The following is a 57,671-nucleotide window of genomic DNA, read 5'->3' as shown; positions in this document are numbered from 1 at the left end:
AAGATTTTGGCATGTCCAATAACTTAAGAACGATGTGTTCAATTGCCGGAGCAGGCAAAACGAGTTCATTTTTCAGATTTAACTGGAAAGCACAAATTTGGAATTTATTAGTTGTATTAGGCACTATAATAGGCGGCTTTATAGCACGCTTCTATCTCAGTGATGGCGCTCCACCTGCTATAAACCAAGATAGCATAGCAGACCTACAAGCATTAGGTATTATTGACAAACTTCAGGGCTATATGCCCGACAGTCTATTTCTATTTGATGGTACTCTTTTCCAATTCTTATTGCTGAGTATTGGCGGATTATTGATCGGATTTGGAACACGATATGCTGGAGGATGCTCTTCGGGACATGCCATATCTGGACTTAGTAATTTCCAATTACCCTCATTAATTGCTGTGATCGGATTCTTTATCGGCGGGATCATCATGATTCATTTTATTTTCCCTCTCATCTTTTAAACATAGCTATGAAACAGTTAAAATTTATATTAATCGGAATATTATTTGGCATCATCCTATACAAGTCGGAGGCAGCATCATGGTACCGCATATATGAAATGTTCCAGTTTAGATCCTTTCACATGTATGGAATTATAGGAACTGCATTAACAACTGCCATCCTCATTGTTCAAGTCATAAAAAGGAAGAACATAAAAGATAATAATGACCTTCCAATTCAATTTGTCGATAAAAAGAAAAGCATTACACGCTACCTACTTGGAGGTACCATCTTTGGGTTAGGCTGGGCTTTGACAGGAGCTTGTCCCGGGCCTATGTTTTCGCTCCTAGGTGCTGGATATTGGACATTAGGGATTGTGCTTATCTTTGCTCTAATCGGAACATGGCTTTACGGCCTAGTCCGTCATAAGTTACCACATTAATATCAGCATATGACAACAGTTCAGCAAGCATTTTTAGGAAGTTTTGAAAAAGAATTGATTGCAGAGATTGAACAAGTCTCTGTCATTAAACAGTTCAAAGCAGGAGAAATCATTATTGACATTGGTCAATACATTAAATTTATGCCCCTCCTCTTAGATGGAGTCATTAAAATCATTCGAGAAGATAAAAAGGAGGGCGAACTGTTGTTATATTTTTTAGAGAAAGGCGATACCTGTGCCCTATCTATAGCCTGCTGTGTAGGCTCAAAAAAAAGCGAAATCCGCGCCATTGCCGATGTCGATACCACCGTCGCGATGATTCCCAATCAGTACCTCGATAGCTGGATGGGAACCTATAAAACTTGGCGCAATTTTATCCTAGAAAGCTATTCCGATCGACTCAATGAGCTGTTAACTACAGTCGATAATATTGCCTTCTCACAGATGGACGTTCGCATCATGAACTATTTGAAAGAAAAGGCATCCATTAGCAAATCACAAAAGATAGAGATCACCCATCAGGTCATTGCCAATGACCTCAATACATCTCGTGTGGTCGTATCCCGAATTTTAAAATCACTAGAAAACCAAGGAAAAATCCTTTTAAATAGAAATAACATCAATCTAATTTAATTGTCATTTCAATGCTTAAAATATCGAAGGTAACCTATGTTACCTTTCATCCTTTTTTAAGACGTTACCTTTGATAAACAAACAATTAATCATGGAGTTATCACTTATTTTTGGATATATTTTAGCAATTGCAGTAGGCCTCTCAATGGGTATTATGGGAAGTGGTGGCAGTATATTAACACTACCTATATTTGTCTATCTATTTCATCTGGCACCAGCACAAGCATTAGACTATTCTTTATTTACGATTAGTACAATATCGATCATTGGATCAATTTCTCACTTACAAAAAAAAGAGATCGATCTCAAAATGAGTTTATTTTTTATTCTACCATCATTCATATCTGTTTATATGGCCAAGCAATACATCCTTCCTCGTATTCCTGATCATTTTCAAATTTATGAGATGATGATTCATAAAGATCAGATCATCATGACCCTGTTCGCGATCATCATGATTGCATCAGCATTAGCGATGATCAAAAAACGCGATGATCAACATCAAATTAAAACCTCCAGAAATAACACCGCGTTGATGATATCCTTTGGTTTTTTGATTGGTATATTAACAGGATTAGTAGGTGCAGGTGGAGGTTTTATCATTGTTCCAGCTCTTATACTTTTGTTAGGCAATACCATTAAACAAGCCACCGCAGCCTCTCTATTTATTATTGCCATCAATACAGCCTTTGGTCTGTTGAGCAATTTCAAACAGCTGAATCAAATCAATTGGACAATATTAATTATCTTTACAGGAATCACACTAATAGGATTGATGATTGGAATCCAATTAAAAACAAAATTAAAATCCGAAAAATTAAAAGTAGGATTTGGATATTTTCTTGGAGCAATAGGTTTAATCATAGCCAGTATAGAAATCAATCAATTTATAAATTTATAAAGGAATAAATTATGTTTTTTCAACACATTTTCGAATCTTCATTAGCACATGCAAGTTATCTCATCGGCTGTCAAGCAAAAGGAGTAGCAATTGTGATCGATCCTAAAAGAGATGTAGACACGTACTTAGCTATAGCCGAAAAAAACAACTTAAAGATAACGCATATTGCAGAGACCCATATTCATGCCGATTATCTATCCGGCTCATTAGAATTAGCCGCTTTAACAGGCGCACAGCTCTATCTTTCTGACGAAGGGGGAGCAGACTGGCAGTATGATTTTGATCACGTGGGCTTAAAACATCAGGATGAAATAAAAATTGGAAATCTGATATTTAAAGTTTTACATACACCAGGTCATACCCCTGAAAGTATCAGTTTCCTATTAACAGACACACCTGCGACAGACGCGCCCGTCATGTTGTTTACAGGAGATTTTGTATTTGTAGGTGATATTGGACGTCCAGATTTATTAGAAAATGCTGCCGGACTGATCGGAACAAAAGAAATCGGAGCACATCAAATGTTTGAATCATTAAAAATCTTTAACCAGCTTCCAGACTATGTACAAGTGTGGCCGGCACATGGTGCAGGATCTGCCTGTGGAAAAGCCCTAGGGGCAGTTCCAAGTTCAACTGTTGGATATGAAAAGATAAGAAACTGGGCTTTAAAATATGGAAATGATGAAAAAGCATTTACGGAGGAGCTTCTAAGTGGACAACCAGAGCCTCCAAAATATTTTGCGATGATGAAAAAGCTTAACAAAATCAAGCGACCATTGCTAACATCAGTACCTACTTACAAAGAACTAGACGCAACAGAATTGATATTGCATCATAAAAATGATGTAACCATCATTGATACCCGCAACAAACAAGAATTTGCACAAGGATTCATACCCAATAGCATCAATATCCAGAATAATAAAGCTTTCAGCAATTGGGCAGGCTGGATTTTAGATTATCATAAACCATTTATTCTTATTGTAGCAAAAGATCAATTAGAAGATGTCACCCGCAAATTGATGCGTATAGGTCTTGATCAAGCCATTGGCTATATTACACCTCAATCGATACAAACAGTTGGTATCAAACTTGATCAACAGGAAATCATTGATTTCAATGAGATGAATGCAGCATTAAACAATCCCAATGCACAAATTTTAGATGTTCGAAATGAAAGTGAATATCAGGCAGGGCACCTTCCCCATGCAACCCATGTCTTTGTTGGAACACTGCTGGAAAATTTAGATCAGATAGATCAAAGTAAACAACTGTATCTACATTGTCAGTCCGGTGACCGTGCGACCATAGCCATGTCACTACTTGGCAGAGCCGGGATCAAAAATATCAAAAATTATAGTCCAGGGATGAAAGAATGGGTCGAGAAAAATGGTACCCTAATAAAATAGAAAAGCGGATTAATCCGCTTTTCTATTTTAAAGACTACGCTCCGGAATTTTAAAATACCGCAGTACATCCGTTTTCTTATCGACAATATCTCCCTTTTTATTGGTTTCCAGTCGATGATTAACAACCGAAATATATTGATAATTATCAGCATCAGATTCATAAATCGTGACTGTTGCAAACTCAGCACCCAATTCATCAGCCTCCAGATAGGTCTGTAGATCTGTAAAATCCTTTTTCCCTAAATTATGCTCCAGTGCCTGCTTATCTGCTATATATGCGATCTGTTTCTCAAGTTCCCTTTTTTGCATCCATTCATTCCCCCTTTCAGAAAAAGGTTCAGTTGTTTTACCCGACCAAGCTAAGACAAGAGGGTAGACAATAATAGTCACAGCCTCAATACCCCACAAGATCCATAAAGGCCAACCACTCACCACACTTTTCTTAAGAGAAAAAGTACCAACAGCATTTAATTCTTGAATTCCACTAAATGTATCCATTGGGTGAAATAGGAAATATAAAAAACCATCCAGATTAAAAGAAGACTTCAACCACATGTCCCCTCCCATTGTACCTTCAGCATTAAACATTAAGGAGACAAATAAGCACCATTGGGCATAATACGCAACCAAAGTGCAGATGAAAGTAAATAGTAGTGCAATACCCCTATTTCTAACTTTTCCGATTTTTAACAAAACGTCCAAGACGTAAAATAAGCCATAAGCTAAACCAAATGTGATCAAAAAGTTAAAATATACAATTGGTATAAACCACTGCAAAGCAATATATACGATGGCTAAAATAACAGATGCACACACTCCCGCAATAATAGCAAACAGTACACCTCCGATTGGAGCCTTCCCCGAAGATTTATAATAAGTTTCTTCCATACAAGTTTAATTAGATCTAGACCTAAAATAACAATTGGAATAAATAAAAACAACCTTATATCAAACAAATATTACAAAACAGGCTGCACCTCCCTTCCCCATATTCCTAATGAATTTTGTATGTTTGAACCATGAATTTGAAATACCTTTATACATTAATCTTAGGACTATTCCTGATCCAAACAACAACAGCGCAACGAAAAGGCTATTGGCAACAGGCCGTAGATTATAAAATGAATATTGATGTCAACGAAAAAACATATCAATATGACGGAGACATGCAACTGAAATACAGCAATAATTCAGGACAATCACTCAAAAAAGTGTATTTCCATTTGTATTTCAATGCCTTTCAGCCGGGTTCGATGATGGACAATAGACTTTCCAACATCGCAGATCCAGATAAAAGAATGGCCACCAATATCGGCACAAAGGAAAAACCAAAATACCAGAGTCGAATTGCAACCCTGACCCCAAAACAAATTGGTTATCAAAAGATAAAGTCATTAACAATAAACGGTAACAATACCAGTTACAAAGTCGACGGTACTATTTTAGAAGTTACCTTACCTAATGAAATCGAAGATGGCGAAACGGCCACCTTTGATATGACTTGGGAGGCACAGGTACCAGAGCAAATTAGAAGATCTGGTCGCAATTCGAAAGAAGGAGTCGCACTTTCGATGGCACAATGGTATCCAAAAATGGCGCATTTTGATGAATTCGGATGGCACCTTGATGAATATATCGGTCGCGAATTTATAGCTCCATTTGGCAACTTTGACGTCACCGTTAATATCAATAAAAATTATATCCTAGGTGCATCCGGCGTATTGCAAAATCCAACAGAAGTAAAAGGATATGTAGCAAAACCAAAAATCAGAGCAAAAGATAATAAAGTCCAATGGCATTATATTGCTAAAAATATCCATGATTTTGTTTGGGCTGCAGACCCCAAATTTGTCGTTGACTCAGCCAGCAGCAAACAGGGCATTCATGTATACACGGTATATATTCCAGAAAGTGACTCCGTTAAAACAAACTGGAAAACAGCTTTAGGACTAGCAACAGAATTTTTCGATTTCAATGCCAAAACATTTGGAGCCTATCCATGGCCCACTTATACCATTATCCAAGGAGGTGATGGCGGAATGGAATACGGTACGGCAACATTGGTCACTGGAGGTCGCAATTTAAAAAGCCTAGTAGGTGTTATTTTCCACGAAGCCGCGCACTCTTGGTATCAACACTTATTCGGCATCAATGAGACCGTAGACGAGTGGTTTGATGAAGGGTTCACTTCTTATGTAGAAGAACTTGCGATGCAAAACTTATTTGAAAAACGAGGAGCCATTGAAGCTAACCCTTCCATAGATGCTTATCGTGCGTACTACAAACTAGCCCTGTCGGGAAAAGAAGAACCTGCCAGCCTGCTTGCCGATTACTACAATACCAACTATGCCTACAGTAATGAAGCTTACAATAAAGGACAGGTACTAGCCGTACAATTGGGCTATATCATTGGAAAAGACAATCTGGACAAGACATTCTTAGAATTTTATAAACAATGGAAATTTAAACATCCAACGCCAAATGATTTTAAAAGAATTGCTGAAAATATATCAGGAATCAATCTAAAATGGTACTTCAACCTCTTTATCAACACTACTCGTAAGATTGACTATGCCATCAAAACGGTTAGCGATAAAGAAATTACATTACAGAACAAATCCGACTTTGCCATGCCTATTGACTTATTAGTAACCTATGAAGATGGCACAAAAGAACTTTTCTATATCCCACTACGTGAAATGAGAGGCGAAAAACCAGCAGAAAACTTCAAAATTTACGAAGGTATTAAAAGAACAACATTGGAAGACTGGAACTGGACACAACCATCCTATCAGGTCAATCTAACAAAAAAACCTGCAAAAGTGATTATAGATCCATCATTGCGCTTAGCAGATGTCGAATCCAGCGATAATACCTGGGAAAAGAAATAACATAACAACAAGAGGCTGGTCAATAAACCAGCCTCTTTGCTTTAACATCAATCCTCGCGGCTTCCATCATCAGCCATACGCACAATTTTGGGTGAGAAACTAGCGATAATATCCACCAGATCTTCTTGCGCAGCCATCACCTCGTGAATATTTTTATAAGCCATTGGGGCCTCATCCAGTCCAGCACCGATCAATGTGATACGATGATCTGACAACATGGATTTCAAATCTTTACGTGCTATCGTTTTTATAGCTTTCGTGCGGCTCATCAATCGACCCGCGCCATGTGAAGCCGATTGAATAGCCTCTTCCTTACCTTTTCCTCGGACTAAGAAACCAGGAGTTGCCATCGATCCAGGAATGATACCCAGCACCCCTTTACCTGCAGGAGTTGCACCTTTACGATGTACGATGACCTCCTCCCCTTTCCACAACTCTTTCCATGCAAAATTATGATGATTTTCAACCATCGCCAATCGTTCAGCACCTAAAGCCTTACTGATTTTCTCGTGAATGACTTCATGACACGCCGAAGCATAGTCCCCCGCAAGGTTCATCGCTAACCAATATTCTTGACCTTCCGCTGTATCAAGTCCCATATAAGCCAAATTTTGAGCCTCGTAAGGCAAAGGACAAAGCTTTTTAGCCAGTTTAGTATAATGATCGGCAATAGTGGCGCCCAATCCCCTAGATCCCGAATGAGTCAATAAAGCAACATATCGTCCTTTCTCCATACCAAGCTCCGCATCTGCCTCCTTAAACTCCATCACCCCAAATTCAACAAAGTGATTTCCTCCACCAGAAGAACCTAATTGTGTCCAGGCCTTATCCTTTAATTGGCGAATAAAATCATTCGTTTCAAAAGCCTTACTCGCTAGCACAGCATGATCGGCACGTTCATGTTTCAAGTAACCATGTCCAGCACCAAATTTGGTATGATCCATAATCACCTTCTTATAAAAATCATGATGCGCATACAGATGCTCTTCGGGGACATCAAAAATAGACAGTGCCATTCGACAACCGATATCAACACCCACACCATAAGGAATGACCGCATGATGAGTCGCCAATACCCCACCGATTGGCAAACCATATCCTTGGTGCGCATCCGGCATTAATGCCCCCGCCACTGCAACAGGAAGTTTCATCGCCAGATCCATTTGGCGCAATGCGCCCTCTTCAATCTGAGACTCACCATAGATGCTGTAGTCTTGCTTCCCCTCTTTTAAAGAAATCGTAGCTTTAGCCACTTCATCAACATTTAAAAGAGCTTGCGCCAGCGGTTTAAATACTTCATCCTCCATATACATTTCTGGAGCAGCCAGTACTTCCGCAAACTTCAACAACATCTCCTCTCGGGTAAACCCCAATCTCTTCTTATTAATTTTCAACGCTTCCCCTAAAGCAAAATTCTCTTCATATCCCAAAGCAATTAAATCATTGCCATTTATTCTTTTATTTTCCATGATACTATTCATCAATGATGTTCCGTTTAAACCGCATCTTACAGATTTGATCTATCTTTACATCGGTTATTATTTTTCCTTAAGCAAGGAACAGCACCTCTTTATCGCTATCCCTTGCGCCTCTTTATGTCTATCTACCGATTCAGTTTTAAGGTAAAGCGGTAGATGTATTATTTCACGAACAACTGCTTCAGCTGGTCCACGATCTGACCATTACCGGAAACCGATATATTGTTTATTTTTTCAGCTATCTTCTCCACATATTCCATCTCTTTCAATTTAAACAACATCGCATTATCCTCCATCAATTTAGCCGTATTCAACAAGCTTCTTGTAGAAGCCGTTTCTTCACGCCGCGTGATGATATTTGCCTGAGCTTTTTTCTCCGCGACCAGCACCTGATTCATAATCTCCCGGATATCTCCTGGCAAGATGATGTCTTTAACACCGGCATGAAACACCTTTACCCCCAGTAATTCAATCTGCGAGGCAGTATCCTCCAGCACATGTGCATTGATGGCCGACTTATTATCCATCAGCTCATCCAAAGTCATTCGACCTATGTAAGAACGCAACGCTAATTGCATCAACATATACAACTGCTTCTCAAAATCTTTATTTTCAAGCATTGCTTTCAGCACATCCACAACTTGGTACTGTATCGAAAAATTAATCCTAATCTGCGCCTTATCTTTAGTCAAAATTTCTTGACCAGCAATATCCATAGTCGTCAATCTTGTATCCACTTTTGAAATACTGATTGATGTCGCATTTTTCCACCAGTAGTAGGTACCCGCATTCAATATCTTTGAAAAAACTCCATCAAGAAATAGCAGCCCTCTCTCCGAAGGCTCTAACTTAAACTGTCGTATATAGTAAGCCAGCGTCTGCTTCTCCAACAATTGTTTGTGCACTCCCTCACCTATTTCTATATCCGTGATATCCTCCTTTTGGAAATGATAAGTTAATAACCCCTTCCAGAAAAAATGTCTGCCTGCTGCTAGTACCTGCTTATAGTTGTTATTGACAAAAACTAGACAGATCTCATGATCGGCAACTTCCACCAATGCTACATGGTCCGAAAAACCGGTAAGCTGCATCAATACATCAACATCCAAGCTTCCTGGAAAAGGCTTCGACAAATCATATAATTCTAGTTTTTCACCAAAACCTATCCAGTATTTTCCAGCAGGCAATACGCGGGTATACCGATTGTTTTTAACAACTAATCCCAATTGATTGATATCTATAGTTACTCTTTTCATCTTATTTTAATTTTTTATTCTACTCTTCCATACCCAGTACAAAACACTGCGCTTGATCAGAATATACTATTGTTCTAAATACATTTTTCCGCGATCAAAAAGATGATCCTATTATTTATAAACGCTTCGATTCCTGTCTATTGAATATGACCGGAATATAAAAGGGGCCTAAAAGAAAAATAAAATGATGACACCTCATCCTTAAAGAATATACACCCCATTCGTGTATTCATTTAAGGATTGCAATATCCTCAACCCTATGGTTGCTTTTAGCACCTACTTTATACTACAAAGGCCCGATTCAATTGTCTCATCTTTAATAAAAAGAAAAGACCAAACGAGAGACGAAGCGCTTACGAAGTGGAGACTTTTTTAAAGAAAGTCTAAACTTGAACATGGAACTTTCGTTCCTCCAACCGATGGACACACTTTTGAGATGTGCGTGGGACTCGAACCCACCATTTTGCTGTACTCTACCTCCTGAGTTACTCCGTCCAGGACGGAGGTAGGATTCGAACCTACGACCCCAACATTTGACAATAGTGATTTTCTTAAAGTCAGCATATTACTTTCAACTGAAGCAACACTACCCTGCTATACAGAAACAGGAGACCAGGACTCTTAAATCATGCACTACGCCATATACCCTTTCAGGTATATATCTTAAAAAGCTAATCGCTTATTTATTCAAAGAACTATTTGTCTTGATCGACATTACAAATATGCAAGCCCCACCACGCAATCTGTCTGCGCAGTAAAAAAGAATTTAAAAAAATCAATCAACAACAACACATCAAACTGATAATCAATTACATTAATTTAATAAAAATTAAATAAATCCGATCAAAAACACTTTGTGCGCAAATACATTGCGCAGCAAATTTGAATTCTGTATCTTTAACTTCATACCATAATATCAAAAACAGCATGTCCACCAATAAACTTGCATTAATTCGCTACAAAACCATTGACAACTGCTTATGTCAACGTCATCGCAAATGGACCTTAGAAGATCTTATAGAAAAAGTCTCCAATGCCCTTTATGAGCTTGAGGGTATCCATAATGGCATCAGCAAAAGAACGATTCAAGGAGATATACAAGTCATGCGGAGTAATAAGTTAGGATACAATGCCCCGATTATTGTGACAGATCGAAAATTTTACAGCTATAGTGATCCTACATACAGCATCAGCAATTCACCCATCACCTCCTTAGATATGAAGAAAATGAAAGAAGCCGTAGACTTACTCAAGCATCTCAATGGTTTCTCTTATTTTGACGAAATGAGTGATATGATCTTACGTTTAGAAAATAGCCTCATTCAATCGGAAGGAGCTCAAAAGCCTGTCGTACAAATGGAAAGTAACAAACTCTTAAAGGGTTTAAACTGGATCAGCATACTTCATCACGCTATACTCGAAGAAATTCCTTTACTCATCACCTACAAATCCTTTAAGTCACTCGCGCCTATACAAGACGTATACTACCCATATCTGCTAAAAGAATACCGCAATCGTTGGTTCTTAATCTGCAAACCTAAGAAAGGAAATCTCTTAATTACGCTTGCTCTGGACCGTATAGTTGATATTGATGAAATGGCAAAACATGGTTTTATACCTTACGAAGGCATCGATTTCGATCGCTACTTTGCCGACACCATTGGGGTTACAAAAAGTCAAAAAGACCGTGGACAAAAAGTAATCTTAAAAATTGACAGCTTCAATGCCCCCTATGTAGAGACCAAGCCATTACATAGCTCTCAGCAGATCATCAACAAACATGATGATGGCAGTATCATGATTCGTCTTGATGTCGTCTTAAACTTTGAGCTGGAAAGAGAAATTTTGGGATTTGGAGAAAATATAGAAGTCATTGCCCCAAGAAATCTACGCGACCGAATAAAAAAGAGAATCAGTAAAAATCTACAGCAGTACAGCAAAGAAACAGAATAAATCCATTTAACTCTGGATTTTCCTTTACCTTTGCCTTCAAATAAAACAGACCCATGATCTACTTTCACATTCCATTCTGTAAGCAAGCCTGTCATTACTGCGACTTTCATTTTAGCACCTCACTGAAATACAAAGATGAAATGCTCAACATGCTATACAAGGAAGTCGAACTTAGAGCCGATTATCTGGAAGATAAAAACATCCAGTCCATTTATTTTGGTGGAGGTACCCCCTCTATATTAGAACCCGAAGATATCGCTAGGCTGATCGACAAAGTGTCAAAACATTTTGAGATCGACTCGCAAGTAGAGATTACCTTAGAAGCCAACCCGGACGATCTCAACCGGGAAAAAGTAGCAAAACTCCGTCAAACAGAAATTAACCGCTTTAGCATCGGTATTCAATCTTTTTTTGAAGAAGATCTAAGATGGATGAACAGAGCGCATAACCAAAAAGAAGCCGAATCTTGTATTATGCGCGTACAAGATGCCGGATTTGAAAACATCACCTGCGATCTGATCTATGGATTTCCATTATTAACCGACGAAAAGTGGAAAACCAACATGCAGAAGCTATTGGATTTTCAGATTCCGCACATCTCATCCTACTCGATGACCGTAGAAAAGAAAACAGCACTTGATCATATGATCAAAACAGGAAAAGCGCCGGCCATAGATAGTGATCAAGCTGCCGATCAAATGCTGATGCTGATCGACCAGTTGAAAACAGCAGGATTTGAGCAATATGAAATATCCAATTTTGCTAAAGATGGTATGTATGCCAAGCATAATACCAACTACTGGAAAGGAAAACATTACTTAGGTATTGGTCCATCTGCACATTCATTCAATGGTACATCACGCTCATGGAATATCGCGAACAATGCCAAATACATCCATGATATGGCACAAGATAAGCTACCGTTAGAAACTGAACAATTATCTTTACTTGATCGCATTAACGAATACACCATGACCTCACTGCGCACCATGTGGGGTATCAATCTTGCCTTAGTGGAAGACAAATTTGGAGCAGAGGTCAAAAAACAACTATTGATAAACTCCGAAGCATTCATTTATAATAAGCAATTAACTCAAGTGGACAACCGGCTTACCCTTAGCGACACGGGCAAACTAATGGCCGATCACATTATGTCTGAGCTATTTATTATTGATGAAAATTATCAATATGAATAACAATATTATGAGCAGTTACTTGCCATTGGTTTGTAACTTCAACAGCTCCTGTTCTGCTAATTTTCGAGTCTCTAGCTTGATATCGTCCTTTCTGCGCTGTAGATTTTCTCCAATACTTGAAATCAAACCTTCATTCAACGGAACAAGCTCCCTTCTAGAATCCCATTGGCTGATATAAAAATCATCCGATTTTTCATCAAAAAGAATATCGTAATCATCCAATCGACGTTGTTCCTCATATGCACCTATCACGTAATAAGGAAAATATCGATTTGGTTTTTCAACTATTTCCAGCTGCAAAGGCTTATATTCATATGGAGAAGAACTAAGTTTAAACAAAAATGTAATTGCTTTTTCAAATTGGTCCAACTTCTTTAAAATCAGCAATTCGTCGTTATTATATTGAAACGGATTGGGATAGTACGCGCCATTATAAAAATAGTCTTTAGGATCCTGTCGTATCTGTAACGGCTCTACCCGTACACCATGCTTATTGATGAGGGATTCATTTACACCGTCCTCAGCAGGTACTACAAACCAATGTTCACCACCGGCATCATATTGTTTTTTCATCTTACCGGCATATACAGTAGCGTAACCGTAATTAAACGGCAGTGCAAAACCCCAATCTGCAGGAGAAATCTTATCCCCTAAAAAATTGACAAAACCAATTTTCCCCTTCTCCACATAACGTCTCAGACCTTCAGACCAATAGTCAGATCCATTATCAAAAAACTGAGGGTAATACAATATATTGCCTTTTCTGTCATATACCGTCGAAACCGCAAAAGCTGGATTATCTGCATCTTCTTCATCTCCAACAACCCCGATAAATTCGATAAAGGGATCATCGATCGGTACATTTAAATCAAAATCATGATATACATGGTGGATTGGAGGAATAATAATTGTCCCCTTTTCATTGCGCACCCCTACAAGACTACTGTCCGCAGTCATCATATAGTACAATTTATTTTGCCCTTTAGAAAATAAAAAGCAGCAAGACAAAATGAGCGTAACGAAAATTTTCAGCCCCCTCATATAAGCAACTTTTTGGTTCTCAAATATTTCAGAATAATTGCCGTCGCACCAGCATGCTGTTGAACATAACATTTTGCCTGTTGACCAGCGTAGTCGCGCTTAGTCTGATCCTGTAAACAAGTAAAGATCAAATGGAGTTTATCAGCATCTTGAATAGAAAAACCAGCTCCCTGCTCGATCAAATCCTTAGCTTCCTGAAACTTATGATATTTTGGGCCAAATATAACCGGTATACCATACGTCGCCGCTTCCAATGTATTATGAATCCCCACCCCAAATCCGCCACCAATATAGCTGATACTTCCATAGCCATACAAAGAAGAGAGCATGCCTATATTATCAATGATCAACACGCGCGCATTCGCGACTTTTTGACAAGTATGCTGCGCAAAATTTGAGAATCTAAGTGCATCGGGAAATAATAATAAAATAGCGTCGATATGCGCTTCATGGATTTCATGCGGAGCTAAGATCAATTTCCAGTCAGGAAACTGCAGCATGAGGTCCTTTAAAAGCTTTTCATCCTCCAGCCATGTACTTCCTGCCACCAAAACAGGAGATTCACCAACAAATTGACCGACCTCCATCACACTTTTCTGCTGCTTGGGCAATTCCACCACACGATCAAATCTCGTATCACCCGTAAGCCCAACATTTCGAAATCCATGCTCTTTTAATAGATGGACACTTTCTTCATTTTGCATGAAAAAATAAGTGACCGACAGGAGGATTTCTCTAAAAAAACCACCATAAGGTTGAAAGAAAATTTGATTCGGTCTGAATATGGCAGAAATCATGAATAGCGGAATATCTCTATTTTTCAGTTCAGAAAAATAATAATGCCAATATTCATATTTTGTAAAAACCACAAATTCTGGATGAATGAGATCTATAAACTGCTTGGCATTTTTTGCTGTATCCTCAGGGAGATAAAAAACATAATCGGCTAAATTGGTATTCTTTCTAACCTCATAACCTGAGGGAGAATAAAAAGTAATCACAATTTTTTTTAATGGATAATCTTTTTTTATACCTTCCAAAACGGCCCGCCCCTGTTCAAATTCCCCTAGGGAGGCAAAGTGAAACCAGATGTGATTTTGACCCGTTTCAACCGTTTGATTTATGCGCGCATACCAATCCTTACGACCATCTACCCAAAGCTTAGCCTTGGGATGAAAAGGCGCTATTAAGCGTAATAAAAGCCCATAAAGATGGATTCCTAAAGAATAAAGAAGACGCATGTTCGTAAAATAATACTTATATTCGTCAAAGATATTAAACCCTTTTCTAATTGTTGAAAATAAGTGGAAAATAAGATACGCAACCCAATTTTAATACCGGAGCTGCAAGATCTCTTGACTTTCACCCTGTGTGATCGTATTAGACAGGATTATCGACCATCAATCTTTGCCAATCAAAAAATAAGAACATAAAGACTTTACATATTATAATTATAAACAATGAGCAAAATACTTGTAACAGGCGGAACAGGATATATTGGTTCGCATACAGTTGTTGAATTGCATAACGCAGGATATACACCGGTTATCATTGACAACTTATCTAATTCTAGCATCAAAATGTTAGATCAAATTGAAAAAATAATCGGCGTAAAACCTGAATTTCACCAATTTGACCTATGTGATGAGGCAAAAGTCTTAGAATTTGTTAAGAATAATACAGACATCAGCGGTATTATCCACTTTGCGGCATCAAAAGCTGTTGGAGAATCTGTTCAAAATCCTTTAAAATATTACCGCAATAACTTCTTTTCTCTGATCAACATATTAGAGGCATACCGTCAAAAAACAGTCAACTTTGTATTTTCTTCAAGTTGTACAGTATATGGTGAACCCGATTACCTTCCTGTTGATGAAGCAGCTCCAATCAAAAAAGCAGCCTCACCCTACGGCAATACCAAACAAATTGCAGAAGAAATTTTGGAAGAAACGGCCCATGCCTATGACAATTTTAATATTATTGCGTTACGCTACTTCAATCCAGTTGGAGCACACGAATCTGCATTAATTGGAGAATTGCCCCTAGGAGTTCCACAAAACCTACTTCCTTTCATTACGCAAACCGCCATCGGTAAGCGTGAAAAATTAACCGTATTTGGAAATGACTTTGATACTAAAGATGGTTTCTGTGTACGCGACTTTATTCACGTTGTTGACTTGGCGAAAGCACACGTTGCTGCAATTAAATTATTAGAAAAAGGTAATCCAAAAGGAAAATATGACGTTTTTAACGTGGGAACAGGTAAAGGATATTCCGTGTTAGAAGCAATAAAAGCTTTTGAAGAAGCTTCAGGACAAAAACTAAACTACGAAGTTGGTCCGCGCCGTGAAGGAGATATCGTAAAAGTATATGGTGATGCCACCAAATCAACCAATGAATTACATTGGACAGCACAGTTAGGCATTTTTGAGATGATGGACAGTGCTTGGAAATGGGAAAAATACCTCAAGGAAAACCCGATCGTTTAATCGAATAAATAAGAGCTAACATGAAAGTTAGCTCTTATTTATTCAATAGATTAAAGTAAGCATCTAGCCCTAAGAAACAGACCTTTAGTTGTCGTGAAAAAATCGCAAATTATAATTTCAAATTTGTAGACAGCATCGTATATCGTTCTTCCCCGATTTTCTTTTTCAATCTTTGTTTAGCCTTTTTGACAGCATCTTCTGTTACACCCAATATATTCGAAATCTCCGTATTTTTTAAACCCAGTTTGCCTAAAAAAATAAATCTTAAATTTGACTCCGTCAGTTCAGGATATTGCCTTAACAGATCATTATAAAAATGCGGGTATTCTTTAATAAAAGCTTCCTTAAATAAGTTCCACTTATCCTCAGTCATTAAATGCGATTCCAATAACGCCTGTAGCTGACCCCTTTCATGCTCAATGGCAGAAAAAGAGGTTTGATTCACCCGTTCGATCTCCTCCTTTAGATTAGCAATATATTCATTCTTTTCTCTGAGGTAAACGGTAAAGGAAGATAAGTTATTATTGGCCTCCATTAATTTCTGATCCGAAAGATACTTTTCCATTTGCAAGCCCAATACATGTCTTTCATAGATCACTCTTCGTACTTTAAGTTTTCTAGTAAACAAAAAATAAAGGCTGATGGATAAAGCCAACAGCAGAGCAATAACGATACTGTATGCCCTTTTTTTAAATAATTCTTTTTCAAATTGCTCGCGACTCAATTCGATCCGATGGATATACTTTTGCTTATCAGCAAGCCACTTTAACTGTTGTAATTTCTCATCACTATTCCATAACTGTAAACTATCGTTGAGCTGAATCAATCTCCGTCTTGCCAACAATTCACGATGATCATCATGTCGCTTCACTGCAATAGCCAAACGTACCTCTGTAATTTCTTTCTCTGACCTTTTCAGATATACTTTTGTAGAAGCATACATAGCAGCACGATTAATGGCATTTTCCGCTTCTGTCAATTTCCCTTCATCAATATATACCTTTGCTAGCAATATATAAGCATACATGGTATTTTGCTTGCTCCCATACCGCTCCGAATAAACAATATCCTCCAATAATAAATCAACAGCCTTCTTCAAGTCACCTCGCCCCCAGTAAATGACCGCCTGGTTACCTAGTGCTTTACCTAGCCGGACATAATCGCCCGTCTCCTTAGATAGTGCCTCCACCTCTTTAAAATAACGAAATGCTGTCACCGTATCCGCTTGCTTCAAATAAGCCATGCCCAATCCATCAAGAATACTACTCATCGCATTTGACTTTGGATGTGCATGTTTGCGGGCAAGATTTAAGTATATCATACTCGCTTCAGCATCGCCAATAGTACCGAAAAAATAAGCCATATTTCGTATTGAAATCTCGGGATTTGGAGATTTATTTAAAGAAACTTGCGGTAAAAAATTGCGCACTTCTAAGAAAATAGGAAACGCAGCTGTAATATCTCGGAAATCATAGAGATAAAAACCGTAGTTCACTTTCGTCCAAAACTCTAACTCTTTATCCTTATTACGGATTGATCTCTTAATTGCGGAAAGGTAGAGACTTTTGCTTCTATCATTGGGAGCATCATATGCCTTTGCAATCCCATCTGCGAGCATACAATCATAAACAATGAGTAAGGAAGCGTCATTGTACACTTGAGCATAAGATAAGATTGGATTCAAATAATGCTTGAGAGCAACTGTATCTTTTCCAAAATCTCGCTCTTGTTTAATCAAATATTCAATTCTACTCTTACTTGAAAACAACTCTTCCATTCTGATTGAATCAGCAAAAGTTGTCTGAAAGAGAATCACCGTAAAGAAGAATAAATTAAACAGTTTCAAAATCAGCAAAAGGTTAATAAACTTGTAGATGTTTAGCGACAAATATAGTAGTTTTTAGATGTAGTTTATCAGGAACTTTCATTAAAAAATTGTTAAAAACAGAACGAATATATATGAATTATTTTTTGAGTATAAAACGTTGCTTTTTCGCCTATGGCAATACCTTTTTTAAACAAAATCTAGGAAAAAACAATTACATAAATTGAATTTTATAGGATCGGATTTTTTAGTATTTAACACCCATTAACAGACTTAAAAAATCTCTTTTTTATGACACATCAGGATTTCCCAAGACCATATCTTTAGACATCCTAAAGTCTGATTGAATAATGACTCTAAATATAAAATCATCGTAAATTTAATCCCATCAACTTTCATCAGCAATTGGATTTGGGCCAATGCAATCTAACCACAATCACCTATTAAAGAGAGATTTAAAGAGTACTACTTTCTAAAAGAGCACCTATCAAAAATCCAAAATAATAAAGGAAGGTACCGTTTTGATTTTTTTTAGCCTAAATTTTCCCCTATCTTTAAATCATGTCCATTCATCAAGATCCAGAATTAAAAAAGGCTGTCCTCAACCTTCCATTAAAAGAAAAAGATAAGTTGTTACTGCGATTGATCAGTAAAGACAAAATGTTAATCAAACAACTGCATTTCCAATTGTTAGAAGATGAGTCTGACTTGGAAGACCGCATCGAAAATTTGAGAAAACAACTCCAACAACTTTTTGATATAGGAGCATCTCATATATTCAACACGCCAAATATGAGTAATTTCATTGGACTTAGTAAATTGGTCAAACAGGCAAGTGGTATGGTCAACGAGCATGAAAAAATTACAAAGCATAAATTGAGCGAAGTAGAATTCCGCATTTATATTTTAGAAAGAGCCATCCTCGGTTACCCCAGTCTGTTTGGTTTATCCTATCAATCTGCGGCCCATAAACTTCAAAAGTACTTAGCAGGAAGAATAAAACATGCTGTATCTAAATACGAAAAGATTCACGAAGATCATCAATTCGATTATAGAGATCACTTTCAAGAAATTCTTGATACAGCCAATAATACAGCAATAAAGGATTATATAAAAGTATTAAATGTCAATACAAATTTATAGAAGTTAGACAGCAAAGTCCGAGATGGGATCGACATACTATCAAAACATCAAACATCCGGGATCACCTCAAATTGAGAAAAGCTCGATCCCAGATCTCCATTAAGTTATAGAATATGACATAATTTGATTCAAAAATAGCACAGCACTAGAAGCCAAAATTTGATACATCGAGCTCGTTTACTTGATTTATTTTTCAGATTCGCAGCATATAGCAGCAGCTAATTTTGTAAGAAGCCATCATTTTAAGTAAATTCGCAATATTCCAAATTAGTGAACGCGTGGGAATTAAAGAAATTATAGAAAAATACGGTCAAAGTGAGCTAACACAAACTTTGACTAAAGCGATACAAGCTAAAAATCCAAAAGTCCAGTTAAAAGGTCTTATCGGCTCATCAGATGCCGTTATGGCGGTAGCGAGTTATACCTTACAAGAACGTCCCTATCTTTTTATCCTTCCGACACATGAAGATGCCTCCTATTTCTTAAGCGACCTCGAAAGTCTCTTGGATAAACAAGTTTTGTTTTTTCCGGCTTCTTACCGTAAACCATTTGACTTCACACAACTCGATGCGACACACGTTCTGCAACGTGCAGAAACATTAAATGTATTAAATCATGCTTCTGAGCTTCCAAAAATGGTGGTTACCTATCCCGAAGCAATAGCTGAGAAAGTCATTAACAGAAGTGATCTGGAGAAAAACACCTTAGAAATAACTGAAAAATCAAAACTCAGTATCGATTTTATTAATGAATTTCTATTTGAATATGATTTCGATCGCGTAGATTTTGTTTACGAACCCGGGCAATACGCCATCAGAGGTGGAATTGTAGACATCTTCTCCTTTTCCAATGATCTTCCTTATCGTATTGAATTCTTTGGAGATGACATCGAAAGTATCAGAACATTTGAAATTGAATCCCAATTGTCGGTAGCAAAAATCCATAAAGTTACCATAGTTCCAAATGTGCAGGCTAAATTTCTTTCAGCACAAAATATATCCCTATTAGAGTATATTGACAAAGATGCAGTGATCTGGGTAAAGGATGTCCAATTTACATTGGATACCATAAAAGATGGGAATAAAAAGGCAACTGAATTTTGGAAGGCTTTGTCTGAGAAAGAGAAGAAAGATAATTCAGAGTGGATAAATCCAGCATATGGATTTTCGGACGAAAAAAACTTCAATGCCTTGCTCTTTGATTTTCCAATTGTAGAGTTCGGAAAACAGTTCTTTTATAAGCCCGATACAACGATCAAATTTGATATCCATCCGCAGCCCTCGTTCAATAAAGATTTCAATCTACTGATCCATAATTTCAAAGAAAACGAAAAAAATAAAATTGAAAATTTAATTTTTTCTGATTCCCCGAAACAGATCGAAAGAATCTATAAAATTTTAGAAGACCTGGACAAAACGGTTTCTTTCATCCCTATTCATAAAGGATTTCGCGAAGGATTTACAGACGACAATGTCAAATTAGCCTGTTATACCGACCATCAAGTTTTTGATCGGTATTATAAGTATAAACGTAAAAAAGGCTACGAAAAAAGCCAAGCAATCACCTTAAAAGATTTACGCGATCTCAAACCAGGGGACTACATCACCCACATTGATCATGGTGTCGGCAAATATGCCGGTCTAGAAAAAGTCGAAGTCAACGGAAAATCTCAAGAGATGATTCGGTTGAGCTATGCCGACAATGACCTGCTATATGTCAATATCAACTCATTAAATCGGATTTCCAAATATTCAGGAAAAGAAGGTTCGATTCCGAAAATGAATAAACTGGGAACAGATGTATGGGATAAACTTAAGAAAACAACAAAAAAGAAGGTCAAAGATATCGCCCGCGACTTGATCATGCTCTATGCAAAGCGTAAAGCACAAACAGGGACTGCCTTTAGCCCCGACAGTTATCTTCAAAATGAGCTAGAAGCTTCCTTTATCTATGAAGATACACCAGATCAAGAAAAAGCGACCGCAGATGTCAAGCGCGATATGGAGTCGCCACATCCGATGGATCGACTCGTCTGTGGTGATGTTGGTTTCGGAAAAACAGAAATTGCTATCCGTGCAGCATTTAAAGCTGTTGCAGACAGCAAGCAAGTTGCGGTTCTGGTACCCACCACGATTCTTGCCTATCAACATTTCCGGACTTTTACCGAACGTCTTAAAGATCTTCCTTGCACCATCGATTATATCAATAGATTCAAAACAGCAAAACAAATTAAAGAAACCTTAGCCAAATTAGCCGAAGGCAAAATTGATATCATCATTGGCACCCACAGATTGGTAAGTAAAGATGTCAAATTCAAAGATTTGGGATTAATGATTATCGATGAAGAACAAAAATTTGGTGTTTCGGTAAAAGAGAAATTAAAACTATTGCGTGCCAATGTAGATTCTTTGACATTAACGGCAACGCCTATACCCCGTACTTTACACTTCTCCCTAATGGGAGCCCGAGATCTAAGTTTAATCAATACACCGCCGCCCAATCGTCAACCTGTACAAACAGAATTACATGTGTTCAATGAAACATTGATACAAGAAGCAGTATCCTTTGAACTCGAACGTGGTGGGCAAGTATTCTTCATCCATAACCGTGTAGCCGATCTTAAACAGCTCGGGGCTATGATCCAAAAATTAGTGCCCAATGCTCGTGTCGGCATCGCACATGGGCAACTTGAAGGTGATGATCTGGAAGATGTCATGTTGAAATTTATCAATCATGATTTTGATGTTTTGGTTGCCACGACCATCATTGAAGCAGGATTAGATATTCCAAATGCAAACACCATCATCATCAACCATGCGCACATGTTTGGTTTGAGTGACCTCCACCAAATGCGTGGACGTGTGGGGCGCTCGAATAAAAAATCATTCTGTTATCTATTAAGTCCACCTCTATCAACGTTAACTTCCGAAGCGTATAAACGCCTGTCTGCTATTGAAGAATTCTCCGAGCTTGGGGCAGGATTTAATGTTGCTATGCGAGATTTGGATATCCGTGGGTCTGGTAATTTATTAGGCGGAGAGCAGTCAGGTTTTATAGCCGAAATTGGTTTTGAAATGTATCATAAAATTCTTGATGAAGCGATCCAAGAATTAAAAGAAGATGAATTCTCAGAAGTATTTGCTGATGATAAAGACCATAAATATGTTTCATTCACACAGATCGACACCGATATGGAAGTATTGATTCCTGATGAATATGTGACGAATATCAGTGAACGCTATAATCTGTACACTGAAATATCGAAACTTGACAATGAGGATCAATTGACTGATTTTGCAGTATCGCTCGAAGATCGATTTGGTCCGATACCACATGAAGTTTTTGAATTATTTAATACTTTACGCTTACAGTGGTTTGGAAAACAGATTGGATTTGAGAAGATATCTTATAAGAAAAATACGCTTAAAGGTTATTTTGTCAATAATCCAAAGTCAGCTTATTTCGAATCCGACCAATTTGGAAAAGTGTTGGCATTTGTCCAGCAACATCCCGAAATCAGTAATCTAAAAGAAATCAAAAAGCAACTGCGATTGGCATTGAGTAATGTCAATAGCATTAGCTACGCGTTAAAACTTTTAAAAGAAATGGTTTAGCATATAAATCAGCAACAGGTTTATCATAAAAAAAGGTTTCTATTTTAATCATAGAAACCTTTTTTTATTCGAAGTAGATTTTACAAAACCGATGTACCATCATCTGTCTTCACCTGAATAACAGTCAATTCTTTACCAAATTTTGAGAAATATTGCGGCGATACTTGAGCAATAAATTGCGCAACAAAATCATCTTTAACAATATTAATCGTACATCCACCAAAACCACCTCCCATTTGTCGAGCTCCTAATACCTCAGCAAATTGTTTAGTAAAATCTACCAGATAATCTGATTCATCACAACTGACTTCATATTCTTGACTCAATCCATGGTGTGAGGCTAATAAATTTTGACCCAATGCGATCAGATTTCCAGCCTTCAAATGTTCACAAGCCTCATGTACACGCTCACTTTCTTCGACCACAAATCTTGTTTTTGTATAGACCTCGGCATCTTTACCTTTGACCATTTCATCCAACATGGCCACTGAAACATCACGCATATTGACAACATCTGGGTATTTTTCCTTAATCCAATCAATTGCTCTTTTACATTGCTCCACACGTTTATTATAAGCGGTATCACCCAATGCGTGCTTCACATTTGTATTCAACAAAATAATGGTATACCCATCTAAAATTAGAGGAACATATTCATACGCTAAAGAACGACAATCTAGTTTCAGAACATGGTCTTTCTTCCCAAAAGTAGAAGCAAATTGATCCATGATACCACATTTAACACCAGCATAAGTATGCTCCGCCAATTGACCGATCTTAGGTATTTCCAAACGTTCTATATGCAATTCAAAAAGTTCACTTAGGGCCAATGTTGTCGCACACTCAACAGCTGCAGAAGAAGATAATCCTGCTCCCAAAGGTACATCACCATCAATATAAAGATTAAATCCCCCAACGTTCAGCCCCCTCTTCTGGATTTGATCCACCACTCCCAGAATATAATTTGGCCATTGTAAATCTGAAGGAGCAATGCGATTTAATTCAACTTCATATGTAGCCTTATAATCTTCAGCATACAAAGAAATCAAATCATCGTTCCTTTTCGCAACAGCAATATAAACAGCTTTATCAATAGCTGCCGGCAATACAAAACCATCATTATAATCGGTATGTTCACCAATAATATTAATTCTGCCCGGGGAGCGTACAATAATAGGTTCTTCTTGAAAAATAGATTTAAATTTATTTTGTATGGATTCTTTTGTGATCATTTTTTATACGTTTTTATAATGGGTCGTAGAACAGTTTCTTAGTTGTTGAGCAGCAAATTCAGGAGTAATATCACGTTGCGGATTTGCAAGCATTTCGTAGCCTACCATAAATTTTTTAACAGTAGCTGATCGTAATAAGGGTGGGTAAAAATGCATATGCCAGTGCCATTCTGGAAAGTCACCACTATTTACCGGCGCTTGGTGCATACCCGCCGAATACGGAAAAGATGTGTTAAAAAGATTATCATAACGGGTAGTCAACAACTTCAAAATTGCCGCCAGATCTTCTTTTTCCTTTTCCGAAAAAGCGACGATATTCTGTATCGCTCTTTTACTCACAATCATTGTTTCATATGGCCAAGAAGCCCAAAAAGGAACCAACACTACAAAAGAGTCATTCTCTTCAATAATACGTTCTTGCTTTTTTAATTCAGCCTCCACATACGCACTTAACATCGTTTTACCATGCTGATCAAAATATTTTTTTTGATTTTTAGACTCTTTCTGAAGCTCCACGGGAACATGATTTTGCGACCATATCTGACCATGCGGATGCGGATTACTACAGCCCATTATGGAACCTTTATTTTCAAATATTTGAATATATTTTATCCAATCATATTTTGCCAAATTAACAAATTCCGCTTGCCAAACATCTACAACAGCTTTAATCGCAGGTACCGACATTTCAGGAAGCGTCAGATCATGCCGCGGTGAAAAGGCAATAACCTTACAAATACCTTTTTCAGATTCAGCAATAAAAAGTTCTTCTTCATTGATATCTGCCGTAGGTGTATCCTTTAAAAGAGCCGAAAAGTCGTTTACAAAAACAAAACTTTCCTTATAATCGGGATTAACATCGCCATCTGCCCTTTCGTTTGTTGGGCACAAATAGCACTTTGAATCATATGCTGGTCTTTGCTCTTGATTGTCATCTTCAACTTGTCCTTGCCAAGGTCTTTTACTTCGATGTGGAGATACGAGAACGCGTTCACCGGTCAGTATATTCAACCGAGTATGGGGATCCGAATTAATTTCGAATGTTTGCTGCATGGTCTTATTTCTTTTTCATAATTTAATCCTTAAAGATAGTAATTACGCTGTTAAACAGAATGGGAATATAAAAAAATAAGCACTCGATGGAGTGCTTATTTTTTTATACTGAATAGGATTGTCGCATATGAAGTCAAATAATCATACTCGTTTATTGCTCGTAGAATACCAATAAACAATTCTATTTATACAAGACCTTTAGGATCATTTCCTTTAACGAGTTCAAAAATAGTGATTTCAGGCAAGATACCGACACGGCCCGGATATCCTAAAAACCCATAGCCCACATTCACATAAAGTTGTTTATTTTCTTTCTCTTTATACAACCCCGCCCACTCTTTATATACATATTTAGCTGGGCTCCATTGTACATTTTTAAAACGGACACCAAACTGCATACCGTGCGTATGTCCAGCAAACATAACATCTACATCAGTATCGAGTACCTGAGCACGCCAATGTGAAGGATCATGGGAAAGAAGTAATTTAACTGCTTGCTCTTCAGTCCCTAATAAGGCTTTTTTCAAATCTCCATGCTTAGGAAATCTTCCCGTACCCCAATTCTGAACGCCGATAATCGCTAATTCCTCATGATTAACTTTTAAGATCCGATTTTCATCATTCAAAAGATCCCAACCCATTACTTTATGGGTCTGTATCAAATCTTGAAGATTCTTTCTCTTAGCGGCTGAATCTTCTTTCCCAAAATAGTAATCGCCATAATCATGATTTCCTAAAGTAGAAAATACACCTAGATCAGCCTTTACGCGTGAGAAAATATCCTGATAATCCCGCATCTCCGAAGCAACATTATTGACCAAATCACCGGTAAAGAAAATAGTATCCGGTTTTTCATTCAATAATAAATCAACTCCGCCATTAACGGCTTTTCTATTGTAAAATGAACCCGAATGCACATCTGAAATTTGACCGATCGTCATACCATGAAATGCTGCCGGTAAATTTGGTAAGTATAATTTTTGACGACGAACCCGATAATCATAAGCTCCAGAAATAATTCCCCAGCTTAAAGGTACTAATGGTGAAGCACCAACAAGAATTCCTGCTTTTGTTAAAAAATCCGAACGTGTTATCCCTTTCACAGGCTCTTCTGCTATTGGCATTTCCAATACATTAACCGCCTGTTTAACCGTTTTTTTGGGAGTAACCAATCTCGTCAACCACAATCCCCCTCTTCTTATGTCATCTAAAATAAGTACAAAGAAAAAGAAAAACTTAGAGGCTGCTGTCAGAAAAAATGCAACTAAAAAGATCGATCTTACCGTCAACGGTATATTAAACTTAAAGGATATTATAACTCCCAAAGACAATAGAATTGAATAGCTCCACCAAAGTATTGCAAAAGTTTTAGTTTTTGCAAATTTGATTTTAGTAGCCTTCAATGCAAAAAAGATATAAAAATCTAATATTAGAAGTACAAATACATTAATTATTAACATCATTGTTTATGAATTTATATTAAGCATCCAAAGCGATAAGCTTTAATGCTGCAATCCATTTAGGGTCACCGTTTAGACTTTCAACAAGTTGAACCTCCTCGCCTCCTAAATGTTTAAATTCATTAGCATATTCCACGCCAATCTCGTCAATCGTTTCGATACAATCCGCAACAAACGCTGGACTAAACACTAAAAGCTTTTTCTTGCCCTGCTCCGCTAAATTCTCTAATAATGTAGATGTATAAGGCTGAATCCAAGGTTCTTTCCCTAATCTGGATTGAAAACAGATGCTATATTGATCCTTTTGCAAACCCAGTTCCTGAGCGATCGCACGTGTAGTAGCATGACATTGTGACAAATAGCAAAAAGAATTGACCGTATTTTTACAAGAATCACAACCATCTTCCGGACAAACTAACTGCTTAGTCGGATCTACTTTACCCAATTGACGCACAGGAAGCCCATGATAACTGAAGACTATGTGATCAAAACGAGCAATATCATGCTGCCTAGCGTGATCCGCGAAGGTCTCAATCATCAATGGCTCTTGACAATAGCTGCTGACAAAACTCATACTTGGCAAATAATTCCATTTACGGATCAATTCCATCACACGGTCGATAACCGACCCACTAGTTGCCGAAGCATATTGTGGAAACAAGGGAATAACACGTATAGAATCTAACATCATACCCTCCAAGTTTTTCAACGCATTTTCAATAGAAGGATTCTGATAACGCATCGCGAGCTCAACATGATATTCATCCCCCAATGATTCTTGCAATAAATCACGTTGGATGACACTGTAATGCATCAACGGAGAACCGGTTTGCTCATCCCAGATCGTTTTGTATATCTTGGCTGACTTTGGCGCACGCGTCGGAGCGATAATTCCTTTGACTAAAAGAGTCCTATTGATATAAGGAATATCAATAACTCTTCCATCCATTAAAAATTCCGTTAAATATTTTCTAACATCTGATGTTGCAGGACTATCTGGAGTCCCCAGCTGAACTAATAAAATTCCTTTGGTAGCTTTCTTACTCATTAGAAACAAAAGTAAGCAAATTACATGGTAGATAGGGCTATCTAGGACAAAATGAAATATTTATGACTTGAGATTTACAAGGATTTACAAGGTTATACTGCTTCCAAAAAAGATTTGACTTCTTGCATCAGCCACATCGGTGTAGATGTGGCCCCACATATACCCACACGATCATTTTCTTGAAATACTTGAATGTCAATTTCTCCTACTTCCGAAACAAAATAAGTATTGGAATTTTCTTTAAGACATACTTCAAAAAGCACTTTACCATTGGACGATTTTTTGCCCGAGACAAAAATAATCTTATCGTATTTTTTAGCGAAATGTACCAGATCCTCATACCGATTAGATACTTGACGACAAATGGTATCATTGGCTTTCACTTCATACCCTCTCTTGATCAATTCATCTTTGATCTGGTAAAATTTATCAACACTCTTGGTGGTCTGGCTATAAAGTGTAAAGGAAGCGGGCAAGTCTGCATCGTCCAATTCGGCAATATCTTGAAAAACCAAAGCTTCATTGTTCGTCTGTCCTTGCAGCCCAACTACTTCGGCATGGCCATGCTTTCCAAAAATCAAAATCTTCTCTTCCTGATCAAAAGAAGTTTTAATTCTATTTTGCAATTTGAGCACTACAGGACAAGATGCATCGATGAGGGTTATGTTATTTTCCAATGCGATCTTATATGTCTCAGGAGCCTCCCCATGTGCGCGAATAAGTACTTTCTCGTGCTGTAAGGTCGGCAATACATCATGGCCAATGATGCGTAATCCCTTCGCCTTAAGTCGGGCAACCTCCTCGTCATTATGGACAATATCACCCAGACAGTATAAATAACCATCTTCCTCCAGAATTTCCTCGGCCATATCTATCGCGTAGACAACACCAAAACAAAATCCCGAATCTTTATCAATATCAACTGTTAGATTTAATGCCATAATAATACAAAGTTACGCATTTCCTGATACTCCAAGAAAATACTTTTACCAAAGAAAATCAACAAGAATTGATCCATAATAATAATATAACACGCTAATCTTTCAGTTATTGGTGAAAATCATTACTTTTGCAAAAAAAATAACATTAATGGCAACTAACAGAACTTTTACGATGATCAAACCAGATGCAGTTGCAAATGGTCATATCGGCGCAATTTTGAATGATATTATTGCAGGTGGTTTCAAAATCGTAGCAATGAAATATATTCAATTGTCTACAGAAACAGCTGGTGCATTTTATGCAGTACACAAAGAGCGTCCTTTCTATGGAGAATTAGTAAACTTTATGACTTCTGGTCCTATCGTTGCTGCAATCTTAGAGAAAGACAATGCTGTTGAAGACTTCCGTACATTGATCGGTGCTACTAACCCAGCTGATGCTGCAGAAGGTACAATCCGTAACAAATATGCAAAATCTATCGATGCAAATGCAGTTCATGGATCTGATTCAGATGAGAATGCACAGATCGAAGGTGCTTTCTTCTTTTCACAATTTGAAAGATTTTAGTCCAGCACTATTCATAAAAAAGGCTTTCAATATCATGTTGAAAGCCTTTTTTTATGAACCTAGTTGATCTGATGATGCAACGATAATAAAATATGATTCGTCCCTTTGGAGGATCCCACATGCTGTCTCATATAGCCTAACTGCATACCTAAATTATTTCTTATTTTATAACCAGCACCAACATACAAGCGATTCCTATCAAATGTTTTTATATGGTCATCCTGAAAAAGATTGATAAAAACTTCATTATAAAAGGAAGCGTAAATCGTATTTTCTTGCATTTTCAGCGTTGTTAAAGGTAAGTCAGCAAAAAAGACATACCTTCCTCTGCCACGAAAATCCTGGTCTTCAATAAATCTTTCCTCCAACCTGAGTCGATGTCTCAACATGAACCTTCCAGCAGTTTGTTTAGCCAAGGCCTCTTGATAGATTCTATTTTCTCGAAACGGATTATTGGGTTCGCCTCTTGATTCCGAATGAATATAACCATAACCATTTGTGATGCTCAACCAAGGTAATACTTCGTATTGAAGCCCCAGCCTGAATAAAGTTTGATTATGATCTCCAAAAACTTGATGGTCCCGTAACTGCAATTCATGATGAATTGAAAATTTTGATTTATTGATTTTAGTATTTCCAAAATAAATAAACCAACCTTGTGGTGCTTGTTGACTATAAGCCGTAGTACAGAAGAAGCTAATAAGAAATAATAAGATGGAAGTTAAGTAGATATTCATTATTCTAAAATAAAAATATGGATTAGAATAATGAATATTTTCATGTAACAATATCCTATTGTTTTTAAAAATCCCTTTTCGCTAGATATTCATTTTCTTTGGAAGTCATGAGCGTTTTGTCCTCAGGTTTTTTATCATAGTACCCGCATAAATGTAACACGCCGTGCATAATCACCCGATGCAATTCATCCCTACTATCTACTTTGAATTTATCGGCATTTTCAGCAATCCGTTCTACACTGATAAATATATCCCCAGCGATGACATCTTCATCCTCTGAGGAATCGAAAGTAACGACATCAGTAAAAGTATCATGATTCAGATATTGCTTATTGATTTCTAAAAGGTAAGCATCGGAGCATAAAATAAAGCTTAATTCACCTACGCGTTTAAATCCCTCAGCTTTGATCGTATCCATTATCCATTGACGGATTTTAGCCTTTTCTTTTAATTTAAAATCAATATCTTCTGTAAAGAACAGAATGTCTTTTAATGCCATATTAAAATGCTTTAGTTTCCATATATGTTTGCAAGATAAGGGTTGCTGAAATCGTATCTACCATACCTTTTTCTTGTCTTTTATTTTTTTTCTTGCCGCTTTGAGCAATCACTGCCGAAGCCATTTTTGAAGTAAATCGCTCATCCACCTCAACGATCTCAATCGTAGGATAAGTTTTCTTTAGCCGACGTACAAAACCTAAAACATGGATCGCAGATTCGGAATCCGTCCCATCCATTTGAAGCGGCTTGCCAACAACAAATGTTTCTATGCCCTCGATGCGAAGATAATCTTCTAAAAATTTCCAAACTTCGTCCGGATGCACCGTAGTCAATGCTGTTGCAATTATCTGCATGGGATCTGTTACCGCTATACCGATACGTTTTGTCCCATAATCAAAAGCCATTAATCTCATACTGACGCTCGTTTTGAATAATTTGACAAAAATACAACTTCTCTTGCAGTAAATACATTCCTGATTAATTAAAAAAATCTATAAATTTGCTAGACTTTAAATCAAATGGAATGAAATATACCCTATTCATTGGGCTTTTCTTAATTACTTCAAGTATCAAAGCAAATGCACAAGATTATCAAACACGTATTGTTCAAGATCGACAAGAGAAAGCAATAAGCTTATCCAAATCAAAATTTGGCCCACTGCCAGCAGATCAAGTCCAGTTTTTAGATTATTTTCCAGTTGACAAAGCTTATCGCGTTACTGCAGATGTCACATTATTATTGGGCGAAGAAACCTTCAAGATGCCCACATATGATGGTACCAGCAATCCTTATAAACGATATGCTATCTTAAATTTCACCTTGAATAATAAGCCCTATCAATTGACCGTTTATCAAAGTGCTGCACTATTTCAAAATCCTCAGTACAAAAACCATCTTTTCCTTCCATTTTTAGATTTAACAAATGGTCAAGAAAGCTATAGTGGTGGACGTTATATTGATTTAGCAACAACAGATATTATAGGAGGTAAAGCAACAATTGATTTTAATGCCGCATACAATCCCTATTGCGCATATAGTAACGGTTATCGTTGCCCTGTACCACCACAAGAAAACATTTTAGAGACCAAGATCATGGCTGGAGAAAAAGCATTTCATAAACAAAAAAACGAAAGACCTGTAGATATCCAGGCAGGACAAAATTTTAGTCAAGAAGATTTGGCGATCATCAATCAGGGTTCACAAACTGATCAATTAAGAGTATTACAAATTACAGATCAAAAAGATCTAAGCATATTGACCACAACGTCTTCTGACCTGAAATACAACGATCCATCGATACCAATTTTAGAAAAAAGAATGTTGATTACCGTTCAAGATCCGGCGCATGCAGGCGTTGGCATTGCTGCTCCTCAAGTAGGAATCAATAAAAACTTGATCGTAGTACAAAGATTTGATAAAGAAGGTGAACCATTTGAAAGTTATATCAACCCTAAAATTATCTGGAGATCAAAATTTACCAGAAAAGGAGTAGAAGGCTGCTTATCCATACCTGATCGCAGAGAGGAAGTATTAAGAAGCTACACCATTCGATTACAGCACATCAATAAAGATGGCAAAATAATAGAAGAAAATATTGAAGGGTTTACCGCTGTTATTTTTCAGCACGAAGTCGATCACCTATATGGCATCTTATACCCTGATCGTATTGAACAAGCTGAAAAAGAAGAATTCGAACCTTTAAGTGATAAAATGGAGTTTTATATAAAGCCAAACACGATACGTCCATAATTATAAAAGACCGTATCTGAGTCTATTCTCAAAACTTTTAATAATCTTTTGAGATTGCCAGCTATGTAAAATAAATTTATTCGTTTGAGTTTTTTTTCTTTAAGACTCATTGCTGGTATACAATTACCGATTTTTCCTCCATCAAGAATTAATAAAAAAAGGAAATCTTATCCAAAAAAATCTATCCATAGCTTAGAATTCGCACCTCATCTATGGATAGATTGACGCTTCTAAAGCATGGCTAGAAAAAGTAGCTCATCTCTAAATCCCTGTCTCCAAAAAACAGTTTAAAAATGATGTAAAAACAGCTCGATTGAAGCCTTATTCATGTTGGAATAACATGAAGAACAACGGAATAAATGATTAACATCTGCTTGTTATTTTCTTGAGTTATCATAGAGCCTTAATACAGGGTTGCTATAGGGTTTCTATAGGTAAAGCAATAGAAAACCTCTATGATAACTGTATAATTTCTGTCTTATATCTTTAGGATAATAAAAGCTGGTATTAACTAGTCTACTATCAAATACCCTATACTTATGAAAGTGTGGTTCAGTCGTCAAACAAGGGCAAATATCAAGGCATAAAAAAAGAGCATAAAATTAGATTTTATGCTCTCTTTTTTATAGTGATGGTGCTTTCAAGCACCTGATTGAAACAGGTTGCCTTTAGGTTTAACCTGAAAGACTGCTTAACGCGCAATCATCTTAATTTCAAATAGTGTATTCCAAAGTTTTCCAGTCACAAATAAACGCTTTCCGACATGATCATAAGCAATACCGTTCAGCTCATTATCATACTGCGCATGTTGATAGATCCCAACTAAGTTGATTCGGCCTTCTACAACACCCGTTTCTGGGTTTATAATCTCGATAATATCCTTTTCATATACATTGGCATATACTTTACCATCAATATACTCCAGCTCATTTAACGCATTTACTTGACCATTTTCATCATATACATCAATAGAACTTAGTTCTTGTTGCGTATTAACATCTAAAAAATAAAGCTTATTGGTACCGTCTGACTTGATCAATCGCTTTCCATCATAAGTAATTCCCCAGCCTTCTTTACTATTGGTATAAGGAAAAGTTTTCTCCAATTCAAAGGTTGATTTATTAAGAACGAAACCTTCCATATTTCTCCAGGTCAACATCACGATTTTATCTCCAACAATAGTCATCCCCTCTCCGAAATATTTTTCGGAATCAAAATCTTTTCGCTGCAGTACTTTACCCGTTTTCAGATCAACGCGTCTAATCGAAGTTTTTGTACCACCTCCACTACCAGTGGATTCATATAAAAATCCATTTTCGTATTGTAAACCTTGTGTAAAGGCTGTGGTGTCATGTGGAAATTTATTCACAACTTCAAAACTATATTCTTTAGGAGCTGGAGGCACGATGCTGATATAGGCACTAGCACTATCAATCTGTGTGCCCTGATAAACTTTTGCAGAAATACTGCGAGTACCTAGAGCCAGATGCTTACTATCTACCTGCACTGCTGCTGTATCTTTGCCAGAAGCAACAACTTGATTGTCTATGTAATAGACAACCGAATCCAGATCAGATGATGAAAATTTAAGTTGAAATTGAATCGGATCGCCTTGTTGGATGGATTTGCTTGCATCGGGCTGGGCAAACTCTAATTTACCGGACTTCTTCGTTTTACAAGCACTTAAGCTTAGGATTAAACCTAAAAGTATATATGGTGTTTTTTTCATATAAAATAACCTTTTATTCATTCCAGAACGCATCTTTGATATGTTCTAATTGTATATTTTCTTTATCTGTGATTAGAATCGAAATAATATCAAATCGAATCTCACCATTCACGTTATATTTCTTCAAATAATAATCAGCGGCTCTTGTCAGTTTACGCTTCTTATTCCAATCTACAAATTCAAATGGTTCTCCATATTCGATTTTACTGCGTGTCTTTACTTCTACAAAAACTAACGTATCCGAATCCTGGACAATCAAATCTACTTCTAAATTCTTACACCGCCAATTTCTTAACAAAATTTCACAACCTAGATCCTGCAGGAATTTTTCTGCATATGACTCTCCCAATTTTCCAAAATCAAGATGCTTTGCCATAGGTTACTTGACGACAATATTTCCAAGCAGTCCCCCTAACATCTTCTCTGCTTCCTTGAGTTTTTGGTATTTAAATATCAGCACTTCCACATTGGCATCATCTTTCTCCAATTTGAGTTCTTCGCGAATCTTGACCATCTCCCGTGAAATTTTACGTTTTTTGATCCGATAGATCGCAGTTACGACAAGTGTTTTTAGATGCTCATACTCTTGGGTGACGTAGATTTTACGTTTATCATCGTTCCAGTTCTCGCTTAAATTGTATTTTGATGCCACGCAATTAATAGCAAGTTCAGCAACTGCCGCATCGGGATTGGAATAAAACTGCTTTGCTTCTGGTATTTCAAACTTTTCGACCGCTTCTCGGTAAACATTTAAGATGTAAGCTGCCGCTTTATCTTCAAAGTTGACATCACTAATATTACTCAATAATACACCTGCCACCGGAATATCACCATCGCCTTCCCACGTCGCTAGATAATCCCCGTAATTGATGAGAATACGTATTATTTCACGCTCTTGAAGAATCTCCGAGGTAATCTGCTGTGTGGGCGTCTCAATCGCGAGGGCTGCCGCACCACCTCTTTCTTCTTCTGTCATGAAAAAATCAGCCGGTGGACCGTCCATCGGAGGAGCACCTACGCCCATAGATGCAGGAGTCTTCTTGCTGAAATCTTTATCCGCTTTTTTAGATTTGGAAATTCGGATCTTATTCAATTCAGAAAGCAAGATGCGCTCTTCGATATCCAACAGGTTACTACACTCCCGTATAAAAACTGAGACCTTTATTTCGTCAGGAATCAGGGCAATACTTTCTACCACATCTCGGATGACCTCTGCCCTTTTAATGGGATCATTATTGCTATCACGAAGTAAAATTCTTGTTTTAAAAAAGATAAAATCTTGCTGATTTTCTTTTATGTATGCTTTAAATGCAGAAGATCCGAAATTCTTCACATACGAATCGGGGTCATTCCCGTCAGGGAAAAGCAAAATCTTAACATTTAAGCCTTCTTCCAGCAACATATCGGTACCGCGCAGTGATGCTTTTATCCCTGCTTCATCACCGTCATATAATATGGTTACATTTTTAGTAAAACGCGCAATAAGCCGAATTTGGGCTGTTGTCAAAGATGTTCCTGATGATGACACTACATTTTCAACTCCAGCTTGATGCGTAGATATAACATCGGCATAGCCTTCTACCAAATAGCAATTATCCTCCTCCATGATGGCTTTTTTGGCAAAGTTGAGCCCATATAGCACATCAGATTTATGGTAGATATCGCTTTCCGGAGAATTGACATATTTAGGAACCTTTTTGTCGGTTTTTAACGTCCTGCCACCAAATCCAATTACTCTTCCTGTTAAATTATGAATCGGGAACATGACACGACCGCGAAATCGATCATACAGACTCTTGTCGTCGCGCTCGATCGCCAATCCGATCTCTTTGAGGTAATCGGGATGAAAACCGGCCTTCATGGCTGCATCTACAAATGCCGTCCAATTATCGGGGGAATATCCCAATTCAAATTTTTTGATAATATCCTCGCGGTATCCACGTTCCTTGAAGTAATGAAGTCCAATGACCTGTCCCATTTCCGTGGTCCACATTTGGTCCTTAAAAAACTTACTGGCCCAACCACTCAATACGTACAGGCTCTCTCTTTTATCCTGAGCAGCCAATTGTGCCGGTGAACGCTCGACTTCTTCAACTTCAATGCTGTACTTGTTAGCAAGATATTTGATGCCTTCGGGATAAGAGAATTTTTCCAGTTCCATCACAAACTTTAGCGCATCTCCCCCCACACCACAGCCAAAGCACTTATAAATTCCTTTAGATACAGATACATGGAAAGAAGGTGTTTTCTCATGATGAAAAGGGCAGTTACCAATAAGGGATGTACCACGCTTCTTCAAGTCTACAAAATCTCCTACAACCTCCTCTATACGAGCAGCATCCAGCACTTTATCTATTATCTCTTGTTTGATCAATTTCGTATCCTTTTATAAACAGTAAATTTAATAAATATATAAGCAATTACAACATGAACTTCATCTGCCGTCAGACTTAGCCACCAACAGAAATTTAAAGATATCAACTGCCGATATGCATCATGTATTAAGAAATGTCCTGAGATATCCTGTCTTCAAGTTGGAATACTTTTACAGTAACGGTCATTTAAATAAAAAAAAAGGAGAATTAATCATTCTCCCTTTTTTTATTCCATCCAAGATGTTAACTATTGGATGAATGAGAGTCCCAACCCTATGCTAGACCATGCAGTCAGCAAATCATGGAACTTTATTGGTGCCTGTAACACCTTTTAAAGAATAGAAGAAGAAAATGGAAAAGGATTACAGGACTTTTTATCTTTATTGAGACATCATCTGATAAATTTCGCTCATATATGTGGATTCAGATAACGCATCCGCAAAGTCATTCCATTCATTTTCGTTAAATACAAAAACAATCTCTGGACATGGAGTATCAATCAAAACCCGCATATCACCGTCAGGAAAACTAAAGTAATTACCTTTTACATTGCTTCTCATGGTGGCTGCGACAAAAGACTCAAACTGTAAATATCCTAAACTCAAGAGGAAAGAGTCTTGCCAAATATAAAATGTCTTACACTTCGTGCAATAACTGATATGGGATTTGCCTTTATGGCTAAGAACAACTGACTGACACATATGATTCGCTTAATATTAAAACATGATAATCTCTATATATATTTAGACTAATTATAAATAACAATCAAATGTAAAAATAAATTCTGAATCTGACGAATAAAAACAAAAAAAGGAGCAAAATATTTTTGCTCCTTTTTTTTGTTTTTAATTGAATGTTAATTCAATCCTCTTTTTATTAATAAGTATTTTGGATCGGGATCAGCACCTCTAAATGTTTTATACATTTGTGCTGCATCTCCTGTCCCGCCCTTTTCTAAAATATTACGACGGAATGAATCTGCAGTTGGCTGATCATACAGTGATTTTTCTTTAAAGGCCGCAAAAGCATCGGAGTCCAATACCTCAGACCAGATATAAGCATAGTAACCCGCTGAATAACCTCCTGCAAAAATATGCTGGAAATAAGTGCTTCTATATCTTGGTATAATGGCATCGATTAAACCAATCTTCTTCATGGCTCCTTTTTCAAAATCATTGATATTACCCGTTATTGGCGAAGTCGCAGCATGGTAGTTCATATCCAATAAGGAAGCCGCTAAATATTCCACTGTTGCAAACCCTTGATCAAAAGTTCCCGCTTTTTCCATTTTCGCAATTAGAGAATCTGGAATTGCTTCTTTTGTTTTATAATGCTTTGCATACTCTTTTAATACCTGTGGATCTGCTGCCCAATTTTCCATCACCTGAGAAGGCAACTCTACAAAATCTCTTGACACGGAAGTACCTGCTAAGCTTTTGTATTTTACATTTGATAATAATCCATGTAAGGCATGTCCAAACTCGTGGAATAAGGTAGTTGCTTCGTCAAAAGTTAATAATGCCGGTTCATCACCTACAGGTTTTGTAAAATTACAAACGATCGAGATTACAGGAGCATTGCGTTTACCTTCAGTTTTACTCTGGCTACGGAATGATGTCATCCAGGCACCGCTTCTTTTAGATTCACGAGGAAAAAAATCAGCATATAAAAGACCTAGATGTGATCCATCTTTGTCTTTTACTTCGTAGACTTCCACATCCTTTTGATAAACAGGAACATTATTAAGAGCAACGAATGTCAAACCATATAGTTTGTTTGCTACAGCAAATGCTCCTTCTCTCACAGTAGGTAAACTAAAGTAAGGTTTGATCTCCTCTTCGTTTAAAGCGAATCTTTTCTGACGAATAATCTCGGTATAGTATCTCCAATCATATGGTGCAACTTCAAAATTTCCGCCTTCTTCTTTTATTTCCTTATCGATATCTGCGGCTTCACCTTTTGCTTTATTGAGCGCCGGTGCCCACAATTTATTTAACAAGGCATATACATTAGCTGGATTTTGAGCCATCGATTCTTCTAACACGAATGCTGCATGAGATGGATAACCTAATAATTTTGCTTTGGATAATCTCAGGTTCGCCATCTTGCGCAAGATCTCCTTATTATCGGTGGCGTCATCATGATTGCCTTGTGTTTGGTATGCTTCCCAGATCTGTTTTCTTAATTCTCTATTTTTAGCATATTGCAAGAATGGCATGATAGAAGGGTTTTGTAGTGTAAAAACCCATTTTCCTTCTTTACCTTTTATTTTAGCCTCGTCGGCAGCAGCAGATTTCAAAGCCTCTGGTAAACCTTCCAATTGTGAAGCACTATCCACAACCAATTCGAAAGCTTTTGATTCGGTCATCAAATTTTGTCCAAACTGTACGGTTAATGAGGATAATTCTGAATTGATTTTTTTCAATTTTTCTTTATCCGCATCTTTCAAATTTGCGCCTGAACGGACAAATGATTTATAGGTTTCTTCCAACAATTTATTGTCTTCAACATCTAATCCTAAAGTTGCTTTTTTAGACCAGACAGCCTTGACTCTATCAAATAATTTAGCATTTAAGGAGATTTCATCCTGATGCGCAGACAATACAGGAGCTAGCTCTTTAGCAATTGCCTTCAGGCTATCGTTACTATTGGCTGAGTTTAAATTAGAAAAAACCGAAGATACATTTGTCAACAGTTTACCCGCATTTTCTAACGCCAAAATGGTATTGTTAAAAGATGGCTCTTCAGTATTATTAATAATTGTATCGATTTCTAAATTATGAACCTTAAGTGCTTCTTCAAAAGCTGGTTTGAAATGTTCGTCTTTAATTTTATCAAATGGAGGAACATTAAATGGAGTATCATAGGTCAATAATAGCGGATTGTCTGTCATTTGTTTCTTTTGTTCGCAACCAACAAAGGCTGTTGCCAAAATTAAAAAAAATGGCAAAAGTCGTTTTTTCTTCATTATTTATTTTTTTATTCTCGCAATAATTTGGGCAAAGTTACAAATATTTGATTAAGTAATACTTTTTAAAAAGATCAAAATAAGAATTGTATATTTATCACAATATTGTAATAACCAGAAAAGTAATGAAACAATTATTTATTTTTATTGTCCCTTTACCAATAAATCTTCTTTAATGAATCGTATCAATCATTTTTTCTTGTACTGTGCAGGTGTACATGAAGAGACCTTAAAAAAATATCCGCAAGAACACAATAAGTATGTCGCGATAGGTGCTACCATTTTCTTTACGGGTCTATTTGCTGCAATGTCGGGTGGATATGCCATGTATTTTGTTTTCAGCGGAACTTATCTGGATTGGTTATTAGCCATTGTTTTTGGAATTATCTGGGGATTGATGATTTTCAATATGGACCGCTATATTGTTCTGAGTATCAATAAATCAAAGACTGGAGGATTTCAATTCTTACAGGCTTTTCCTCGTATTCTTTTAGCTATATTAATCGGTATCGTGATCTCAAGACCACTGGAGCTGAAGATCTTTGATAAGGAAATTAGAGAAAATCTAAAAACAACTTACATCGCCAATGAACGTGCGAAAACGGATAGTTTGAATATCATTTTTAATAAAAAATATGCGTTTGAACTGAATCAATTGAAAGCATTGACGACTGAAAGGGATTCCTTAGATGCAAATATTAAAGCTGATCGTCAAAAACTCAACTATGAAATTTTTGGAAATAAAACCACGGAAACTTCGGGTGTGGTCGGATACGGTCCTTATGCTAAGCGTAAAGAACTGGAACTCGAAAGATCGAGCGTATATCTAGATAGCTTAAGGAGTAAAGTTAGCGTCAAAGAAAGTGTTATCCGGGATAAACAAAAAGTAGAAGGAATTTTGAACCAGAAGGGACTTTCAAATGCCAGTTTGGACAGTGCTGTTAATTTAGCAGGTTTTGCTGACCGAAACTCGGCGCTAGGTAATCTTAAAATAAAGGCAAATGGCAAGGTAGACCAGGCGACAGAAAACGCGGTGAACTTTATCGGGTTACTTTTTATTTTCTTAGAATGTTTACCCGTATTTGTGAAGCTTCTTTCAGGAAGAGATGCTTATGATCGAGCGATCCGCAATCAACGTATTATTGATGAATATGAAGCAGATGCTTCCATCGATACGGAGAAAGCAGCGATCGATCATTTGAAAGATGCTGCTATTGATATTTCGATCAATAAAAGGCTTAAAAAAATGAATGAAGGCATAGAAGAGGAGGTTTAATCCTCTTCTTCTATTTCTTCGTCTAAATATTTGGAATCGATTTGCTTATTTGCTTTGGCTCCTAACTTTTTCAAATTCTCCACTCGTCTGATCACATTTCCGGCACCAAAAGATAATTTTTTAGAGGCATCTTCATGACTTTTGAGAGCGCGTTGCAATTGAAGTTGTACTTGATCCATGTCGGTAAGGAAACCGTGAAATTTATCGTATAGTGCTCCTGCTTCTTTAGCGATTTCAATCACATTACGAGTCTGACGCTCTTGCTTCCAGATACTAGCAATCGTGCGTAAAGTTGCCAACAGCGTCGAGGGACTGACGATCACGACTTTCCTGTCCCAAGCATCACTAAAAAGATCTGGTTTTTCAGATACCGACATACTCAATGCTGATTCTATAGGCATAAAAAGTAATACGAAGTCTGGAGATTCAATACCATATAGTTCATGATAATTTTTTGCCGACAGATCTTTAACATGATTTTCTACTGATAATATATGTTGTCTTGCAAAAGCAGCACGTTCGATATCATCTTCGGCATTTACCCATCGCTCATAGGCTACTAGAGAAACTTTTGAATCGACAATCAAATGTTTATTTTCAGGTAGATCAATAATGGCATCGGGTTGCAGACGTCTTCCGTCCATATCGGTAATGGATGCCTGCAGTCTAAACTCACGATCTTTTACTAATCCTGAACGTTCTAACACGCGCTCTAATATGACCTCTCCCCAATTCCCCTGTTTCTTCGCGTCTCCTTTTAGCGCGCGTGTCAAATTGGTTGCTTCATCTTTGATCCGTAGACTTTGCTCCATCAATTGCTGGACAACACCTTTCAAAGAATTTCTTTCTGCGGCTTCCTGCGAATAGGTCTTATCTACTTTCTCTTCAAAAAGTTTGATTTTTTCCTTCAACGGATCCAAGATCAATCCTATCGACTTGGAGTTGGTTTCTGTAAAGCGAAGCGTTTTTTCTTCTAAAATCTTATTTGCTATGACCTGAAACTCGGCATTAAACTGACTCTTAATAGCTGCGATTTCAACTTTCTGCTCTTGAAATTTATCTTGTTGCGCTTCATAGAATGAACGTGTGCTTTCCAAAGATCGTTCAGCAATTAAAACATGCTCACGCTCTTTTTCCAATTCATCGCGCAACATCGCCCGCTCTTGCAATAAGCTCTGTTCGCGTTGCTGGGCTTTTGCCAGCTCTATGGCCATTGATTCCTTCTCCTGTCTCCACTGGCTATCATCTTGCTGTGAATCCTTCTTTTTCAAGGAAATTACAATTAGAACAACTAATAAAATGATAACGATTATAATATATACTGTTTCCATAAATTCGCTTAAATAAATAAAAAATGGTCCTTTTCAGACCATTGAGACTATTGTAGTTTTTGATGGGTTCGCCACCAAAGATCGGGCATTTCACCTGTGACAGCCATTTGGTAATCTTCATAACGACATGGCACGAGATGATAGCGTTCGTTTACAGATCGGGATCCAAAATAAGGAACTTGCATCCACCATCGATCTGATTTTTTACTTTTTACAAATACCAATTCATGGTCTTCATTTTCTAGGGTCGTCCTATAAATGATATAAGATGACTTTGGCAATAAGGGTGTATCTTGTTTACGGTTATAAAAGCCATCTATAAAACACCAGATCATTTGTGACACTAACATCGCTGTTTGTTGCATCGGATCATATGAGGGATTGAATTCATAAAACCCGATCGACGAACATTTGTCTGACATGCCTGCATAGCGCGCGATTTGACAAGCTTCATCTCCAAATAGGCCATTGGGCATCGCATTGGCATTGCCACATGCTTCGGATGCGCGAATAGCTCCAATATCAAAACTAACCACATCAGCGGCGCGTATCAACGGTTCGGACTGATCCATCCGACCTGCAATGGCTCCAACGCGTGTTGCATTGAAAAATAACTTATCATACATATTGAGCGACTCTTTGCTGACTAGATAAGTCTGGAAAGCGATATTACTCAAGTTGAACAGATAATCGGGCTCATGAAGAATAATGTGGTTTAGATACGATCTCGAATCTAAGGCTACATGTTCACTACTTTCCTGGTTGAGATCAAATCGGGCATCCACCACTGCAACTTCAACTTTTTGTCCCAGCTGTTGATATCCTAAATATTGTGCATAGGTCAGGTCTTGACCACCTCCAATAATAATTGGCAAAATATTTTCGCTCAACAATTCCTCTACCACAGCTCGCAATGCGGCATAGGTATCTGTCAACGTAGCCCCCGCTTTTATATTACCCAAGTCTACCGCATGAATCGCATAATCTCCTTGATAAAGCTGATAGAGGTGTTTGCGGATTGCGTCTGGAGACTTTGCACATCCTTGGTTATTTACTGATGCACGATCTTCCTCTACACCGATAATGGCCAATTGCGGTTTATCATCTTTATCCCACGTCGGAAATTGATCTTCATAAAAACGCAAAACATGACCGAGCTGCGAACGAAAGAAGCCTTCTTCTGGAAAGAGCTCTTGAGCAACAATGGGTGTAAAAAAAACGGATAATGACATATGATGAATTTGTATTGATGGTAATCAAAAGTTAAAACCTTGCCTTAGACAAATATCCATTTATTAACTTACTTTTGAAAACATTATTTTTAACGTTATCTTTATCATGTGATATTAATAACAGGAGGAACCGGATTCTTAGGGGCGACATTGATCAAGCAATTGATCGATTTGGGAATTGACGTAATAGCGACTAAACGCTCAACCTCTAGCATTCCACAACAGCTATTATCTTCGTCTTTAATCCAATGGATCGATGCCGACATATGTAACTATTTTGATTTGGAAGAAGCTTTTCCAAATATTACAGAGGTGTACCATTGCGCGGCTGTAGTATCGTATCAAAAGCAGGATGCTGCTTATATGAAAAAGGTGAATATTGAAGGTACTGCTCATATTGTTAATCTATGTTTGGAACATGGCGCCAGATTAGTTCACGTAAGTTCGGTCGCGGCATTGGGATCAAGCAAAAATCAGGCACCTGTCGATGAGAAGGATTATTGGGAATATGAACCTACGATGTCCAATTATGCTATTTCTAAATATGAAGGTGAGATGCAGGTGTGGAGAGGGATAGCAGAGGGGCTGGATGCTGTTATCGTCAATCCGTCTGTCATATTAGGAGCGGCGTCCGGAAGTAAGGGGTCTGGGGCTATCTTTTCGCTGATAAATAAAGGGCTAAAATATTATCCGACAGGTACTGTCGGGGTAGTGGATGTCGAGGATGTAGCGACTATTATGCGTCATTTAATGGCTGATAAGAATCTTTCGGGTGAACGATTTGTGATTAACAATGTGAACTTAAGCAATAAGGCATTACTGGATAGGGCAAGTGTGCTTATGGGAAAAACACCTCCTAAAATAGCGGTACCTCCAGTTGTACTTACTATTGCGGCTACTCTTGCAACACTGGTAGCGTCTATAAAAAATGAAAAATCGACGCTGACTAAAGACAGCGCAAGGGCTTCGAGTGAAAAGCTAGCTTATTCTGCGGCTAAATTGCAGCAGGTATTGCCTTTTACATACAAGCCTTTGGATATAACTTTAAAAGAAATCGCGACACGTTATAGTCAACAATAAACAATCTAAACCCTAAACAAACTAAACCGTGAAAAATTATTACATCATTGATTTTGACAGCACCTTTACGCAGGTAGAGGCTTTGGATGAATTGGCCAAGATTTCACTTGAACACCACCCAGATCGCGAACAGATATATCTGGAAATTGAGCGATATACAAATCTGGCTATGGAAGGAAAACTTTCTTTTCGTGAGGCTCTTTCTGGACGTGTTAAATTGCTTCAGGCAAATAGAAGTCACTTGGACAAACTGATCATACATCTTAAAAAGAAGGTCTCTACTTCTTTTTCTAGAAACAGAGAGTTCTTCAAAAAAAATGCGGATACTGCCTGGATTGTATCTGGTGGATTTAAAGAATTTATTACTCCTGTAGTGGTTCCTTACAATATCAAAATAGAAAATATTTATGCCAATACTTTCCGCTTTGATGAGCATGATAATATCATCGGATTTGATGAGTCTAATCCACTATCGGATGAGGGTGGTAAAGTAAAGTTGCTGCAAGAACTTAAAATAGATGGAACCATCTACGGTATTGGGGATGGATATTCTGATTTTCAATTAAAAGAATCTGGTCTTATCCAGAAATTCTTTGCATTTACTGAAAATATTTCCCGAAAAACAGTTACTGAAAGGGCTGATTTTATCACACCAAGTTTTGATGAATTTCTATATGTCAACAATCTGCCCCGTGCAATCTCTTATCCCAAAAATCGTATTTTATGTCTGATCGTTGGCGATGTTCCTGAGATAGCAGCCCATATTTTAAAACGGGATGGTTTCTCTATTCGTACCAAAGATACGTTTGAAGAAAAATATACAAAAGACGTCGGGATGCTCCTGCTGGGGAAAGATATCTCTGTATCGGAGGAGCAGTTGTCTCGCGCAGATAAGTTGAAGACAATTGGTGTCTTGGGCGATGCTAAAAATCATCTTAATAAAGAGGTGTGCAATGCAAAAGGTATTGTTGTTTTTGACGATAAAAAGGGCAAAAAGAGAAATGCGGAATATATCCCTAGAAGGATGGCCGATTTTATTAATAATGGGGATACCTATATGAGCCGTAACTTTCCGAATTTGCTGCTCCCTAAAGTAAAAGATGTCACTAGATTACTTCATATTCATAAGAATGTTCCGGGTATCATGGCTCAGATCAATCAGGTATATGCACAAAATGATATCAACATCATTTCTCAGTTTTTAATGACTAAGTCGGACATCGGTTATGCGGTTACGGATATCAAAGGCGAGTATGACCGGGATTTAATTAAGCAACTTAAAAAGGTTCAGAATACCATTAAATTTAGGATTTTATATTAAAAAAGTAAGAGGTTTTAAGGCGGTTACCGACGATCAACCGGATAGCTCTTTTCATCATCTTCTTTATCATGATCTACCAAAGGGGTCTTTCTGTCATAGGAAAGACCTTTTTTTAATAACGATATACTGCTGTTGGTGTCACGCAAATATCCAGTGGGATATCATGTATATCCACATCTTCGATCCCTGCTATCGGTTCAAAAAAAGATAGACCAACCTTTTGGACATCTGGCTTACATAGAGCCAAAAATCGGTCATAATATCCCTTTCCATAGCCTACCCGATGACCAAATTGATCTGAAATCAATAATGGAACTAACACAAGATCAATGTTTTTTTCATCTATATGAACACCGTCAACAGGCTCTGGTATCCCCCACTTATTAGGTTCTAATACGGCGTCGTTATAGCGATAATGGGTCATGCTATTTGATCGCATGTCCGATTTGGATATGACAATCTGTATGTGGGGATGAGTTTCTTTCAGATAATCGATCAATAAGAAGGTATTGGGTTCGTGAAATTTCAATATGGGTAAAAAGACATGACAAAATTTCACTTTATTCCATTCCAGACTTTTTAATTGCTGGAGTAAACATAGATTTAGCTCTAACTCCTTGTCTGGAGGAAGCTGTGTTCTCAAATGCTTATAATATGCTCTCAGTTCAGTCTTAGTCATACTAATAAAAAAAACGGCCTTGTAGCTGGGTGCTAACAAGACCGAATAATCAACCTAAACCTAAATCTTTATATTATTTAACACGCTCGATGTAATCACCGGTTTGCGTATCAATTTTTACTTTATCTCCTTGATTGATAAAAAGAGGTACTTTCACTTCAACTCCAGTTTCTACTGTTGCATTTTTCAATGCATTTGTCGAAGTATCTCCTTTTACTGCAGGCTCCGTATATGTAATTTCTAATTCCACACTCTTTGGAGCATGTGCCATAATCGCCTCATCACTTTCAAATGCGACAATCACGTTCATACCTTCTTTCAAGAATCGTGCCGAATTTCCGAATAGAAATTTAGGAATATTGAACTGCTCGTAGGTAGAATTATCCATCACTACGAAAAACTCATCCTCTTCATACAAATATTGATAATCGTTTGTTTCAACACGAGCAATTTCAACACTTTCGTCAACTCTAAAACGGTATTCTACTAATTTACCAGTTTTCACATTACGCATTCTTGCTTGATAGAAAGCACGTAAATTACCTGGTGTACGATGTATATATTCCTCAACAGCTACTAATTCACCGTTGAATCTTAAAACATTTCCTGACTTAACGTCTGATGCTTTTGCCATGATTTAAACTTTTATAATTATTTTCTGAGTTACAAAACTACACAATCTAATCTTTTTATAAAAATCTAATAATTATCAGCTTTTATAATCCGATATGGACAATGTTTGATCACAAAAAAGATATTCTTTCTCTTGGTTTGAACAGATGATAAACAATCTATCGCTATGCTTAGTCTTATCGACCAGTGCCAGATACCACTCCTCTCCTGCACGATCTAGATTACTTGTTGGCTCATCCAACAAAACTATTGTGGAGTCGCTACAGCAAGCTAAAGCCAATTTGACGCGTTGCTTCATTCCAGATGAAAAGTATTTGAGCTCTTTATCTATTGCTTTTTCAAGTCCTAATAATTGAACGACCTCAAGCTCACTATATCCCGCTAGGTACTTTTTAAATTTAAAATGAAATTGTATCTGCTCACGCAGCGTAAATTCCTCTATTAATTCGACATATGGAGTAGCAAGAGATAGGTATTGAAATATTTCTTCTGCTTCAACTGTTTTATTATTCCATTCAAAGGAAATATTTCCCGCAGAAGGTGTTAAACTTCCCGAGAGTACTTTTAACAGTGTTGACTTACCTGAACCATTGGGTCCAAGTATGGCGTATGATCGGCCAGATTCAAATGCATAATTGATATGCTTAAAAATCCATTCGCGATTATATCGTCTACCTACATCTGTTAAAATAATCTTCAAAATACCTGCAATTAAACAGCTCTTTGATTGAATCCCTTGATGACACCACGATTAGAGTTGCGTATAAAACCTAAGATTTCATCACGAATTTCTGTTGCCTGAAATTCTGCTTCAATGATCGCTGCTGCTTTTGTTAAATTTCTATTTTGAACAAATAATACACGATAAATATTTTGTATTTCCGCTATTTGTTCTTCTGTAAAACCTCTTCTTCTTAAACCTACTGAATTAATTCCAGCATAAGAAATAGGTTCACGTGCAGCTTTGATAAATGGAGGTACGTCTTTTCTTACTAATGTACCACCTGTCACAAAAGCATGCGAACCAATGGTACAGAATTGATGCACAGCTACCATTCCTGCCAAGACCACATAATCGCCGACAGTAATATGTCCAGCTAATGTACTGCTATTGGAAAATATACAATAATCACCTATTATACAATCGTGTGCGATATGGCTATATGCCTGAATTAAGCAATTTTTACCGATTACGGTACGGAATCTATCCTTTGTACCTCTATTGATAGTAACGCATTCACGAATTGTCGTATTATCTCCAATTTCAGCAGTGGTAATTTCTCCATCAAACTTCAAATCTTGAGGTTCACCTGAAATTACTGCTCCTGGATAAATTTTACAATTTTTCCCAATACGTGCCCCATCCATAATTGTCACATTGGAACCGATCCACGTTCCCTCTCCAATCACTACATCCTTATGGATCGTAGCAAATGGTTCTACAACAACATTTTGAGCAATTTTTGCTTCTGGATGTATATAAGCTAACGGCTGTATCATCTCTACTATTATTTTACTTTCACGATCTGAGCCATTAACTCAGCCTCGCAAACAACTTTTTCACCTACCATAGCAACACCCTTCATTTTTGCAATGCCTCTACGGATAGGTTCCGTCAAATCACATCTAAAAATAATCGTATCACCTGGACTTACTTGCACTTTAAAGCGTGCATTTTCTATTTTCAAGAATAATGTCAACCAATTTTCAGGATCCGGAACAGTACTTAATACTAAAATACCTCCCGTCTGTGCCATAGCTTCAATCTGCAATACACCCGGAAAAATTGGCGCACCAGGAAAATGTCCCATGAATAAATCTTCATTCATTGTCACATTTTTCAAGCCCACTACATGATTTTCTGTTAATTCTAAAATTTTATCAACCATTAACATGGGTTGACGATGAGGCAAAATCTTCATAATCTGAACCGTGTCATACACCGGTGTCATATTGGGATCATATACCTTTATCTTTTTTGTATTTTTATCCTTGCGGATTTGTTCTTTAATTTTCTTTGCAAAGGCCACATTGGCAGCATGTCCTGGTCTTGCAGCCATGACATGTCCTTTCAATGGTCTACCTACTAACGCTAAGTCACCTACCATATCCAATAACTTGTGACGTGCAGGTTCATTTTGATGACGCAACTGAATATTGCTCAAGATACCTTCTTTTGCGACAGTAACATCATCACGATTGAATAAATGTGATAATTTCTTTAATTCTTCAGGAGAAGTCTCTTTATCTACGATCACAATCGCATTACTCAAATCACCGCCTTTAATCAAGCCATTGTCCACCAACATTTCTAATTCATGTAAAAAACAGAATGTTCTTGAGGAGGATATTTCTTTAGAAAAGTCTTCAATTTTATTAATCGCAGCATGCTGACTTCCTAAGACCGGAGAATTAAAATCAATCATACATGTTAAGCGATAACCATCAAGGGGCATAGCGATGATTTCAACTTTGCGATCGGCTTCTATATGATGAATACTATTGGTGATTTCATAATAATCACGATCAGCGTCCAACTCTTCGAAACCTGCTTCTTCAAATTTTTTAATAAAAATTGCTGAGCTGCCATCTAGAATAGGTACTTCAGGTCCATCTATTTCGATTAATACGTTGTCAATCTGTAAACCTACTAAAGCTGCCATTAAATGTTCAATGGTACTTACACTTGCACCATGCTGTGAAATGGTTGTACCTCTTGATGTATCTGTCACGTTATCTGCATCAACCAGTACTTCAGGCTGACCATCTAAATCAATTCTTTTAAACTTATACCAATGATTTTCAGGAGCTGGTTTTATCGTCATCGAAACAGTTTTACCTGTATGTAAACCCACTCCGGATATAACCACATCTTGCTTGATGGTTCTTTGTTTTACATTCATTTCTACCATATATTTAATCAAAATCGACCATAAGGTTCTTTATGATTTCAAATTTTCCTTTAACAATCGTTCTAATTCTCTCACTCGTTTTTCCAAATCAGGCAATTTCGCATAAATAACTTGCGATCTCATATTTGACTGATAGGCCAAAACTGGACTTCCTGCCCACTTTTTATCCGCCTCCACAATTGATCTATTGATTCCGGACTGCGCCTGCACTTGGCTTCGATCAGCAATACTGATATGTCCTACCACACCAACTTGACCTCCTAAAATCACATTTTCACCGATTTTACTACTGCCAGAAACACCCGTCTGAGCAGCTATAACGGTATTTTTCCCTAGCTCCACGTTGTGGGCGATTTGAATCAAGTTGTCCAATTTCACCCCTTTATGTAATATGGTCGAACCCATAGTCGCACGGTCAATAACCGTATTAGCACCTATTTCGATATCATCTTCAATAATTACATTTCCGATTTGCGGAACTTTTGTATAAGTACCATCTTCCTGTGGAGCAAAGCCAAAACCATCAGATCCAACAACTGTTCCTGAATGTACCGTTACATTGCTCCCCAAAATACAATCTTGATAAATCTTAACTCCAGGAAATAATGTGCTATTGTCTCCAATCACGACATGATCTCCAATATAGACTTGAGGATAAATCTTGACATTCTTACCGATTTTGCAAGCCTTGCCGATATAGACGAAAGCTCCTATATAACCGTCTTCGCCTATTTCAGTCGTATCATGCACATATGATGGTTCTTCTCGACCTTTTCGGTCCAAACGGACCTCATTATAGAGATTCAATAGTGTTGAGAATGCAGTATAAGCATTTTTAACACGAATCAATGTTAACGTTGATTTTGGAGTCGCTAATAATTGTTGATCTTCATTAACAATGACAATAGAAGCATTAGTTTCATATAAAAATTGCTCATATTTAGGATTTGATAGAAATGAAAGATCCCCTAGAGAAGCTTCTTCTATTTTCGCTAAATTTGAGACTTCTATATCAGGATTCCCCTCTATTGATCCATTTAATAAGGATGCTATTTGTTGAGCAGTAAATTGCATGCTACAAAGCTATGTTTTTTTATTATATTTTAATTATTTTTTAGATGGAATTGATATATATCCGAGCTCTTTTGGATAACACAGAGCAAACTTTTGCACTTTTTTTGCTAATGCCTCTAAATTTGATAAATCTGATGCTTCTGCAATATCAATTATCTCTCCGGTCTTCATTAATATCTTAATGGTATCATGATGGAGGTCATATGCACTATTGTGAATGGCCTGTGTAAAGACATAATATTGCAACTCATCGTCACTTACCTTAAAATGATCCTTTACACGTTGATAAACCAGATCCATCAGCTCATCCGAAAATGGCTCATTGCTCATAATGGTACGATATAACTCACGGCTCATCAGTTTTTGACACATTGCCCGCAGAATATCATCTTCATGTTGCGCCCACGTTTTTATAGCAGACATAATATCTGTATCATCTAAACGGGTGAACCAGTCAAGATGTAACTCATCGGCTAAGAAATTATTTTTATCAATTTTCTGCGTTAAGAACCACCTAAAAGCAGGTGTTGCAAATAGGCTGATCCCCTTACTTGAAAGTTCCTTTGCTCGTTTAAGTATTTTAATTAATAACTGTTCGGCACCAACGACGGTCTTATGCAAATAAACCTGCCAATACATTAATCGTCTGGCAATCAAGAATTTTTCTACGGAATAGATCCCCTTTTCCTCTACAACTAATTCGTCATCCACAACGGCCAGCATGGCGATGATGCGGTCAAATGAAATCACTCCCTCCGATACTCCTGTAAAAAAACTATCTCTATTCAAGTAATCCATTCGATCGGTATCCAACTGACCAGAAACCAGTTGATGGAAAAAATTGCGATGGTACTGATTATTAAAAATGGTAATGGCCAAATCTAGTTTTCCACCAAATTCTTTATTAATACGATCCATTAATAGCGATGACAACATCTCATGAGAAACGCCATCAATAATGGTATGTTCCAAAGAGTGAGAAAAAGGACCGTGACCGATATCATGCAGCAGAATAGCTGCAAGCACAGCTTCCTGTTCTTGCTCACTGATCTCGATACCTTTGCTTTTCAGGGTTTCCAAAGCTAGCGACATGAGATGCATCGCGCCTATTGCATGCTGAAACCGCGTATGCAAAGCTCCCGGATAGACCAAATGCGTCATACTGACTTGCTTGATATAGCGTAAACGCTGAAAGTAAGGATGCTGTATGAGTTCAAAAATTAATCCTGGAGGTATGGAAACAAATCCATATACAGGGTCATTTATTATCTTTTTCTTAATCAACTTATAAATGTATTATATCTTATTTTAATACGACAAACAATAGTCCAATAAAATTGTTGCTCCTTTATAATAAAGTTGAGCCAGTTTATTTCTCTCTTCTAGGAGTTAAATATTTAGCACAAATATAATTAGTTTAAGTCGTTAACAAGTGTTAAAAATAATACGCTAAGCGCCTTTTTTATTTAAGTTCGTACTTATTATCATAAAAAATCAAAAAACACGCGATTACTCCCCTAGCTACCTAAACACAAAAACAAAGGAATTGAATCGTTTTTGATTACAGTAAATAAAACAACATGCAAAAAACACATATACTTTGGGCAGATGATGAAATTGACTTTTTAAAGCCTCATATTCTATTACTAGAGGAAAGAGGTTATAAAGTCAAGACAGTAAATAATGGAAATGATGCGGTCGATGCGTTTAAGGAAGGTGTATTTGATCTAGTCTTCCTCGATGAAAACATGCCCGGCTTGACTGGTCTGGAAACATTGGTGATATTAAAATCGATCAATCCGACAGTACCAACGGTACTGGTCACTAAAAATGAAGAAGAACACGTCATGGAGGATGCCATTGGATCCAAAATCGACGATTACTTAATAAAACCTGTTAACCCCAAACAGATTCTCTTGACGATCAAAAAGCTGACAGAGAATAAAAGACTGGTGAATGAGAAAACATCTATGGCTTATCAACAAGATTTTAGAAACTTGGGTATGGTCTTGAATGATGATCTCAATTTTAAACAATGGATAGAGGCTTATAGAAAGCTGATATATTGGGAGCTTTCTTTAGAAAAATTAGAAGATGCTGGCATGCATGATATCTTGAAGATGCAAAAGTCAGAAGCTAATGTACAGTTTTCAAAGTTTATCGAGCGCAACTACTTGAACTGGATGAAAAATCCGGATCAGTCTCCAATTTTATCTCATCAGCTTTTCAAGAAAAAGGTATTTCCGCAACTCACAGAAGATAAACCCACATTTTTCTTTTTGATTGACAATTTGCGTTATGATCAATGGAAAGTGATCAATGAAGTGATTACCGATTATTTTAGATTGGAAGAAGAGGATACCTATTACAGTATTCTCCCTACAGCTACCCAATATGCCCGAAACGCTATTTTTAGTGGATTGACACCTTTAGAAATGGAGAAAAGATTTCCTAAAATGTGGCAAAATGATGAAGATGAAGGTGGTAAAAATTTATATGAGGATAAATTTTTGGAGGATCAGATCACACGTGTATACCGCAAACCGATTAAACACTCCTATACTAAGGTATTGACCTTAGATCAGGGAAAGGATGTCGTAGACAGCCTGAGCAACTTAATGCAAAACAATCTCAATGTTCTCGTGTACAACTTCGTTGATATGCTTTCGCACGCAAGAACAGATATGGCTATGATCCGCGAGTTGGCCAATAATGAAGCGGCATACCGTTCATTGACGTTGTCCTGGTTTGAGCATTCTCCTTTATTTGAGGCGCTCAAATGGTTATCTCAGCGCAACGTCAAGGTGATCATAACGACTGATCATGGAACTATAAAAGTAAAAAAACCGAGCAAAATAGTGGGCGATCGTAATACCAATACCAACTTGAGGTACAAACAGGGTAAAAACTTAAACTTTATTGATAAGGACGTTTTTTTTATCAAAAATCCACATGACGCACAACTTCCAAAGTTACATATGAGTTCTTGTTTCGTATTTGTCAAAGAGGAGTCTTATTTTGTATATCCAAACAATTACAACCAATTTGTCAATTATTTTAATGAAACTTTTCAGCATGGAGGAATTTCATTGGAAGAAATGATTATTCCTTTTGCTACTTATACGTCCAAATAACTAATTTTGCAGCATGGTAATCGAAGTCAATCAACTATCGGAGTTAGATCATGCTGCAAAACTCCTTTTAAATTCTTTTCCTGATGACCGCGTTTTTCTTTTTTACGGAAAGATGGGCGCAGGCAAAACAACCTTTATAAAGGCGCTTTGTAAGGTACTAGAGGTAGAAGACAATACTTCTAGCCCTACGTTTTCGATTGTCAATGAATATAGCTCATCCCAAGGTCCAATATTCCATTTCGATTTTTACAGAATAAAAGAAGAAGAAGAAGCCTACGACTTCGGTTATGAAGACTATTTTTACTCTGGAAATTATTGTTTCGTAGAGTGGCCTAATAGAATCCCCAACTTGCTGCCTGATGATGCTAAAACAATCGAAATTGAGATCACCTCATCGACCAGCAGAAAAATAATCATAAAATAGTTGCACCCCACGCAACCTTTGCCTTTTATCTTACGTCTTCCTAATATAAACTGACTAAATTTTGGAAAACGTAAGTATAGATTCAATATGGAAAAAATGTCTTCATGGAGACAGAAAAGCTCAATACCATCTGTATCAATTGTTTTCTAAAAAAATGTATGTGGTCTGCCTTCGCTATGCAAATGATAGCTTGGAAGCAGAGGATATACTTCAAATTGGTTTTGTAAAAGTCTTCACTAAATCGCACTTATTTTCAGATCATGGATCTTTAGAAGGATGGATTAGAAAAATTATGGTCAACACTGCAATTGAGGTACAAAGAAAAAATAAAATCAGCTATGTAGAACCTCTTGAAAATGAGATCGCTCACCAAAGAACACATCATACAGAGGGTGATCATCTACATTACAAAGATCTCATAACACTGATACATCAATTGCCTATCGGATACCGTACCGTATTTAATCTATATGCTATCGAAGGTTATACTCATAAGGAAATCGCAGAGATGCTCCGTATTAGTGAAGGAAATTCAAAATCCCAATTATCACGAGCGAGACAATGGTTGCAAACAAGATTATTAAAAATTGAGGCATTAACGTTATGAAAAATCAAGACATAGATAAATTACTTCGGGACCATTTTAATAAACTTGATATTCAGCCCAGTACCGATATCTGGAAAAAGATTGAAGCGGAACTTGATGAGCAAAAAGTAATCTCCATAAGCAAAAAAACAACTCGGCTAAAGGTGATTGGTACGGCAGCGGCAATCTTGGTTGGTATTGGTATTGTGAGTCTTGTACTGCAACGACAGTCAGCTAATCGACCAGATCATATAAAATATGCCGATCGCAAAATGGATCGAGAAATGAACACTCCGCCAAAGGCTGCATCAAAGGTAGAACCCCTGCCCATCGAAAGGCAGGTACAGCTGTCTGTCAGACCGGTCAACAAAGGTAATCAGCGTGAAAACAGCTCGGCAAATGCTATTGAAACGGACATGAAGGTCGTTGCGATTCAAACATCACAAGCATTTGAGCGATTAAAGATGGGGAAAGAGCAACCGCTGATGGTTGTTGTCGACACACAGACACAGGTGGCACATGTCCTTGAATATATTCCGATCAAACCGTTGATCGAAAATCCTGACGAGGAGAATAGTATGATGGCTTCCACCGGCACAAACTCACAGACTGTGGTAACCAAAGTGCTGAATGTACTCAGCAAAACCATCAATCAGGGAAATAGTGCAGAAGTACAGTTCAGCAATGATGACGAAGGATCCTTACAGATTGATATCCTGAATAGCCTAGTTAAAAATAAAAAAAGAAAAAAGTAACACCTTATAAACTCTTTCCATATGAAAAAACATATCGTATCGTTGGTATTCACCGGTATCCTAACTTGCTGCATCGCAATAAAGGCACAGGCACAACAGGACAGCACCAAAAAAATTAATATTTCAACCCGTATTTTAGGTAAACAAGATAGCGATAAAGCTGACAGTACTGACAAGCCTGCTGTGTCCAAGTATCCGAAAACATTCGGTGGAATTACATTTTCTCGTATTGATTGGGGTTTTTCAAGATTGATCAATGACGGAAGTTTCACTTTAAATGAAAATAACGAGTTTTTAGAGTACAAGAAAGCTTCCAATTTTGGGTTTGATATTGCACAATTTGGCATTCGCTTCAGCGATCAATTCAAAACATATATATCGACGGGTTTTGAATGGAATTATCTGAGATTAAAACATAATGTTTTATTAGATCAGGATGCGACACCTTTAGACTATTCCTATCCTGATGACATCACTTATAAGAAAAATGTATTCACTTCCACCTATCTACGTGTTCCATTGACGTTTGAACTGAGAAGTAAAAAATTTAGAAATGGTGATCGCGCCAAACTTGCTTTTGGAGCCATGACCGGAATCTTAATAAAAGGAAGCCAGCGTCTAAAAAGTCGTGAGCAAGGTAGTCAAAAATTTAAGGACAACTATAACTTGGCGAGTTTTCAATATGGGGCATTTGCAAGGCTAGGTTATGATTCTATGGGAGTTTTTGTCAAATACTATTTCAACGATATGTTTGAAAACAGCCCAAATCAAGACGGTTTAAATAATTTTACTTTTGGTCTAACATTAGGTTTTTAGAGTAGAATAATATTAAAATGCTTAATTTTAAGCCGAATTAATACATTCGGCTTTTTATTTTGCATACTATGTTACAATCTTCATGTCAGTACGTTCCGTTTGATCAAGAAGTCCCCGGACTTCCTTATATCCACCTTGAAAATCTTAGTTTTTCATTTTCAGAGCGTGCTGAATATTTAGCCGTATCGCAAGCAAACTTAGGCATACAAGAAGGTAAAATCACAGCAATTATTGGTGAATCTGGAAGTGGGAAAAGTACGCTTCTGCGATTAATCTATGGTCTTTTGGAGCCTTTAAGTGGCGAAGTTCGCTATAAAGGATGGTTGGTACCCACTAGAAAAGACAAATTGATACCTGGACATCAAGATATGAAACTGGTGTCTCAGGGTTTTGATGATTTAAATACATTTGCCAATGTGTGGGACAATGTAGCTTCGCAGTTGCCGAATACCAATATAGAAGCTAAGCAAAGTAAAACTTCTGCTATTCTCAAACGCTTGCGAATTGACCATCTTGCTAAGAAAAGAATCGCAGACATCAGTGGCGGTGAAAAACAACGCGTTGCCATCTGCAGAGCATTGGTCAATGATCCTCAGGTACTATTGATGGACGAACCCTTCAATCAGGTCGATGCTTCCTTTAGAGATACGTTGCAACAAGATATCAAGCAAATTGTGGTCGACACTGGTCTTACCATCATCCTGGTATCCCATGATCCAACTGAAGTCTTAGCATTGGCGGACGATCTGATCGTCATGAAAGATGGTCAGATATTAGATCAAGGACATCCTCGTGAACTGTACGACAAACCCACCAATCCTTATACAGCACTCTTATTGGCCAAAAGCAATATATTGAGTAGTGAGGCGGCAAAAGCACTTGGTATCGATAGTGACTCGACGATCATCATCCATCAAGAATGGATATCCGTCTTACCTTCAAGTACGACTGGAGGTTTTAAACTGATCGATATCCGTTTTAGGGGGTTTTATTATGAACTAGTAGTGGCTAATTCTGATCTTCAACTACATGCCATCAGTATAACTCCTACTTCCTTACAGATAGGTGCCGATGTAACAGTAAAAATTGAGAAATATATTAGTCTTTAAGCAATAGGCTATCTAAAAGAGCAATGAGTTGATTAAACTCCTTTTCTTCATAGCCTACGGACTGATAAATGATATGACCCTGTGTATCGAGAATAACATTTCGTGGAATACCTTGCTCTGCAAATAGGCCAAATACGTTTCTTTTGAGATCGGGATAAATAGGTAAGGTAAACTGATGTTCAGAAACAAAGGGATCAATCTTATCCCAATTTTGCTCTCTTGCCAAGAC

The 57,671-nt window shown here is 37.4% G+C and carries 51 protein-coding genes (2 of these 51 running past the window's edge); 22 read left to right on the top strand and 29 right to left on the bottom strand.

Translation table 11 applies throughout. The features are described 5' to 3' along the window. From AC06G9_RS01200 to AC06G9_RS01180, 5 genes are all read left to right on the top strand, one after another. Positions 1-467, top strand: partial view of a YeeE/YedE family protein gene (locus AC06G9_RS01200; RefSeq protein ID WP_480957402.1) — the 3' portion only. 88 nt of this gene lie to the left of the window's left edge; the window shows 467 of its 555 coding nt (coding positions 89-555); the start codon falls outside the window, past its left edge; it ends in the stop codon at positions 465-467. An 8-nt stretch (positions 468-475) separates the two neighbouring features. Continuing rightward, on the top strand, positions 476-889 hold the full coding sequence (locus tag AC06G9_RS01195) for a DUF6691 family protein (RefSeq protein ID WP_480957401.1): 414 nt from the start codon (positions 476-478) through the stop codon (positions 887-889). 9 nt (positions 890-898) lie between these two features. Beyond that, positions 899-1,522 (top strand): Crp/Fnr family transcriptional regulator, encoded by a 624-nt coding sequence (locus tag AC06G9_RS01190; protein ID WP_045752444.1) that lies wholly within the window; start codon positions 899-901, stop codon positions 1,520-1,522. 91 nt (positions 1,523-1,613) lie between these two features. Continuing rightward, a complete protein-coding gene (locus AC06G9_RS01185) occupies positions 1,614-2,423 on the top strand; it encodes a sulfite exporter TauE/SafE family protein (RefSeq protein ID WP_480957400.1) in 810 nt (269 codons plus the stop codon). Between the two features lie 11 nt (positions 2,424-2,434). After that, on the top strand, positions 2,435-3,832 hold the full coding sequence (locus AC06G9_RS01180; RefSeq protein ID WP_480957399.1) for a rhodanese-like domain-containing protein: 1,398 nt from the start codon (positions 2,435-2,437) through the stop codon (positions 3,830-3,832). Positions 3,833-3,859: 27 nt separating this feature from the next. Here the strand turns inward: AC06G9_RS01180 and AC06G9_RS01175 are convergent, their stop codons facing one another. Continuing rightward, the gene (locus tag AC06G9_RS01175; protein WP_480957398.1) at positions 3,860-4,720 is read right to left on the bottom strand and encodes a hypothetical protein; all 861 of its coding nucleotides are present in this window, start codon (positions 4,718-4,720) and stop codon (positions 3,860-3,862) included. A 131-nt stretch (positions 4,721-4,851) separates the two neighbouring features. Here AC06G9_RS01175 and AC06G9_RS01170 point away from each other — a divergent pair, with 131 nt between their 5' ends. After that, complete coding sequence (locus AC06G9_RS01170) at positions 4,852-6,723, top strand: M1 family metallopeptidase (RefSeq protein WP_045752448.1); 1,872 nt, start codon at positions 4,852-4,854, stop codon at positions 6,721-6,723. A gap of 47 nt (positions 6,724-6,770) precedes the next feature. Here AC06G9_RS01170 and AC06G9_RS01165 read toward each other — a convergent pair whose 3' ends face one another. Together AC06G9_RS01165 and AC06G9_RS01160 are read right to left on the bottom strand one after the other, a co-directional pair. After that, the gene (locus AC06G9_RS01165; protein WP_260947519.1) at positions 6,771-8,192 is read right to left on the bottom strand and encodes an RtcB family protein; all 1,422 of its coding nucleotides are present in this window, start codon (positions 8,190-8,192) and stop codon (positions 6,771-6,773) included. 170 nt (positions 8,193-8,362) lie between these two features. Then, positions 8,363-9,457, bottom strand: coding sequence for a slipin family protein (locus AC06G9_RS01160; RefSeq protein WP_045752449.1), 1,095 nt, complete (start codon positions 9,455-9,457; stop codon positions 8,363-8,365). Between the two features lie 927 nt (positions 9,458-10,384). Here AC06G9_RS01160 and AC06G9_RS01155 point away from each other — a divergent pair. Beyond that, on the top strand, positions 10,385-11,410 hold the full coding sequence (locus AC06G9_RS01155; RefSeq protein ID WP_434440042.1) for a helix-turn-helix transcriptional regulator: 1,026 nt from the start codon (positions 10,385-10,387) through the stop codon (positions 11,408-11,410). A 53-nt stretch (positions 11,411-11,463) separates the two neighbouring features. Next, positions 11,464-12,606 carry a radical SAM family heme chaperone HemW gene (gene hemW, locus AC06G9_RS01150; protein WP_293928500.1) on the top strand — a complete coding sequence of 381 codons (1,143 nt, stop codon included), beginning with the start codon at positions 11,464-11,466 and terminating at the stop codon, positions 12,604-12,606. 15 nt (positions 12,607-12,621) lie between these two features. Here hemW and AC06G9_RS01145 read toward each other — a convergent pair whose 3' ends face one another. Together AC06G9_RS01145 and AC06G9_RS01140 are read right to left on the bottom strand one after the other, a co-directional pair. After that, the gene (locus AC06G9_RS01145; protein WP_480957397.1) at positions 12,622-13,566 is read right to left on the bottom strand and encodes a hypothetical protein; all 945 of its coding nucleotides are present in this window, start codon (positions 13,564-13,566) and stop codon (positions 12,622-12,624) included. A gap of 77 nt (positions 13,567-13,643) precedes the next feature. Then, positions 13,644-14,888 carry a 3-deoxy-D-manno-octulosonic acid transferase gene (locus AC06G9_RS01140; protein WP_248754975.1) on the bottom strand — a complete coding sequence of 415 codons (1,245 nt, stop codon included), beginning with the start codon at positions 14,886-14,888 and terminating at the stop codon, positions 13,644-13,646. 219 nt (positions 14,889-15,107) lie between these two features. On the opposite strand from AC06G9_RS01140, the gene galE reads away from it, so the two are divergent. After that, entirely contained in the window at positions 15,108-16,136 is a 1,029-nt protein-coding gene (gene galE / locus AC06G9_RS01135) for a UDP-glucose 4-epimerase GalE (RefSeq protein ID WP_045752453.1), read from the top strand. A gap of 109 nt (positions 16,137-16,245) precedes the next feature. On the opposite strand, the gene AC06G9_RS01130 is transcribed toward galE, so the two are convergent. After that, positions 16,246-17,982 (bottom strand): tetratricopeptide repeat protein, encoded by a 1,737-nt coding sequence (locus tag AC06G9_RS01130; RefSeq protein ID WP_434440034.1) that lies wholly within the window; start codon positions 17,980-17,982, stop codon positions 16,246-16,248. Between the two features lie 540 nt (positions 17,983-18,522). Between AC06G9_RS01130 and AC06G9_RS01125 the strand changes: the two genes are divergently transcribed. Next, positions 18,523-19,104, top strand: coding sequence for a hypothetical protein (locus AC06G9_RS01125; protein ID WP_480957396.1), 582 nt, complete (start codon positions 18,523-18,525; stop codon positions 19,102-19,104). Between the two features lie 278 nt (positions 19,105-19,382). Then, positions 19,383-22,718, top strand: coding sequence for a transcription-repair coupling factor (gene mfd, locus AC06G9_RS01120; protein WP_480957395.1), 3,336 nt, complete (start codon positions 19,383-19,385; stop codon positions 22,716-22,718). Positions 22,719-22,798: 80 nt separating this feature from the next. Here mfd and galK read toward each other — a convergent pair whose 3' ends face one another. The 5 genes from galK to AC06G9_RS01095 form a co-directional block, all read right to left on the bottom strand. Then, positions 22,799-23,950 carry a galactokinase gene (gene galK, locus AC06G9_RS01115; RefSeq protein ID WP_480957394.1) on the bottom strand — a complete coding sequence of 384 codons (1,152 nt, stop codon included), beginning with the start codon at positions 23,948-23,950 and terminating at the stop codon, positions 22,799-22,801. A gap of 3 nt (positions 23,951-23,953) precedes the next feature. Beyond that, positions 23,954-25,003 (bottom strand): UDP-glucose--hexose-1-phosphate uridylyltransferase, encoded by a 1,050-nt coding sequence (locus tag AC06G9_RS01110; protein WP_480957393.1) that lies wholly within the window; start codon positions 25,001-25,003, stop codon positions 23,954-23,956. A 185-nt stretch (positions 25,004-25,188) separates the two neighbouring features. Next, positions 25,189-26,463 (bottom strand): metallophosphoesterase, encoded by a 1,275-nt coding sequence (locus tag AC06G9_RS01105; RefSeq protein WP_411028116.1) that lies wholly within the window; start codon positions 26,461-26,463, stop codon positions 25,189-25,191. Positions 26,464-26,482: 19 nt separating this feature from the next. Further along, positions 26,483-27,511 carry a ferrochelatase gene (gene hemH, locus AC06G9_RS01100; RefSeq protein ID WP_480957392.1) on the bottom strand — a complete coding sequence of 343 codons (1,029 nt, stop codon included), beginning with the start codon at positions 27,509-27,511 and terminating at the stop codon, positions 26,483-26,485. Positions 27,512-27,603: 92 nt separating this feature from the next. Further along, positions 27,604-28,452 carry a 4-hydroxy-3-methylbut-2-enyl diphosphate reductase gene (locus AC06G9_RS01095; protein WP_045754468.1) on the bottom strand — a complete coding sequence of 283 codons (849 nt, stop codon included), beginning with the start codon at positions 28,450-28,452 and terminating at the stop codon, positions 27,604-27,606. A gap of 148 nt (positions 28,453-28,600) precedes the next feature. Here AC06G9_RS01095 and AC06G9_RS01090 point away from each other — a divergent pair, with 148 nt between their 5' ends. Beyond that, positions 28,601-29,020 carry a nucleoside-diphosphate kinase gene (locus AC06G9_RS01090; RefSeq protein WP_045754467.1) on the top strand — a complete coding sequence of 140 codons (420 nt, stop codon included), beginning with the start codon at positions 28,601-28,603 and terminating at the stop codon, positions 29,018-29,020. Positions 29,021-29,079: 59 nt separating this feature from the next. Here AC06G9_RS01090 and AC06G9_RS01085 read toward each other — a convergent pair whose 3' ends face one another. The 3 genes from AC06G9_RS01085 to ruvX form a co-directional block, all read right to left on the bottom strand. Beyond that, positions 29,080-29,757 (bottom strand): DUF2490 domain-containing protein, encoded by a 678-nt coding sequence (locus AC06G9_RS01085; protein ID WP_248754980.1) that lies wholly within the window; start codon positions 29,755-29,757, stop codon positions 29,080-29,082. Positions 29,758-29,821: 64 nt separating this feature from the next. Continuing rightward, complete coding sequence (ybeY, locus tag AC06G9_RS01080; protein WP_108159243.1) at positions 29,822-30,256, bottom strand: rRNA maturation RNase YbeY; 435 nt, start codon at positions 30,254-30,256, stop codon at positions 29,822-29,824. 1 nt (position 30,257) lies between these two features. Next, entirely contained in the window at positions 30,258-30,671 is a 414-nt protein-coding gene (gene ruvX / locus AC06G9_RS01075; protein ID WP_045754465.1) for a Holliday junction resolvase RuvX, read from the bottom strand. Positions 30,672-30,781: 110 nt separating this feature from the next. On the opposite strand from ruvX, the gene def reads away from it, so the two are divergent. Further along, positions 30,782-32,008: a peptide deformylase gene (gene def, locus AC06G9_RS01070; protein WP_248754981.1), complete on the top strand. Its 1,227-nt coding sequence runs from the start codon at positions 30,782-30,784 to the stop codon at positions 32,006-32,008. 691 nt (positions 32,009-32,699) lie between these two features. Here def and AC06G9_RS01065 read toward each other — a convergent pair. The 5 genes from AC06G9_RS01065 to AC06G9_RS01045 all read right to left on the bottom strand — a co-directional run bounded on the left by AC06G9_RS01065 (position 32,700) and on the right by AC06G9_RS01045 (position 39,080). Next, complete coding sequence (locus AC06G9_RS01065) at positions 32,700-33,737, bottom strand: glutaminyl-peptide cyclotransferase (protein ID WP_480957391.1); 1,038 nt, start codon at positions 33,735-33,737, stop codon at positions 32,700-32,702. A 13-nt stretch (positions 33,738-33,750) separates the two neighbouring features. After that, positions 33,751-34,113 carry a YraN family protein gene (locus AC06G9_RS01060; RefSeq protein ID WP_045754464.1) on the bottom strand — a complete coding sequence of 121 codons (363 nt, stop codon included), beginning with the start codon at positions 34,111-34,113 and terminating at the stop codon, positions 33,751-33,753. A 3-nt stretch (positions 34,114-34,116) separates the two neighbouring features. After that, positions 34,117-36,111, bottom strand: coding sequence for a DNA primase (gene dnaG / locus AC06G9_RS01055; protein ID WP_346569273.1), 1,995 nt, complete (start codon positions 36,109-36,111; stop codon positions 34,117-34,119). 381 nt (positions 36,112-36,492) lie between these two features. After that, positions 36,493-36,717, bottom strand: coding sequence for a hypothetical protein (locus tag AC06G9_RS01050; protein WP_248754983.1), 225 nt, complete (start codon positions 36,715-36,717; stop codon positions 36,493-36,495). A 251-nt stretch (positions 36,718-36,968) separates the two neighbouring features. Beyond that, on the bottom strand, positions 36,969-39,080 hold the full coding sequence (locus AC06G9_RS01045; protein WP_346569274.1) for a M3 family metallopeptidase: 2,112 nt from the start codon (positions 39,078-39,080) through the stop codon (positions 36,969-36,971). Positions 39,081-39,255: 175 nt separating this feature from the next. Between AC06G9_RS01045 and AC06G9_RS01040 the strand changes: the two genes are divergently transcribed. Next, a complete protein-coding gene (locus AC06G9_RS01040) occupies positions 39,256-40,356 on the top strand; it encodes a DUF4407 domain-containing protein (RefSeq protein ID WP_045752612.1) in 1,101 nt (366 codons plus the stop codon). Here AC06G9_RS01040 and AC06G9_RS01035 read toward each other — a convergent pair. Together AC06G9_RS01035 and AC06G9_RS01030 are read right to left on the bottom strand one after the other, a co-directional pair. Beyond that, a complete protein-coding gene (locus tag AC06G9_RS01035; RefSeq protein ID WP_346569276.1) occupies positions 40,353-41,687 on the bottom strand; it encodes a DNA recombination protein RmuC in 1,335 nt (444 codons plus the stop codon). The genes AC06G9_RS01040 and AC06G9_RS01035 overlap by 4 nt on opposite strands. A 47-nt stretch (positions 41,688-41,734) precedes the next feature. Next, positions 41,735-42,919 (bottom strand): formimidoylglutamase, encoded by a 1,185-nt coding sequence (locus AC06G9_RS01030; protein ID WP_346569277.1) that lies wholly within the window; start codon positions 42,917-42,919, stop codon positions 41,735-41,737. Positions 42,920-43,027: 108 nt separating this feature from the next. Between AC06G9_RS01030 and AC06G9_RS01025 the strand changes: the two genes are divergently transcribed. Together AC06G9_RS01025 and AC06G9_RS01020 are read left to right on the top strand one after the other, a co-directional pair. Beyond that, positions 43,028-43,999, top strand: a complete 972-nt coding sequence (locus AC06G9_RS01025) for an NAD-dependent epimerase/dehydratase family protein (protein ID WP_248754987.1) — start codon at positions 43,028-43,030, stop codon at positions 43,997-43,999. Between the two features lie 28 nt (positions 44,000-44,027). Beyond that, positions 44,028-45,320: an HAD-IB family phosphatase gene (locus AC06G9_RS01020; protein WP_045752616.1), complete on the top strand. Its 1,293-nt coding sequence runs from the start codon at positions 44,028-44,030 to the stop codon at positions 45,318-45,320. A 112-nt stretch (positions 45,321-45,432) separates the two neighbouring features. Here AC06G9_RS01020 and AC06G9_RS01015 read toward each other — a convergent pair whose 3' ends face one another. The 7 genes from AC06G9_RS01015 to AC06G9_RS00985 all read right to left on the bottom strand — a co-directional run bounded on the left by AC06G9_RS01015 (position 45,433) and on the right by AC06G9_RS00985 (position 51,902). Next, complete coding sequence (locus tag AC06G9_RS01015; RefSeq protein WP_293928532.1) at positions 45,433-45,999, bottom strand: 5-formyltetrahydrofolate cyclo-ligase; 567 nt, start codon at positions 45,997-45,999, stop codon at positions 45,433-45,435. A 73-nt stretch (positions 46,000-46,072) separates the two neighbouring features. Further along, entirely contained in the window at positions 46,073-46,633 is a 561-nt protein-coding gene (gene efp / locus AC06G9_RS01010; RefSeq protein WP_094771921.1) for an elongation factor P, read from the bottom strand. 75 nt (positions 46,634-46,708) lie between these two features. Then, positions 46,709-47,332: an ABC transporter ATP-binding protein gene (locus AC06G9_RS01005; protein ID WP_045752619.1), complete on the bottom strand. Its 624-nt coding sequence runs from the start codon at positions 47,330-47,332 to the stop codon at positions 46,709-46,711. Positions 47,333-47,343: 11 nt separating this feature from the next. Further along, positions 47,344-48,132 carry an acyl-ACP--UDP-N-acetylglucosamine O-acyltransferase gene (gene lpxA, locus AC06G9_RS01000; protein ID WP_045752620.1) on the bottom strand — a complete coding sequence of 263 codons (789 nt, stop codon included), beginning with the start codon at positions 48,130-48,132 and terminating at the stop codon, positions 47,344-47,346. Between the two features lie 8 nt (positions 48,133-48,140). Beyond that, positions 48,141-49,535 carry a bifunctional UDP-3-O-[3-hydroxymyristoyl] N-acetylglucosamine deacetylase/3-hydroxyacyl-ACP dehydratase gene (locus tag AC06G9_RS00995; RefSeq protein ID WP_248754989.1) on the bottom strand — a complete coding sequence of 465 codons (1,395 nt, stop codon included), beginning with the start codon at positions 49,533-49,535 and terminating at the stop codon, positions 48,141-48,143. A 39-nt stretch (positions 49,536-49,574) separates the two neighbouring features. Next, complete coding sequence (gene lpxD, locus AC06G9_RS00990; RefSeq protein ID WP_094771920.1) at positions 49,575-50,618, bottom strand: UDP-3-O-(3-hydroxymyristoyl)glucosamine N-acyltransferase; 1,044 nt, start codon at positions 50,616-50,618, stop codon at positions 49,575-49,577. 33 nt (positions 50,619-50,651) lie between these two features. After that, positions 50,652-51,902 carry an HD domain-containing protein gene (locus AC06G9_RS00985; RefSeq protein WP_045752623.1) on the bottom strand — a complete coding sequence of 417 codons (1,251 nt, stop codon included), beginning with the start codon at positions 51,900-51,902 and terminating at the stop codon, positions 50,652-50,654. Positions 51,903-52,198: 296 nt separating this feature from the next. Between AC06G9_RS00985 and porX the strand changes: the two genes are divergently transcribed. The 6 genes from porX to AC06G9_RS00955 all read left to right on the top strand — a co-directional run bounded on the left by porX (position 52,199) and on the right by AC06G9_RS00955 (position 57,442). Then, positions 52,199-53,752: a T9SS response regulator signal transducer PorX gene (gene porX, locus AC06G9_RS00980; RefSeq protein ID WP_480957390.1), complete on the top strand. Its 1,554-nt coding sequence runs from the start codon at positions 52,199-52,201 to the stop codon at positions 53,750-53,752. A gap of 13 nt (positions 53,753-53,765) precedes the next feature. Then, positions 53,766-54,176 carry a tRNA (adenosine(37)-N6)-threonylcarbamoyltransferase complex ATPase subunit type 1 TsaE gene (gene tsaE / locus AC06G9_RS00975; protein WP_480957389.1) on the top strand — a complete coding sequence of 137 codons (411 nt, stop codon included), beginning with the start codon at positions 53,766-53,768 and terminating at the stop codon, positions 54,174-54,176. A 61-nt stretch (positions 54,177-54,237) separates the two neighbouring features. Further along, on the top strand, positions 54,238-54,783 hold the full coding sequence (locus AC06G9_RS00970; protein ID WP_045752626.1) for an RNA polymerase sigma factor: 546 nt from the start codon (positions 54,238-54,240) through the stop codon (positions 54,781-54,783). Next, positions 54,780-55,517, top strand: a complete 738-nt coding sequence (locus AC06G9_RS00965) for a hypothetical protein (RefSeq protein WP_480957388.1) — start codon at positions 54,780-54,782, stop codon at positions 55,515-55,517. Before AC06G9_RS00970 ends, AC06G9_RS00965 begins: the two co-directional genes overlap by 4 nt. Before the next feature lie 21 nt (positions 55,518-55,538). Beyond that, the gene (locus AC06G9_RS00960) at positions 55,539-56,333 is read left to right on the top strand and encodes an outer membrane beta-barrel protein (RefSeq protein WP_293928539.1); all 795 of its coding nucleotides are present in this window, start codon (positions 55,539-55,541) and stop codon (positions 56,331-56,333) included. A 68-nt stretch (positions 56,334-56,401) separates the two neighbouring features. Further along, the gene (locus tag AC06G9_RS00955; RefSeq protein ID WP_045752629.1) at positions 56,402-57,442 is read left to right on the top strand and encodes an ABC transporter ATP-binding protein; all 1,041 of its coding nucleotides are present in this window, start codon (positions 56,402-56,404) and stop codon (positions 57,440-57,442) included. Here AC06G9_RS00955 and AC06G9_RS00950 read toward each other — a convergent pair. Continuing rightward, positions 57,432-57,671, bottom strand: the end of a protein-coding gene (locus tag AC06G9_RS00950; protein ID WP_248754993.1) for a TlpA family protein disulfide reductase. 276 nt of this gene lie beyond the right edge of the window; 240 of the gene's 516 nt are visible here — the last part of the coding sequence; its start codon lies beyond the right edge, outside the window; its stop codon occupies positions 57,432-57,434. The two genes, AC06G9_RS00955 and AC06G9_RS00950, sit on opposite strands and share 11 nt — an antisense overlap.

It is taken from the genome of Sphingobacterium sp. MAE, from assembly GCF_056711605.1.
This window is presented reverse-complemented; position numbering and strand designations above follow the sequence as displayed.

What these genes read in the sequence shown, in the direction of transcription:
- hemW (WP_293928500.1), top strand. Translation starts at nt 11,464, where the DNA reads ATGATCTACTTTCACATTCCATTCTGTAAGCAAGCCTGTCATTACTGC.
- AC06G9_RS01170 (WP_045752448.1), top strand. Translation starts at nt 4,852, where the DNA reads ATGAATTTGAAATACCTTTATACATTAATCTTAGGACTATTCCTGATC.
- AC06G9_RS01185 (WP_480957400.1), top strand. Translation starts at nt 1,614, where the DNA reads ATGGAGTTATCACTTATTTTTGGATATATTTTAGCAATTGCAGTAGGC.
- AC06G9_RS01110 (WP_480957393.1), bottom strand. Translation starts at nt 25,003, where the DNA reads ATGCAGCAAACATTCGAAATTAATTCGGATCCCCATACTCGGTTGAAT.
- AC06G9_RS01015 (WP_293928532.1), bottom strand. Translation starts at nt 45,999, where the DNA reads ATGACTAAGACTGAACTGAGAGCATATTATAAGCATTTGAGAACACAG.
- ybeY (WP_108159243.1), bottom strand. Translation starts at nt 30,256, where the DNA reads ATGGCATTAAAAGACATTCTGTTCTTTACAGAAGATATTGATTTTAAA.
- AC06G9_RS01175 (WP_480957398.1), bottom strand. Translation starts at nt 4,720, where the DNA reads ATGGAAGAAACTTATTATAAATCTTCGGGGAAGGCTCCAATCGGAGGT.
- hemH (WP_480957392.1), bottom strand. Translation starts at nt 27,511, where the DNA reads ATGAGTAAGAAAGCTACCAAAGGAATTTTATTAGTTCAGCTGGGGACT.
- AC06G9_RS01040 (WP_045752612.1), top strand. Translation starts at nt 39,256, where the DNA reads ATGAATCGTATCAATCATTTTTTCTTGTACTGTGCAGGTGTACATGAA.
- AC06G9_RS01030 (WP_346569277.1), bottom strand. Translation starts at nt 42,919, where the DNA reads ATGTCATTATCCGTTTTTTTTACACCCATTGTTGCTCAAGAGCTCTTT.
- AC06G9_RS01105 (WP_411028116.1), bottom strand. Translation starts at nt 26,463, where the DNA reads ATGTTAATAATTAATGTATTTGTACTTCTAATATTAGATTTTTATATC.
- AC06G9_RS01165 (WP_260947519.1), bottom strand. Translation starts at nt 8,192, where the DNA reads ATGGAAAATAAAAGAATAAATGGCAATGATTTAATTGCTTTGGGATAT.
- lpxA (WP_045752620.1), bottom strand. Translation starts at nt 48,132, where the DNA reads ATGATACAGCCGTTAGCTTATATACATCCAGAAGCAAAAATTGCTCAA.
- AC06G9_RS01195 (WP_480957401.1), top strand. Translation starts at nt 476, where the DNA reads ATGAAACAGTTAAAATTTATATTAATCGGAATATTATTTGGCATCATC.
- ruvX (WP_045754465.1), bottom strand. Translation starts at nt 30,671, where the DNA reads ATGAGATTAATGGCTTTTGATTATGGGACAAAACGTATCGGTATAGCG.
- AC06G9_RS01095 (WP_045754468.1), bottom strand. Translation starts at nt 28,452, where the DNA reads ATGGCATTAAATCTAACAGTTGATATTGATAAAGATTCGGGATTTTGT.
- galE (WP_045752453.1), top strand. Translation starts at nt 15,108, where the DNA reads ATGAGCAAAATACTTGTAACAGGCGGAACAGGATATATTGGTTCGCAT.
- porX (WP_480957390.1), top strand. Translation starts at nt 52,199, where the DNA reads ATGCAAAAAACACATATACTTTGGGCAGATGATGAAATTGACTTTTTA.
- AC06G9_RS00965 (WP_480957388.1), top strand. Translation starts at nt 54,780, where the DNA reads ATGAAAAATCAAGACATAGATAAATTACTTCGGGACCATTTTAATAAA.
- AC06G9_RS00960 (WP_293928539.1), top strand. Translation starts at nt 55,539, where the DNA reads ATGAAAAAACATATCGTATCGTTGGTATTCACCGGTATCCTAACTTGC.
- AC06G9_RS00995 (WP_248754989.1), bottom strand. Translation starts at nt 49,535, where the DNA reads ATGAATGTAAAACAAAGAACCATCAAGCAAGATGTGGTTATATCCGGA.
- tsaE (WP_480957389.1), top strand. Translation starts at nt 53,766, where the DNA reads ATGGTAATCGAAGTCAATCAACTATCGGAGTTAGATCATGCTGCAAAA.
- AC06G9_RS01155 (WP_434440042.1), top strand. Translation starts at nt 10,385, where the DNA reads ATGTCCACCAATAAACTTGCATTAATTCGCTACAAAACCATTGACAAC.
- AC06G9_RS01085 (WP_248754980.1), bottom strand. Translation starts at nt 29,757, where the DNA reads ATGAATATCTACTTAACTTCCATCTTATTATTTCTTATTAGCTTCTTC.
- efp (WP_094771921.1), bottom strand. Translation starts at nt 46,633, where the DNA reads ATGGCAAAAGCATCAGACGTTAAGTCAGGAAATGTTTTAAGATTCAAC.
- AC06G9_RS00955 (WP_045752629.1), top strand. Translation starts at nt 56,402, where the DNA reads ATGTTACAATCTTCATGTCAGTACGTTCCGTTTGATCAAGAAGTCCCC.
- AC06G9_RS01090 (WP_045754467.1), top strand. Translation starts at nt 28,601, where the DNA reads ATGGCAACTAACAGAACTTTTACGATGATCAAACCAGATGCAGTTGCA.
- AC06G9_RS01035 (WP_346569276.1), bottom strand. Translation starts at nt 41,687, where the DNA reads ATGGAAACAGTATATATTATAATCGTTATCATTTTATTAGTTGTTCTA.
- AC06G9_RS01145 (WP_480957397.1), bottom strand. Translation starts at nt 13,566, where the DNA reads ATGATGACTGCGGACAGTAGTCTTGTAGGGGTGCGCAATGAAAAGGGG.
- AC06G9_RS01140 (WP_248754975.1), bottom strand. Translation starts at nt 14,888, where the DNA reads ATGCGTCTTCTTTATTCTTTAGGAATCCATCTTTATGGGCTTTTATTA.
- AC06G9_RS01065 (WP_480957391.1), bottom strand. Translation starts at nt 33,737, where the DNA reads ATGAAAAAAACACCATATATACTTTTAGGTTTAATCCTAAGCTTAAGT.
- AC06G9_RS01045 (WP_346569274.1), bottom strand. Translation starts at nt 39,080, where the DNA reads ATGAAGAAAAAACGACTTTTGCCATTTTTTTTAATTTTGGCAACAGCC.
- AC06G9_RS01060 (WP_045754464.1), bottom strand. Translation starts at nt 34,113, where the DNA reads ATGGCAAAGCATCTTGATTTTGGAAAATTGGGAGAGTCATATGCAGAA.
- lpxD (WP_094771920.1), bottom strand. Translation starts at nt 50,618, where the DNA reads ATGCAATTTACTGCTCAACAAATAGCATCCTTATTAAATGGATCAATA.
- AC06G9_RS01190 (WP_045752444.1), top strand. Translation starts at nt 899, where the DNA reads ATGACAACAGTTCAGCAAGCATTTTTAGGAAGTTTTGAAAAAGAATTG.
- def (WP_248754981.1), top strand. Translation starts at nt 30,782, where the DNA reads ATGAAATATACCCTATTCATTGGGCTTTTCTTAATTACTTCAAGTATC.
- galK (WP_480957394.1), bottom strand. Translation starts at nt 23,950, where the DNA reads ATGATCACAAAAGAATCCATACAAAATAAATTTAAATCTATTTTTCAA.
- AC06G9_RS01180 (WP_480957399.1), top strand. Translation starts at nt 2,435, where the DNA reads ATGTTTTTTCAACACATTTTCGAATCTTCATTAGCACATGCAAGTTAT.
- AC06G9_RS01160 (WP_045752449.1), bottom strand. Translation starts at nt 9,457, where the DNA reads ATGAAAAGAGTAACTATAGATATCAATCAATTGGGATTAGTTGTTAAA.
- AC06G9_RS01125 (WP_480957396.1), top strand. Translation starts at nt 18,523, where the DNA reads ATGTCCATTCATCAAGATCCAGAATTAAAAAAGGCTGTCCTCAACCTT.